Source organism: Roseococcus suduntuyensis, from assembly GCF_014196305.1.
GTDB lineage: Bacteria > Pseudomonadota > Alphaproteobacteria > Acetobacterales > Acetobacteraceae > Roseococcus > Roseococcus suduntuyensis.
The window spans coordinates 55,403-109,527 of record NZ_JACIDJ010000003.1 but is presented as its reverse complement, the minus strand read 5'-3'; the positions used below and the strand labels follow the sequence as shown (position 1 = coordinate 109,527).

Below are 54,125 nucleotides of genomic sequence, written 5' to 3'. Positions count from 1 at the left end.
GGCCACCCGCCCCTTGGCGGCCTGGGCCGAGGCGGCGAGCGCCTTGACCCGACAGGCGCAGGAGGCCGAGCGCCTCTCGCTCGACCGCCGCCAGGCGGTGCTGGTGGCCATGGAGACGTTGCGCGGGCGGTGAAGCCACCTTGCCGCGCGCGCGTCCGGGCGCCATGAAGGCGCCCATGCCCGTCTATCTCACCACGCCCATCTACTACGTGAACGACAAGCCCCATATCGGCCACGCCTACACGAGCCTGGCGACCGATGTGCTGGCCCGCTGGCACCGCCTGGCCGGGGAGGAGGTCTATTTCCTCACCGGCACGGATGAGCACGGCCAGAAGGTGGAGAAGGCCGCCCAGGATGCGGGGCAGGACCCCCAGGCCTTCACCGACCGCGTGAGCCAGGCCTTCCGCGACCTGACCGGGGCCATGAACCTCTCCAATGACGGGTTCATCCGCACCACCGAGCCGCGCCACCGCGCCGCCTGCCAGGCGCTGTGGCAGCGGCTGGCGGAGAAGGGCGAGATCTACCTCGGCGCCTATGAGGGCTGGTATGCGGTGCGCGACGAGGCCTTCTATGGCCCTGACGAGCTGACCGAGCGGGACGGGGTGAAATACGCGCCGTCAGGGGCTCCGGTGGAGTGGGTGAGGGAGCCTTCCTACTTCTTCCGCCTCTCCGCCTGGGGCGACAAGCTGCTGAAATTCTACGAAGACAACCCGGACTTCATCCAGCCCGCCACGCGCCGCAACGAGGTGATGGCCTTCGTGAAGTCGGGCCTGACGGATTTGTCCATCTCGCGCACCTCCTTCCGCTGGGGCGTGCCGGTGCCGGGCGATGACGCGCATGTGATGTATGTCTGGATGGATGCGCTGACAAACTACATCACCGCCCTCGGCTATCCCGATGAAAAGGCGGAGCTTTGGCGTTTCTGGCCGGCGGATGTGCATATGGTGGGCAAGGACATCGTCCGCTTCCACGCCATCTACTGGCCGGCCTTCCTGATGGCGGCCGACCTGCCCCCGCCGCGGCGCGTCTTCGCCCATGGCTGGTGGACGAATGAGGGGCAGAAGATCAGCAAATCCGTGGGCAATGTCATTGACCCGCTGGCGCTGGTGCAGGAATTCGGCCTGGACCCCGTGCGCTACTTCCTGCTGCGGGAGGTGCCCTTCGGCCAGGATGGCGATTTCTCGCGCGCCGCGCTGACCAACCGGCTGAATGGGGAACTGGCGGATGCGCTGGGGAACCTCGCCAACCGGGTGCTGAGCCTGATCCAGCGCAATTGCGAGGGGAAGCTGCCGGGCGTGGCGCGCTCGGACGCCGACAGCGCCGGATTGTTCGGCGCATTCCTCGACCCGCTTGAGAGCCGTATGGCCCAACGGCTTGAGAAGATGGAATTCCATCTGGCGCTGGAAGCCATCTTCGAGGCGGTGCGCGAGGCCAATGGCTACATCACCCGCGAGGCCCCCTGGGCCCTGAAGAAGACCGACCCCGTCCGGATGCTGGCCGTGCTGCGGAACCTGCACGACGCTCTGCGCGTCTTCGCCACCCTGCTGCAGCCCTTCATGCCCGACACCATGGCCCGCTTGCTGGACCAGCTGGGTGTGCCGGAAGAGGCCCGCAGCCTGTCGTCGCTGGCCACGCCGCTGCCCGAGGGGCTGGCGCTGCCCACCCCCGCGCCGCTCTTCCAGAAAATCCAGAATCCGGCGTAATCCTCTGATGTTGATAGATTCCCACTGCCATCTGGACTATTTCACCGAGGCCGAGATCGAGGGCATCCTCGCCCGCGCCCATGAGGCGGGGGTGGAGCGGATGGTCACCATCGGCACCTCCATCCCCCAAGCGGCGGCGGTGACGGCGCTGGCCGAACGCTTCCCGCAGGTCTGGGGCACCATCGGCGTGCATCCGCACCGGGCGGGCGAGGGCACCATGCCGACGGTGGAGGAGTTGGTCGCGCTGGCCCAGCACCCGCGCGTGATCGGCATCGGCGAAAGCGGCCTCGACTACTTCTACGACAAGGCGCCGCGCGACACCCAGCGCGAGGGCTTCCGCCGCCACATCCGCGCGGCGCGCGCGGCCGGCCTGCCGCTGGTGGTCCATGCGCGCGACGCCGATGACGACATCGCCTCCATCCTGGAGGAAGAGCGGGCAGGGGGGTCCTTCGCCTTCCTGCTGCACTGCTTCAGCTCCACGCCCGCCCTGGCCGATGCCGCGATCGCGATGGGAGGATTTATTTCCTTCTCCGGAATCCTGACCTTCCCGCGCTCGGCCGAGCTGCGGGAGCTGGCGGCGCGGCTGCCGGCGGACCGGCTGCTGGTGGAAACGGATTCGCCCTACCTCGCGCCCGTGCCCTTCCGCGGCAAGCGTTGTGAACCTGGCTACACGGCGCTGACCGCCAAGGTGCTGGCCGAGGCGCGCGGTGTGGCGCCCGAGGAGATCGCGGCCACCACCACGGCCAATTTCCACCGGCTTTTCACGAAAGCCGCGTGAACAGGGTGCGCGTCCGGCTGCTGGGCACCGGGCCATCCCAGGGCGTGCCGGAGCTGGGCGGGCTCTGGGGCGAATGCGACCCCACCGAACCGCGCAACCAGCGCACCCGCAGCGCGGCCCTGATCGAGGCCTCGGACGGCACGCGGCTGCTGGTGGACGCGGGGCCCGACATTCGCGCGCAATTGCTGGCGGCCGGGGTGGACCGGCTGGACGCGCTGCTCATCACCCATGCCCATGCGGACCACATCGCGGGGCTGGATGAGATGCGGGCCATCAACCGCCGCATGGGGCAGGCGCTGCCGCTCTATGCCACGGCCACCACGCTGGCCGCACTCCGGGCGCGCTTCGACTACTGCTTCCTGCCGCCCACGCGCGGCTTCTACCGCCCGGCGCTGGACGCGCGCGAGGTGGAAGCCGGCCAGACCCTGCGCCTGGGCGGGTTGGAGGTGGAGCTGCTCGACCAGGACCACCGGGTGATGCGCAGCCTGGGCCTTCGCATCGGCCGCTTCGCCTACACGACCGATGTGGTGGATTTCCCGCCTGAAAGCTTCGCGCGGCTGCACGGGCTGTCGCTCTGGGTGGTGGGCTGCTTCCAGCGCGTGCCGCACCCCGTGCATGCCAACCTCGACCAGGTGCTGGAATGGCGTGCGGCGCTGGGGCGGCCGCGCACGGTGCTGACCCACATGAGCGGCGCGTTGGACTACGCCACGCTGCGCGCCGAATTGCCCGAGGGGGTCGAGCCCGGCTTCGACGGGATGGAGCTGCACCCGTGATCCCAGGCTTGATCCACAGGCTTTTCCCCACCTCAAAAAATTCCATAATAAATCTTATGCGGTATCCATGGCCTGTGGACAGTTGTGTATGACCGCGCGAGAACCCGCCCCCATGACCCCTCCCGACCCCGCCGAAGCCACCCTCGCCCTGCTGGCCGTCATGGCCCGGCTCCGCGATCCGGATTCCGGTTGTCCCTGGGACGTGGCGCAGGATTTCGCCTCCATCGCGCCCTACACGATCGAGGAAGCCTATGAGGTGGCGGATGCCATCCGGCGCGGCCCGGACCCGGCCATGTTGCGGGACGAGCTGGGCGACCTGCTGCTCCAGGTCGCCTACCACGCCCGCATGGCGGAGGAGCGCGGCTGGTTCGCCTTCGCCGATGTGGCCGCCGGCATCACCGCCAAGATGATCCGCCGCCACCCGCACGTCTTCGGCGCGGCCGAGATCGCCGACGCCGCCGCCCAGACCGCCGCCTGGGAGGACGCCAAGGCCGCCGAACGCGCGGCCCGGGCCGAGACGGGTGCGCTCGCCGGGGTGGCCACCGCCCTGCCCGCCCTCACCCGCGCCGAGAAGCTGACCAAGCGCGCGGCCCGTGTGGGCTTCGACTGGCCCGATGCCGCGGGCGTGCTGGACAAGCTGGCCGAGGAAACCGCGGAGTTGCGCGCCGAACTGCCGGCCGCCGATCCCGCCCGGCTGGCCGATGAGCTGGGCGACATGCTGTTCGTGATGGCCAACCTGGCCCGCAAGCTGGGCCTGGACCCCGAGTCCTGCCTCGCCCAGGCCAATGCCAAGTTCGAACGCCGCTTCGCCGCGGTGGAGGCGGCGCTGGCTGAACGCGGCCAGGCGCCGGCCGATGCCGGGCTGGAGGCGATGGAGGCGGAGTGGCGGGCGGCCAAGGCGCGGGGGCTGTAGCGTCTGATCGGCTTCGGCGGCATCGCCGAAGCCGTGAATCAGCCGCTCAGCCAGGGCTTCAATGCGCCAGGCTCATCTCCGGGATGGATTCGCTGGCGGTCCAGAAGCGGCCGATGCTGTCCGCATGCACGGCGCGGGCCGCCGCATCGGCCTCCGCGCGCGGCGTCGGCTCCAGGTCGAAATGCCCATGGGTGTCTTGGCCACGGACCAGCGTGGCCGAGAGCCGCGTCGGCCCCACATGCCGCACCCGCGCCGGGATGTAGCTGATGCCAAGCCCGATCCGGTCATGCGCCGCGCGGTTGGGCTGGGAGGCGTGCAGCGCCAGCGTGTCGTGCAAGGAGAACTGACCGGGTTGCAGCGGAATGGGTACGGCCGCGCGCGGTTCGACCTCCACCGCCACGCTCTGCCCGCGTGAGAGCATCACCCGCGGATCCTTCCGGTCGGCATGGGGCAACTGCCCGTGGCGGTGGGAGCCGGGCAGGATCGTGACGCAGCCGGCCTCCTCCGTGCTCGGGGTCAGCGCCAGCCAGGCGGTCACATGCTCATGCGGCGCCAGGCCGAAATAGGTCGAATCCTGGTGCCAGGGCACGAAGCCCTCGGAATGCGCGGGCTTCCACCAGAGCGTGGTGTGGAAGACCAGGATGTCGGGGCCTATCAGGTCCTCCACCGCGTCCAGGATCGCCGGGTGGCGGACGATCTCGGCCGCCCAGGGGAAGAGCAGATAAGGCTTCACCCGCGTCGAGGGCTGGCGGATTCCGGCCTCCGAACTGGCCCGCGTCGCCTCGGCGCAGCAACGCAGCACATGCTGGTGCCAGGCCTCCGCCTGTTCGGGGCTGCAGGCGGTCAGGGGCGTGACATAGCCGTCGCGGCGATATTGCGCGATGGCGGCGTCGTCGAGGTGCTTGGGCATCGGCGCCTCCGCGGTGATGGCGAACAGCATGACGCGCCATCATACTGAAGGGCAAGCCTTTCTGGCGTAAAACCGGGCAGCTTTTTGGTGCGGGTGACGAGTTGCCCAGGTAAGCGCCAACCGATGCCCGAGTTGGCTGCTCCTACCCCTTCTGCCCCGGCCAGCGCCCGCCCGAGGCCGGGCGGTCCTTCGCCGGGAACAGGCTGCCGCCATAGCCCGCCGCCTCGGGGATGCGGAGCATCACATTCCCCTCCCCGTCCGGCACGGGCTCGGGCATCACGGTCACGATGGGGGTGGCACGGGCGGTCTTGATGGCCTCTTCCATGCTGCGGTGACGCGCGAGGCGGCCGAGGTTCAGCCGCGTCGGGAAGACCAGGGTGCGGCGGCCGGCCTCGGCCTCCTCCAGCACCTGGCCAGGGCGCATCCAGACGGCCTCCACCATCTCGTGCCCGTCATGCACGGCCACCTGGTCCTCGGGGGCCGGTGCCACGAAGAAATGGGTGTCGAAGCGTTTGGGGCTGTGGACCGGCGTCACCCAATGGGCGAAGGGCGTCAGCGCCTCGTGGTGCGGGCGCAGGCCGAGGCCCGCCAGGTGCGCGGCGAAGGGGCCTTCGGCCGGCGGGGGTGCCGGGGGGCGGGCCAGCAGCAGGCCGCATTCCTCCCAGGCCTCGCGGATGGCGGCGATGCGGTAGTGGCCCAGCGGGTCGCCCTCGGGGGCCAGGGCCGAATCCGCCGCCTCCACCCGCCCGCCCGGAAAGACCAGCGCGCCGGAGGCGAAATCCACCTCCCGCGCGCGGGCCACCATCAGCACCTCCAGCCCCGCCGCGCCGTCGCGCAGCAGGAGGATGGTGGCGGCGGGGCGGGGCTTGGCGGGGGCTGGCGTGTCCATGGGCGCCACTCAAGCGCGGGCGGCGCCGCTTGGCCAGACCATCAGGAGGCGCGGATATTCCCCTCCCGGATGATGGGCGCCCAGGTGTCGAACTCGGTGCGGATATGGGTGGCGAAGGCCTCGGGCGTGCCGGGCACCATCTGCCCCGCCTGCTGGCGCGCCACCTGCTCGACCACCTCCGGCATGGCGGCGATGCGGGCGAAGACGGCGTTGATGCGCAGGGCGAGGTCCCGGTCCATGCCGGCCGGACCCAGGATGCCGTGCCAGATGGCGGTGTTGAAGCCGGGTAGCACATCGGCCACGGGGCGGATGTCCGGCAGCAGCGGCGTGCCGGCGGGCGAGCCCACCCCCACCGCGCGCACCCTGCCCTCGCGGATCATGGACAGCGCCGAGGAGACGGAGGGGAAGGCGAACTGCACATCGCCGCGGACCAGCGCCGTGACCAGCTCGGCCCCCGAGCGGTAGGGCACATGGACCATGCGGATGCCGGCACGGCGCAGGAACAGCTCCATGAAGAGGTGCGAGCCATTGCCATTCCCGGCCGAGGAATAGGTGTAGCCATCGGGCCGCGCGCGGGCGAGGTCGATCACCTCCTGCGTGGTGCGGGCCTCGATGGTCGGGTGGGCCAGCAGCACGGAGGGCAGGTTCACCAGGTGGATGATGGGGGTGAAGCCCGTCATCGGGTCGTAGGACAGCGAGGGGTTCAGCTCCTTGCCGATGGCGTTGGCGCCGATGTCCGCCATCATCAGCGTCTGCCCGTCGGGGCGCTGTTGGGCGGTGAAGGCGCCGGCGATGGTGCCGCCCGCGCCGGGTCGGTTCTCCACCACCAGGGTGTGGCCATTCGCCACCTCCGGGAAGCGGGCCGCCACGATGCGCGAGAGCGTGTCCACCGCGCCGCCCGCGCCGAAGGGCACGATGAGGCGGATGTTGCGGTCCGGCCAGGCGGGCTGGGCCTGGAGCGCGGGGGCCGCCAGCAACGGCAGCAGCGCGGCGCCGGCCGCGCGGCGGGTGATCTTGATCATTGGATTCGTTCCTCCCTTGGCCGCGACTTTAGCCTGGGCGGGCGGCGCCACAACGGGAAGATGCGGGGCTTGCAGGGCGCGGCGGGATACCCGCGTGAGGGATTGCTATGGCCGCACAGTACACGCGAAACGTGCATGTAATTCATGGGTATATGGTTTGGGTGGCTCCACCACTCAATCAGAAGGTCCGGCTTGCCAATTTCCGGCGTCTCCGTGCTAGAAAATGGGAAAAGGAAGGTCGCCTGTGACTTGGTCCCTGCTTGTTCATGACCCCGAGAGCCAGGCCTTCGCCGTGGCGATCACCACCTGCAACCTCGCGGTCGGGGCCTCCTGCCCCTTCGTGCGCAGCGGGGTGGGCGCGGTCTCCACCCAGTCGCTGACCAACCGCTACCTGGGGCCGGCGGTGCTGGCGGGGCTGGCGCGTGGCCTCTCGCCCCAGGCCGCCATCGAGGGCGCGCTGGTGGGCGATGACGGCAAGCATCTGCGCCAGGTCCATGCGCTGGACCGGCACGGCCGCGCCGCGGTCTGGACCGGGCGGAACTGCGTGGCGCATGCGGGTTCCCGCAGCGGCCAGGGCTGGTCGGTGGCGGGCAACATGCTCTCGGGCGAGGAGGTGATCTCCGACACCGCCGCCGCCTTCCTCACGCGCGAGGAACTGCCCATGCCCGAGCGCATGCTGGCCGCCATGCAGGCGGGCGAGGCCGCGGGTGGCGACCGCCGCGGCCGGCAATCCGCGGCCCTGCTCCTGACCACGGTCGAGGATTTCCCGGACATAGACCTGCGCGTGGACGACCACCGCGCGCCGCTGGATGAGCTTCAGCGCCTGATGAAGCTGTGGCGCACCCTGCGCGAACCTGGCCTGCGTGACAGCCCGAGCCGGGCCAACCCCTCGGGCCTCACCGACCTCGACGACATTGACGAGGGGTGGCGCCGCAAGGGGCTGGATCTGCGGCTTAGTCGGTAGCGCCCGATCGGTTTCGGTGGTCACCGAAGCCGTGAATCGGACGGTCAGGAAAACGCCCGATCGGCTTCGGTGGCCGCCGAAGCCGTGAATCGGTCGGTCAGCCAGTCGCGCCGGCCACCGGCTCCGGCTCCGGGTCGGCGGCGCGCAGCGCGGCAAGCTCGGCCTCCAGCGCCGCCACGCGCGCTTCCAGCGCCTCGGCCTGTTCGCGGGCGCGGCGGGCCACCTCCATCACGGCGTCGAGGTCGGCCGCGCGGGCCAGTTCCAGGCGCCGCACCATGCCCTCGGCCTGGGCGCGGGCCATGGCCTCCATCTCCGCGCGCATGCCCGACAGCAGCGAGAAGGCGCCGCCCGCCACTCCCGCGATGTCGTCCAGCCGCTGCCTTGCCTCGTTCCGCATGTCCTGTCCTTCCTTGGCGGCCGCGCTTGCCGCCGCCCCAAGCTGGCTATAACCCGCGCCCATGATCCTCGTCACCGGCGGCGCCGGCTTCATTGGCTCCAACCTCGTCCAGGCGCTGAGCGCGCGTGGGGAGGAGGTGGTGGTCCTCGACCGGCTTGGCGAGGGGGAGAAGTGGCGCAACCTCGAAGGCTGCGTGCTGGCCGGGCTGTGGCCGCCCGAGGCGCTGGACGCGGCACTCGCCATGGTGCCGCGCGCCGTGGTGCATCTGGGCGCCATCAGCGCCACCACGGCGACCGACGGCGATGCGGTGGCGGCCGACAACCTGATGCTGTCGCTGCGACTTTGGGAGTGGTGCGCGGCCCGGCAGGTGCCGCTGATCTATGCCTCCTCCGCCGCCACCTATGGCGATGGGGCGGAAGGCTTCGACGACGTGCAGGACGCGGCGGGTCTGGCCCGCTTCCGGCCACTGAACCTCTATGGGTGGTCCAAGCACGCCTTCGACCGGCGGGTGGCGCAGATGCTGGCCATTGGCCGCCCTGCCCCGCCGCAATGGGCCGGGCTGAAATTCTTCAACGTGTATGGGCCCCGCGAGGCCCATAAGGGCCGCATGGCCAGCGTGGTGCTGCACAAGTGGCGCGAGGTGATGGCGGGACAGCCCGCGCGCCTCTTCGCCTCCGACCGACCGGGCATCCCGGATGGCGGGCAGATGCGCGACTTCGTCTGGGTGGGCGATGCGGTGGCGGCCATGATCTGGCTGCTGGACACCCCCCGCGTCTCGGGCCTGTTCAACCTGGGCAGCGGGCGGGCGCGCAGCTTCGCCGACCTGGCGGGGGCGCTGTTCGCCGCACTCGGGCGGGCGCCGGACATCGAATACGTTCCCATGCCGGCGGATCTGGCCGGGAAATACCAGTATTTCACCGAGGCCCCCATGGCGCGGCTGCGCCAGGCGGGTTTCGCGCAGCCCCCCACCTCCCTGGAGGAGGGGGTGCAACGCTATGTGGCGTGGCTTTCGGAGAATCTCTGGAACCGCGCGGGCTGACCGCCTTCAATCCGGCAAACGCGCCTGGTCCACCGCCTGGGCATAGGCGAGGCGCGCGGGCGCCGGCGCGCTGCCGCCCACCTGCACCAGGTAGCGGTTCTTCAGCAGCATGGTGATCTGCCCGTCATTGCCCTGCACGGCGCGGTGCGGCCCTACCCGGATCAACCGGCCCATCGCCCCCGCCATGGCGGGGTTGGCCAGGATCATGGCGAACTGCGCCAGCATCGGGTTGTCCGCCATGATCTGGATTTCCACCGTCTCGCCCGCCGCGTTGCGATAGCGGCGCGAGGCCTGGGTCATGCCGCCGAACAGGGACACGCCCGCCGCCTGGGTTTCGGCGTCCTCAGCGGTCCAGCCGGGCAGCGCGTCCGGCAGGGCGGCCGCCACGCCATCGGCGGCGCGCTGCTGAAGCAGCTGCTGCGCCTCGCCCAGCGCCGCGCGGGCGCCCGCCAGGTCCCCCGCGGCGTAGGTGCGCGCCGCCTCGGCGATGGCGTCGCGGATGTCATCGGCCCGGGCGGGCGCGGCCGCCACCGAGAGCGCCACCAGGGCGGCGCCGGCCATGAGGCGGAGCGGGGTCGAGGTCATGCAGGTTTCCTCCCTGGGTTGTGGCGCGATCCTGCCGGCATCGGCGCGCGCCTGCAACCAGGGGTGGCGTCAGCGCCCCTTGAACACCGGCCGGCGCTTCTCGTTGAAGCTCGCGATGCCCTCGCGCCGGTCCTCGGTGGGCACCAGGCGGTTGTAGGCCTCCACCTCGAAGCGCAGCCCGGTGCGGAGGTCCATCTGCATGCCGAAATGGATGCTTTTCTTCGCTTGCCGCACCGAAAGCGGCGCATTGCCCGCGATGGTGCGCGCCGTCTCCAGCGCGGCGTCGAACAGCGCCTCGGCCGGGTGCAGCGCGTTCAGGATGCCCCATTCCAGCGCCTGTTCGGCGGTGACGGGCTTGCCGGTCAGGATGATTTCCTTGGCCCGGCGCTCGCCCACCGTGCGGGGCAGCGTCATGGTGCCGCCCGCACCCGGCATGATGCCGATGGTGACCTCGGTCAGCGCGAAGCGGGTGCCGGGCTGGCCATAGGCGAAATCCGACGCCAGGACCATTTCCAGCCCCCCCGCATAGGCATGGCCGTTCACGGCCGCGATGATGGGGATGGGGCAATCCATCTGCGCCCAGAAGGCGCGTTCGAAGATCTCGTGCTGGGCGATCCATTGCGCGTCGGTCATGCCGTTGCGCTCCTTCAGGTCGCCGCCGCCGCAGAAGGCGCGGCCGCCGGTGCCGGTGAAGATGACGCAGCGCGTCTCGCCGGGTTCGGCCGTGAGGTGGGTCCAGAGGGTCAGCAGGTCACGCCCCATCTGGGTGTTCAGCGCGTTGGAGACCTCGGGCCGGTTCAGCCTTGCCACGAGCACATGGGGGGCGGGGGTTTCGAGGGCGATGGTGTCGAGTTGCGGCGGCGTGTCCATCGGCATGTCCTTGGGGCTGGTTTGGAGCATTTCTCGCGCGGGATGAGGCGGCGGGACAGGGGTATGACCCTAGGAAGATTTACCAGAACCCGCCGACAGGAAGGAAATCGCCAATGCCAGCGAGGACCCAACAGGAAAAATGATTGTCCTAGGACAATTATCAGAAACTTCCACGATGTCATTTGGGAACAACAGCCTGAGGCCCACCCCCGCCGCCTTCGCCGCCGCCATGTCCGTCCGGCGGTCCCCCACCATCACCGAGGCCGCCACGTCGAGTTCCAGCGCCGCCGCGGCATCCAGGATCATCCCCGGGGCGGGCTTGCGCCGGCGGCTCGGGGCCACATCCGGGCAATGCTCCACGCGGTCCAGGGCCGCGCCTTCCTGTGCGAAGCGCGCGCACATCCAGGCCGTGAGCGCCGCGAAATCCTCTTCGGAATACATGCCGCGACCGATGCCCGACTGGTTCGTCACCACCACCAGCGCCATGCCGAGCCCACGCGCGGCCCGGCACAGCTCGAAGATGCCCGGCCGGAAATGGAAATCCTCGATGCGGTGGACGTAGCCCAGATCCTCGTTCACCACCCCGTCGCGGTCGAGGAAAAGCGCGCGCCGACCCGTCATGGCCCAGGCGGTGGGAACAACGCGGCCTCGATGGCGCCGCACAGCGCATGGCCCAGCGCCTCATGCCCCTCCTGGACGCGGGCCGTCTCGGTGCTGGGCACGCGCAGCAGGTGGTCGCACAGCGCGCCCATGCGGCCCCCGCGCGCGCCCGTGAAGCCCACGCACACCATCCCCCGCGCCCGTGCCGCTTCCAGTGCCGCCAGCACATTCGCCGAATTGCCGGAGGTGGAGAGCGCGAACAGCACATCCCCCCCCTGCCCCAGCGCCGCCACCTGGCGGGCGAAGACCTGGTCGAAGCCGTAGTCATTGCCGATGCAGGTCAGCGCCGAGCTGTCGGTCGTCAGCGCGATGGCCGGAAGCGGCGGACGGTCATGCAGGAAGCGGCCCACCAGCTCCGCCGCCCAGTGCTGGGCGTCGGCCGCGCTGCCGCCATTGCCGCAGAGCAGCAGCTTGCGGCCGCCCTGAAGCGCCGCCACCGTCACCTCGGCCACGCGGGCGGCGGTGGCGCAAAGGGCCGCATCGCCCGCCATCGCCTCCAGCACCCGCGCCGATCGCGCGAGTTGGCCCGCCATGTGTTCCGCCAGTTCCATGCGCCCCTCCTCGCCGGGGTCTCACATACCCACACCGGGGCCCCGCGGCAAAACCGGCGGTTCATGGGCGGCGATGACGGCCCAGGCGGCCTCCGCATCGTCCACGAAATGCAGCAGGCCCATGTCCGCCGCGCCGATCAGGCCGGCATCCTGGAAGGCCTGCCAGTTGATCAGCCCGCGCCAATGGGCGCTGTCCACCAGCACCACCGGCACGGCCGGCGTGCGGCCGGTCTGGCGCAGCGTCAGGATCTCGAACAGCTCGTCCAGCGTCCCGAAGCCGCCCGGGAACACCACCAGCGCCCGCGCCCGCATGGCCAAATGCAGCTTGCGGATGGCGAAGTAGTGGAACTGGAAGGTCAGGTTGGGCGTGGAGTAGCGGTTCGGGCGCTGTTCATGCGGCAGCTGGATGTTGAAGCCGATGCTGGGGGCGCCCACGTCATGCGCGCCGCGGTTGGCGGCCTCCATGATGCCGGGCCCGCCGCCGGTCGCGATCACGTTCTCGCGCCAGCCGTCTATGGGTTCCAGCGCGCCGCCGCGCATGGAGGCGATCTGCCCGAAGCGCCGCGCCTCGGCATACCAGCGGGGGTGGTGGCCCGGCCCGTCCTCCGCGATGCGCGCGCCGCCGAAGACCACGATGGTGGAGCCCACGCGCGCCGCGCGCAGCGCCTCGTCGGCCTTCACCGCCTCAACTTGCAGCCGCACGCCGCGCATGGCGGGGCCGCGCAGGAAATCCTCGTCCAGCAGGGCCAGGCGATAGGCCGGGTTGTCGTCGTGTTCCGTCATCTTCTCCCCCCGCGCCGTGGCGCGCATGATGCGCCCGCAAGCGCCCCCCTCCAACCAGCGGCGCGGCGAAGGGATGCCAAGCGATGTCCGTCACCCTGCATGTCCATGGCGCGGCACGCACCGTCACCGGTTCCTGCCTGCGCTTCGAGGCGCCGGGCGCGCATGTGCTGGTGGATTGCGGCATGTTCCAGGGCCCCAAGACGCTGAAGGCGCTGAACCACGAGCCCTTCCCCTTCGACCCCGCGAGCCTCGACGCCGTGCTGCTGACCCACGCGCACATGGACCACAGCGGGCTGCTGCCGCGCCTGGTGAAGGAGGGTTTCCGCGGCGCCATCCACGCCACCCCCGCCACCATCGAGCTCTGCGCCTGCCTCCTGCCCGACAGCGGCCACATCCAGGAGAGCGAGGTGCGGATGTTGAACCGCCGCAACCGCCGCCGCTGGCGCGGGCGCGAGGAGGTTCGCCCTATCTACGGTCCCGCCGATGCCGATGCGGCGCTGGAGGCTTTTCGGCCCGTGGCCTATGGCGAGTGGATCAGCCCCGCCAAGGGCCTGCGGGCGCGCTGGTGGAATGCGGGGCACATGCTGGGCTCCTCCTCCATCGAGATGGAGTTCGGCGATGTGCGCGTGCTGGCCTCGGGCGACATCGGCCCCGATGACGGCACCCTGCACCCGGAGCCGGAAGGGCCGCAGGGCCTCGATCACCTCATCTGCGAAAGCACCTATGGCGATGAGGACCGGCCCCTCATCACGCCTGAGGCCCGCCGCGCCGCCCTGGCCGCGCTGGTGCGCGAGGCCGCGGAGCGTGACGGCGCCCTGCTGATCCCGAGCTTCGCGGTGGAACGCGCGCAGGAGGTGGTGCTGGACCTGGTGCTGCTGATGCAGCGCGGCGATATCCCGGCCACGACCATCCACATGGACAGCCCGCTCGCCACCCGCGCGAGCAAGGTCTTCGCCCGGCACGCGCATGGGATGGAGGAGGGCGAGGCGCTGCGCGCCGCCCTGCAATCACATCGCCTCGTGCATGTGGTGGAGGGGGCGGCCAGCCGGAAGCTGGCGCAGCACAAGGGCTTTCACATCGTCATCGCGGGCTCGGGCATGTGCGATGCGGGGCGTATCCGGGAACACCTGAAGTCCCGGCTGTGGGACCCGGCGGCCATGGTGGTGCTGGTGGGCTTCCAGGCCAGCGGCACGTTGGGCCGGCTGCTGCAGGAAGGCGCGCCGCGCGTCCGCATCCAGGGCGAGACCATCGAGGTGGCGGCCCGCATCACGCGCATCGAGGGCTATTCCGGCCATGCCGACGGGCCGGAGCTGGCCCGCTGGGTGGAGGCGCGGCGGCCCATTTCGGGCGGCATCTTCCTGACCCATGGCGAGCCCGAGGCCATCGAGGGTCTCGCCGCCCGGCTGGGCAACCAGGTGGTGCAACCCGTGCTGGATTCGCGCTGGCGCCAGCCGGCCGGCGCGCCGCCCGTGGCGCTGCCCGCGCCCGAGAATGTCCGCCGAATGGACCCGGAGGCCCTGGCCCGGCCCGACTGGCACAATGAACGCGCCGCGCTGCTGCTGGGCGTGGAGGAGGCCATTGAGCACGCGGCAGACCCTGCCGCGCGGGCGGCACTGATCGCGCGGCTCAAGGCCGCGTTGCTGGGCTAGCGTCTGGTCGTCCGAGCGGCGGATCAGCCGCTCACTTCACGCCGGCGCGTAGCGCGCCAGCGCGAGGTCGTCATGCGCGATCTCGGGCGCGCGGGCGCTGACCAGGTCCGCCAGCAGGCGCCCCGAGCCGCAGGCCATGGTCCAGCCCAGCGTGCCATGGCCCGTGTTCAGGAACAGGTTGCGGTAGCGCGTGGGGCCCACGATGGGCGTGCCGTCCGGCGTCATCGGCCGCAGGCCGGTCCAGAACTGGGCCTCGGCGGGGTTGCCGGCATCGGGGAAGAGGTCGGTCAGCGTGTGTTCCAGCGTCTCGCGCCGGGGCCGGCGCAGCTTGAGCGAGAAGCCCGCCAGCTCCGCCGTGCCGCCCACGCGGATGCGGTCGCCCAGGCGCGTCACCGCGATCTTGTAGGTCTCGTCCATCACGGTGGAGACGGGGGCGGCGTCCGCGTCGCGCACCGGCAGCGTCAGCGAATAGCCCTTCACCGGATAGACGGGGATGGAGACTGCGAGCGGCCGCAACAGCGCCGTCGAATGGCTGCCGAGTGCCACGACGTAGCGGTCGGCGGTGAAGCGGCCCTGGTCCGTGACGACGCCCGTCACCTCGCCGCCCGCATGCTCGATGGCCTGGATGGAGACGCCCTGGCGGAACACCACGCCGCGCGCGGCGGCCATCTCGGCGAGGCGCTGGGTGAAGAGGAAGGCATCGCCCGTCTCGTCGCCCGGCAGGCGCAGCCCGCCCACGAACTTTTCCGCCACGCGCGCCAGGGCCGGCTCGGCCGCGATGCAGCCGGCCATGTCCAGCAGTTCATGCGGCACGCCGCTTTCGCGCAGCACGGCGACATCGGCCTGCACGGCGTCGAGCTGCTTCTGCGTGCGGAAAAGCTGCAGCGTGCCCTGGGTGCGCTGATCGTACTGGATGCCCGTCTCGGCGCGCAGGGCCAGCAGGGCGTCGCGCGAATATTCCGCGATGCGGACCATGCGGGCCTTGTTGGTGGCGTAGGCGCCCTCGGTGCAGTTCGCCAGCATGCGCGCCAGCCAGGGGTAGAGCCCGCCCTTCGCCTGGGGCCAGAACACCAGCGGGCGATGGCGCATCATCAGCCACTTCATCGCCTTGATGGGGATGCCGGGACCGGCCCAGGGCGCCGAATAGCCGGGCGAGACCTGGCCCGCATTGGCGAAGCTGGTCTCCATGCCGGCGCCGGGCTGGCGGTCCAGCACCGTGACCTCATGGCCCGCCTGGGCGAGATACCAGGCGCTGGTGACACCGACCACACCACTGCCGAGAACGAGAACCCGCATCGCCGCCTCCAGAAGAACCGGAACAGGGCTGACAGTATCGGGAGGATCATGCGTGGTTCCGGCGCATCTTGCGCAGAACCGGGCGTTTGCGCGAATTCTTGCAAGATTCTGCGAGGAAGTGGCACAAACCACCATGCACGCCCTGGACGAGACCGACCTCGCCATCCTGCGCGAACTGCGCCTGGATGCGCGGATCACCAACGCCAAGCTGGCCCAGGCGGTGGGGCTGTCGCCCTCGGCCTGCCTGCGGCGTCTGCGGCTGCTGGAACATCGCGGCGTCATCCGCGGCTATACCGTACTGCTGGCCGAGCCGCAGCGGGCGGGCCAGGTCACGGTCATCGTGCAGATCACGCTGGACCGGCAGACGGAACAGCACCTCACCCGCTTCGAGGCCGCCATCCGTCGCTGCCCGGAGGTGCGCGAATGCTACCTGATGACCGGGATGGCCGATTACCTGTTGCGCGTGGAATGCCGCGACGCGGCCGACTACGAACGCATCCACAAGGAACAGCTCAGCCGCATGCCCGGCGTGGCGCGGATCCAGTCCAGCTTCGCCATCCGGGCGGTGGTGACCGGGTAGAGCGCGATCCGCGAAGGCGGAATCGCCGTCGCGGTGAATTGCTCTCTCAGCTTGGATTTCACTGGCCTCGCACCCATTCGCAGGTGCAGCATCCTGGCCATGGATGGAACCAACCCCGATCTCCTCCCGCGCCTGCTCGGCCGGATGCGCGACGCACGCGCGGCCTCCGCCCAGGACCCCTTCGGCGACCCTGTGCTGCTGACGGCGCTTTCGGTCAGCCGCGGGCTGGATGACGGCTCGCTCGACCTCGGGCGGCTTGGCGACATCATCCAGCAACTGGCCGATGACGCCATGGCGGGGCGGGCGCGGCGGCTGGCGCGCTATCTGGGCCATACAACCGGGGCGGACCCCTTCCCCGGCCTCGCGCAACGCCTGGCGCGGCCCGACCCGCTGGACAGCCCCATCCCCTTCGCCGCCTATCGCGCCCTGGTCGAGCGCGCACGCTTCGCGGCCGTCTTCACCGCGCACCCCACCTTCTCGCTGCCGCCCGCGACCCATGGCGCGCTGGCCGAAGCCGCCAGCACGGGCGAGGCCCCGGCGCGTGGCCTGCCCCACCGCCCCGCGCCGGTGACCTTGACCGAGGAATTCGACCAGGCCTGCGCCGCGATCCTGCGCGGCCGCGACGCGCTGGATGAATTCGCGGGCAGCCTGCTCGACGCCGCCCGCGCCATCTGGCCCGACCGCTGGGCGCAGTTGCGGCCCTCGCCCGTGAAGCTCGCCTCCTGGGTGGGCTATGACACGGATGGGCGCACCGATATCGGCTGGTGGGACACGCTGCGGCTGCGCCTCATCATGAAGCGGCTGCAACTGGAACGGCTGGCCGCCCAGCTTCCCGGCACCGCCATCGCCGAGCGCGCCGAACAGGCGGTGGACGCCGTCATCATGCAGATCGCCTCCGTGCCGGACCGGCCCACGCCCGCCGCGGTGCAGGCCATGGCGGCCGAGATGCTGGCCCGGCGGGAGGCGGCGATGACGGATCTGACGCCCCTGCTCACCCTCTTCGACGCCGCGCTGGAGGAGGCCGCGGACGACGCCGCCCGCCGCAAGCTGGCCGTGGCGCGGGCGGGGCTGGTGGCCCATGGGCTTTCGCTCGCCCACACCCATGTCCGGCTGAATGCGACCCAGGTCCATAATGCCGTGCGCCAGCGCCTGGACATCACCACCGCGCCCGAGGACATGGCCCAGCGCCGCACCCTGCTGGCCCAGGTGAACGCGGCGCTCGCGAACGTGCAGGCCCGGCCGGTGGATTACGGCGCCCTGCTGGCCGAACAGGCCTCGGCCGCCAAGCTGATGATGAATGTCGCGCAGATCGCGAAGCATGTGGACCGCACCGCGCCCATCCGCTTCCTGATCGCGGAGACGGAGACGGGTTTCACCCTGCTGGCGGCGCTGTGGCTCGCGCGGCATTTCGGCTGCGAGCGGCATGTGGAGATCTCGCCGCTCTTCGAGACCGCCGATGCGCTGGAACGTGGCGAGCGCGTGCTGGACGAGGCGCTGCGCAGCCCCTCCTTCCGCGACTATCTCCGCCTGCATGGGCGGCTCTGCCTGCAGTTCGGCTATTCGGATTCCGGGCGCTATGTCGGGCAGCTCGCCGCCTCCTACCTGGTGGAGCGGCTGAAGCTGCGGCTGGCGGAACTGCTGCGGAAACACGGGCTCTCGGGGATCGAGGTCGTGCTGTTCGACACCCATGGCGAGAGCATCGGCCGCGGCGGTCACCCGGACAGCTTGATGGACCGGCTGGACTACCTCTTTCCGCCCCAGGCGCGGGCTGCCCTGGCCGAGGCCGGGCTGCCGGCGCGCGAGGAATCGAGCTTCCAGGGCGGTGATGGCTACCTGCTCTGGGCCACGCCCGAACTGGCCCGCGCCACCGTGGCCCGCATCGCCGAACACGCCTTCGCCGCCCTGCCCGCCGGCGTGGACCCCATCTACACCGAGAGCGACTATGGCGCGGACTTCTTCGCGACCCTGCGGCGCGAGGTGCAGGCGCTGGTGGCCGACCCGGGCTACGCGGCCCTGCTGGGCGGGTTCGGGCCGGGGCTGCTGGAGCGCACCGGCTCCCGCCCCTCCGCGCGGCAGACGGATGGCGTGGGCGGGCCCGCGCGGCTGACCCACCCCTCGCAGCTGCGCGCCATCCCGAACAACGCCATCCTGCACCAGGTGGGGTGGCTGGCGAACACGCTGCACGGGCTGGGCGCGGCGGTGACGGCGAACCCCGAGGCCTTCCATGACCTGCGCGCGCGTTCCCCCCGCTTCCGGCGCGCGCTGGGGATGGCGCTGCGGGCGGCGGAGTGTTCCGACATCGGGGTGGTGCGGGCGGTGATCGGCACGCTGGACCCGGGCACTTGGCTGGACCGCGCTTCCGCCACCCTGCGGCCTGGCCGGCGCGAGGCGCTGCTGGCCGTGGCGGACCCGCTGGACGCGATGGAGCTGGAAGCGCCGCTGCGCCGCCTCTACCGGCGCCTCAAGGCCGATCACCTGGCACTGCGCGCCGCCTGGCCCGAATTGCCCCAGATGCCCGAACGCCTGGTGCTGCTGCACGCGCTGCGCCTCGCGCTGATCCATCGGCTCTGGTTGCTGGCGGTGCGGGTGCCGGAATTCAGTCCCAGGCACGGCGCGACGCGCGAGGGGGTGCTGGCGCGCATCCTGGCGCTGGACGTGGAGCCGGCCGTGACCTTGCTGGAACAGATCTTCCCCTCGGCACCCGACCCGGTGACGGGCCTCGACTTCCATGAGCCAGCGGCACCTGACGAGGGGCCGAGCTATGGGCGCGAGCATGCCGAGATCTTCGGCCCCATGCGGCAGATGTTCGACCTGCTGCGGAACTGCTCGGCCGCCGTCAGCCATGAGGTGGGGGCCTTCGGTTAGTCCTTGCGCGGCCCCAACCCGTAGGGCCGCACCAGCTCCCACACATGGGCCGGGATCATGCGCGGGGCGCGGCGGGGCTGTTCGCGCTGGAGGTGGATGACGCTCTCCACCGCCTTCATCTCCACCCGCGCGCGGGCGAATTCCAGGCCGCGCGGGCCCATGCGGGGCATGAGCCAACCCACGATCGGCCGCAGCCAGTTCGGCATGCGCCGCAGCGGCAGCCCGCCCGCCGCGCGCTGGGTGTTGGCGAGGAAACCCTTCACCGGCCCCGCACGCTTGCCGGCGCTGCCGGGGGCCGCGGTTTCGACCTCATCGCCCAGCAGGGAGAGCAGTTCCTCGCCGCGCGCGTTGCGGAGGATGAGCCATTGCTGCCCCTCACCGCCCATGTAGCCCACGGTGATGTCGGCCAGGACGTTGGTGTAGTCCACGCAGCTGCGGCAGGTCAGCGGAAAGAAGTCCTTGGGCAGTTTTGAGATGGGGAGTTGCAGGAAAGGAATCTCTCGTCGCCGTCCGTCCGCGTAGCGCAGCTCCACGTGGAAATCGGCGCGGAATTCCAGATAGGTGATGGTTCCGGGGTCTTCATCCAGCAGCGCCAGGAACTGATGAAAATTTTCCGTGGTCGTGTTGTCGGAACAGGGCGTGCCGATGACGTAAAGCCTGTCGAACCCCAGCTCCTTCTCCAGCGCCCGCAGCGCATAGACCTGGCAGGGAATGCCGATCACCGCGAGGCGCCGGTGCCCCGCCGCCCGCGCGGGTTCCAACAGGGCCAGCAGCGGCGCGTAGCCCATCCGCATGCCCCGCACGCCCGCCATGTCCTCGGCCCGCGTCACCAGGACGGGGGTGGGCTTCCAGCGGTCCTGGGGGTCGGGCGCCATGGTCAGCACGGCGTCCACCGCCCCCACCTCCAGCAGCCGGGCGGCGAGCCGCGTGGTGATGCCGGTCCATTGCGCGCCGGGCAGCGGCGCGCGCAGCCGGGCGCGCAGCATGCGCAGGTGTGGCCCGAAATGCAGCTCGTCCGGCCGCGCGGGGTCGCGCGCGCGGCCATGCACCTGCGCCTCCAGCGCCGGATAGTCGGGCGCCACGAACTGGCAGGCCCGGCCGCAGGCCTTCGGGTCCTCCATGCGCGAGACGCCGCAATCGGTGCAGAGGTTGCGGTGCGGCGCGGGGCGCAAGGGGGGCGTCATCGGGCCGGGATGGGCGTGGTCCATGGGCACGAGGCTAGTCGGCTGACAGCGCCGCCGTCCAGGATGACTGACAGTTTATCCCTTGGGCCATGCCGCGCGCACCGAATGCTGGCATGATCGCGCCCATGGCCCCTGCCCCCAAGAATCTCGGCGCGCTGCGCGTCCTGTTCCCCTTCCTCCGCCCCCACTGGAAACGCGCGCTGGCCGCCGCAGGCGCGCTGCTGCTGGCCGCGGGGCTTGTCCTGATGATCGGCCAGGGGCTCCGGCAACTGATTGACGACGGGTTCGCCAGCCAGGACGCCGCCAGCCTCAACGCCGCCGCGCTCTTCATGTTCCTGGTGGTGGCGGCGCTGGGCTTCGCCACCGCGCTGCGATTCTACCTGGTCTCCTGGCTGGGCGAGCGGGTGGCGGCGGACCTGCGGGCCGCCGTCTTCGGCCATGTGCTGCGCCTCTCGCCCGCCAGCGTGGAGACGGCGCGCACGGGCGACATCCTCTCCCGCATGACGGCCGACATCGCGCTGCTGCAGGCGCTGATCGGCTCGGCCATCTCGATGGGTCTGCGGACGGCGCTGACCTCGACCGGGGCGCTGGTGTTGCTGGTGGCGTCCAGCCCCAAGCTGGCCGGCATCGTGCTGGTGGTGGTGCCGGTGGTCGTGGTGCCGCTGGTCCTGTTCGGCCGGCGGGAGCGGCGTCTCTCCCGCACCGCGCAGGAGCGGGTGGCCGACCTCTCGGCCCAGGCGGAGGAGGCGCTGAACAGCCTGCGCACCGTCCAGGCCTATACCCAGGAGGGCAACGAGCGCGCGCGCTTCGGCGCGGCGGTGGAGCGTTCGGTGCAGGCCGCACTCCGGCGCATCGGCTCGCGCGCCATGCTGATCCTGATCGTGATCCTGATGGGCTTCGGGGCCATCACCTTCAGCCTCTGGGTGGGTGGGCAGGATGTGATCGCGGGGCGGATGACCGGGGGCGAGCTGACGGCCTTCGTCTTCTATGCGGTGCTGCTCGCTTCCTCGGGCAGCACGCTGTCGGAGCTCTGGGGCGAGGTGCAGCGCGCGGCCGCGGCGGCCGACCGGCTGGTGGAGGTGCTGGACATCACGCCCCTCATCGCCGCCCCTGCCCTTCCCGCCGCTTTGCCCGCCCCGCGTGGCGAAGTCGGCTTCGAAGGCGTGACCTTCCACTACCCCTCGCGCCCCGCCACGCCCGCGCTGGACCGCTTCACCCTGCATGTGGCGCCAGGCGAGACGGTGGCGTTGGTGGGGCCCTCGGGCGCGGGCAAGACCACGGTGCTGCAATTGCTGCTGCGCTTCTATGACCCGGCCCAGGGGCGCATCACGCTGGAGGGGGTGGACCTGCGCGACCTCGACCCCGCCGACCTGCGCGGGCGCATGGCGCTGGTGGCGCAGGACCCGGTGATTTTTTCCGCCACCGCCGCCGAAAACATCCGCTACGGCCGCCCCGAGGCGAGCGATGCCGAGGTGGAGGCCGCCGCCCATGCCGCCGCGGCCCATGACTTCATCATGGCGCTGCCCGAGGGCTATGCGAGCCAGCTGGGGCCGCGCGGCGTGCTGCTCTCCGGCGGCCAGCGCCAGCGCATCGCCATCGCCCGCGCCATCCTGCGCGACCCGCCTTTGCTGCTGCTGGACGAGGCCACCAGCGCGCTCGACGCGGAGAGCGAACAGGCGGTGCAGCAGGCCATCACGCGGCTCGCGGAGGGGCGGACCACGCTGGTGGTGGCGCATCGCCTCGCCACCGTGCGGCGGGCGGACCGGATCGTGGTGATGGAGGCGGGGCGCGTGGTGGCGATGGGCACCCATGCGGCGCTGGTGGCCGAGGGCGGTCTGTATGCGCGGCTCGCGCGGCTGCAGTTCGGTGAGGGCGCCCACGCGGCGTGACGCCTTGAATGCACCACCGCCACTCGCCACCTACCATCCACACGGATGGTAAGAGGATGGCGTTCAGATGGCCGGCAATGTGCAGGAACTCCGGCCCAAGGCCGGCGGCGATTCCGAGAAGATCACGATCAACCTCGGCTATGTGGACCTCGGCCACATAGACCTGCTGGTGCAGGACGGCTTCTACGCCAACCGCACCGACTTCATCCGCACCGCCATCCGCAACCAGGTCGAGCGCCATGCCGACGCCGCCCGGCAATCCGTGGCACGGCGCAGCCTGGACCTGGGGCTGCGGCATTTCACCCGGGCGGACCTGGAGGCGGCGCGGGATTCGGGCCGGCCCCTCGACATCCGGGTGCTGGGCCTCGCCAGCATCGCGGCCGATGTGACGCCTGAGCTGGCGCGCGCGGCCATCGCCTCCCTCTCGGTGCTGGGGGCGCTGCAGGCCAGCGCCGAGGTGAAGGCCGCGCTCGCCGACCGGATGCGCTGAGCGCCTCCCGCACGAACCCAGGCGTGGAACCTCCGCGCCGCTTGAAAGCACAGTCACATGAACGCGTTTTCCGCCGACCTCATGCGTGAGGCGACACGCCTCACCCGTGAGGGCAAGCTCGCCGAAGCGACCGCGCTGTTGCAGGGCGGCTTTTCCGGCGCCCCGGCCCCGCCAGCCCCACCGGCCGCCCGCCAGGGGCGCCTGTTCGACGTGGACCCCCGCAGCGGCGAGGCCCACGCGTCCCAAGTCTGGCGCGGCGGCGGGGCGATGGGCGAGGCGTTGCGCGGCCCGCGCTCACCCTTCGGGCCTGGTGGCCCCGCCCCCGCGCCTGTGCTGCCCGAAGGCGCGCGCTTCCTCGCCGGCAGCTTCGCCGGTGCGGCGGGCGGCCGGAGCTACAGGCTCTACATCCCCGGCACTCCGGCCGCGGGGCCCAGGCCGCTCCTGGTCATGCTGCATGGCTGCACGCAGTCGCCCGAGGATTTCGCGGCCGGCACGCGGATGAACGCGCTGGCGGAGGCGCATGGCTGCCTGGTGGTCTATCCTGGGCAGACCTCCTCGGCGAACCCCCAGAAGTGCTGGAACTGGTTCAATCCGACCGACCAGCGGCGCGACCAGGGGGAACCCGCGCTCATCGCCGGGATCACCCGGCAGGTGGTGCGGGAGCATGGCGCGGACCCGGCGCGGGTCTTCGTGGCCGGCCTTTCCGCCGGCGGGGCGGCGGCGGCGATCATGGCGCAGGCCTACCCGGAGCTCTATGCGGCGGCGGGCGTGCATTCGGGGCTGGCCTGCGGTGCGGCGCGCGACATGCCCTCGGCCTTCGCCGCCATGCGCAAAGGGGGCGTGCGCCCGGACCCAGGCGGGCGCCTGGTGCCGACCATCGTCTTCCACGCGGACCAGGACACCACGGTGCACCCGCGCAATGGTGAGCAGGTGATCGCGCAGGCGGGCGGCAGCCGGCTTCGCGTGACGACGGAGCGCGGCCAGGTGTCGGGCGGGCACACCTATACCCGCACCATCCATGCCGATGCGGCGGGCCGGCCGATGCTGGAACAATGGGTGGTGCATGGGGGTGGCCATGCCTGGTCTGGCGGCAGCAGCGCGGGATCCTACACCGACCCCAGGGGACCGGATGCCTCGCGCGAGATGCTGCGCTTCTTCCTGGAACAGCCGAGAGGGCCGCGGGAAAGCTGAAAGCTGGAGGTAAGTGGCTGGGGGACCTGGATTCGAACCAAGACTGCCCGAGTCAGAGTCGGGAGTTCTACCGTTAAACTATCCCCCAACGGGCACCCACATCCGGGGTGCCGTTGGCTCGGCCGGGTGGATACCAAAGCCCCGCGGCCTTGCCAACCCGCTTTCCCCTTGCAGCGGATGAAACACTTCGGGATCATGACAAAGAACACCATATAGTGTCCCTTCATGCCCCCCTCCCTTCAGCCCCTGTCCGGCGCCTCCCCCCTCCGCGCCCCCCCGCCACAGCTCTTCGCGGCGCTGGACCTGGGCACGAACAATTGCCGGCTGCTGATCGGTGCGCCCGTGCGCGGCGGGTTCCGGGTGGTGGAGAGCTTTTCCCGCGTGGTGCGGCTGGGCGAGGGCCTGGCACGCTCCGGCACCCTCTCCGAGCCGGCGATGGAGCGCACCCTGGCGGCGCTGTCCGCCTGCGCCGACCGGCTGGAACGCCGCCCCGTGCGGCGCTTGGCCGCCGTTGCCACGGAAGCCTGCCGCCGCGCCCGCAACGGTCAGGAATTCCTGACCCGCGCCGCGTTGGAGACGGGTCTGCGCCCGCGCATCATCTCGCCCCGCGAGGAGGCCGAGCTTGCGATGGAAAGCTGCGCCCCCCTGCTGGAGCGGGGGGACCGCCGCGCCATCCTCTTCGACATCGGCGGCGGCTCGACCGAGATCGCCTGGATTCGCACAGGGCCGCGGCCGGAGCTCATCGGCTACCTCTCCATCCCCTGCGGCGTGGTGACGCTGTCGGAAGGCGAGGATTGCTTCACCACCCGCGGCTTCGGCGCCGTGGTGGACGACATCGCGGACCGGTTGGCCGCCTTCGACCGGCTGCACTGCATCGGCCAGGAAATCCGCGCGGGGGGCGTGCGGCTGATCGGGACCTCGGGCACCGTCACCACGCTTGCGGGGGTGGTGCTCGCCCTGCCCCGCTACAACCGGCAACTGGTGGACGGGCAACGGATCAACGCCGACGCCGCCGATGACGCGCTGGAAACCCTCTTCGCCATGGGCCGGGCCGGGCTGGTGGCCCACCCCTGCGTGGGGCCGGAACGGGCGGATTTCGTGCTGCCCGGCTGCGCCGTCTATGCCGCCATCCGCCGCCTCTGGCCCATGCCGGAGGTGACGGTCGCCGACCGTGGCCTGCGCGAGGGCATGCTGATGCGCCTGATGCGCGGCGATGGCGGCCGAGCGGAGGGAAGAGGTGGTGACGGCGGGCGCGGGGCGGCGTAAGCCCGGCCCATGTCCCCTCCCCGCCCGCCTTCTCCTGGAAAGCGCCAGACGCACACCAGCCTCAAGACCGCGCGCGGCCGCACCACGGCCAGCCAGCGCTGGCTCCAGCGTCAGTTGAACGATCCCTATGTGAAGGCGGCCCAGCAGGCCGGCTGGCGGTCCCGCGCCGCCTTCAAGCTGACCGAGCTGGATGACCGCTTCAAGCTGCTCAAGCCCGGCCAGCGCGTGGTGGATCTGGGGGCGGCCCCGGGCGGCTGGACCCAGGTGGCGATGAGCCGCGTCGGTTCGCATGGCCGCGTGGTGGCGCTGGACCTGCTGCCCATGGACGGCGTGGCGGGCGCCACCATCTTGGAGGGCGACTTCCAGGACGAGGCGACAGAGCGCGCCGTGCTGGCAGCCCTGGACGGCCCGGCCGATGTGGTGCTGTCGGACATGGCGCCCAACACCACGGGCCATGGCGCGACGGACCATCTGCGGATCACGGCGCTCGCAGAACTGGCGCTGGACTTCGCCCTGCGCGTATTGAACCCGGGCGGCGCCTTCGTGACCAAGCTGTTCCAGGGTGGCGCCGAGCGCGACATGCTGACACGCCTGAAAACCCATTTCGCCGAGGTCCGGCACGCCAAGCCGCCCGCCAGCCGCAAGGAATCGAGCGAGACCTATGTCGTGGCCACAGGGTTCCGTCCCTAGACCCTGATCCGCCGCCGCGGATCACGGTCCAGCCTTGGCTGGGAGGGCGATTCACCGCTCCGGCGATACCGCCTTCGCGGATCGCACTCCAAACCTCCCTTGCCCGCATGGGACGCGGGGGTTAAGGGAGCGCGCCAAGGTCGCGCGTGACCGCCCGAAAGGCCCCCGCCCATGGCAGACATCACCTCCCCCCAGCCCATCCGCATCGCCGAGGCCTATGCCTTTGACGATGTTCTGCTGTTGCCGGCCTATTCCACGGTCCTGCCCAGCCAGACGGACACCCGCACGCGGATGACGCGCGAGATTGCGCTGAACATCCCCCTGATTTCGGCGGCGATGGACACGGTGACCGAGGCGCCCATGGCGATTGCGATGGCCCAGCGGGGCGGCATCGGCGTCATCCACAAGAACCTGACGCCCGAGGAGCAGGCCGAGCAGGTGCGCCGCGTGAAGCGCTTCGAGAGCGGTATGGTGGTGAACCCCGTCATGGTCCACCCGGACCAGACGCTGGCCGAATTGCTGGCGCTCAAGGCCGCCCACCGCATCAGCGGCTTCCCGGTGGTGGAGCCCGGCACCAACCGCCTGGTCGGCATCATCACCAACCGCGACATGCGCTTCGCCACCGACCCCAAGCAGCGCGTCTATGAGCTGATGACGCGCGAACGCCTGGTCACCGCCCACCCCGGCGTCACGGCCGAGCAGGCGCGCACCCTGCTGCACAGCCGCCGCCTGGAAAAGCTGCTGGTGGTGGATGAGCAGGGGCGCTGTGTGGGCCTCATCACCGTGAAGGACATGGACAAGGCCGAGGCCCACCCCGCCGCGGTGAAGGACGCGCTGGGCCGGCTGCGCGCCGCCGCCGCCACCGGCGTGGGCGAGGACGGCTTCAAGCGTGCCGAACTCCTGGTGGCCGCCGAGGCCGATGTCGTCATCGTGGACACCGCCCACGGCCATTCGGGCGGGGTGCTGAAGGCCATCGAGCGCATCAAGCGCCTCTCGAACACCGTGCAGGTGGTGGCGGGCAATGTGGCCACGCCCGAGGGCGCGCTGGCGCTGATCGAGGCGGGCGCGGATGCGGTGAAGATCGGCATCGGGCCGGGCTCCATCTGCACGACGCGCATCGTGGCCGGCGTCGGCGTGCCGCAGCTGACGGCCGTGCTGGAATGCGCGGCGGCGGCCAAGGAACAGGGCGTGCCCGCCATCGCCGATGGCGGCATCCGCAACTCGGGCGACATCGCCAAGGCCATCGCCGCCGGCGCCGAATGCGTGATGATGGGCAGCCTCTTCGCCGGCACGGATGAGGCGCCCGGCGAGGTCTTTCTCTACCAGGGCCGCAGCTACAAATCCTATCGCGGCATGGGCAGCCTGGGCGCCATGGCGCGCGGCTCCGCCGACCGCTACTTCCAGGCCGAGGTGCAGGACCAGTTGAAGCTCGTCCCCGAGGGCGTCGAGGGCCAGGTGGGCTACAAGGGCCCCGTCGGGCCGGTCATCCACCAGCTGGTGGGCGGGCTGAAGGCGGCCATGGGCTACACGGGCTCGGCCACCATCACCGACCTGCAGAAGAACGCCCGCTTCCGCCGCATCACCAATGCCGGCCTGCGCGAAAGCCATGTGCACGACGTGGCGGTGACGCGCGAGGCCCCCAACTACCGCGCCGATGGCTGACCCCCGGCCGTGACCCCCGAAGGCCGGCACGCCGCCGCCATTGACCTGCTGCACGCGGTGCTGGACCAGCCCCGCCGCCCGGCCGATGCCATCGCCGCGGATTTCTTCCGCGCGCGGCGCTACATCGGCGGCAGCGACCGCCGCTTCATCTCGGACCTCGCCTGGGGGGTGCTGCGGCAGCGGCTTCGCCTGGAATGGTGGTTGGCCGAGGTCGGCGCGCGCATCACGCCGCGCCTGCTGGTGCTGGCGCATCTGATCCTGGTGGAGGGGCTGAAGCCCACCGAAGCCGGGCGCCGCTTTGAGGGCGGGCGCTATGGCGCGGGCAGCCTCGATGTGGGCGAGTTGGGCGTGGCCCAGGCCCTGGTGGGCAAGCCGCTGGCGGGCAAGGCCATGCCCGAGGCGCCACGGCTGAACCTGCCCGAATGGGCCTATCCCGGCCTGCAAGCCCGATTCGGCGCGACCCTGGCCGAGGAGGCCGCGGCGCTGGAGGCCAATGCCCCCCTCGACCTGCGCGCCAACCGGCTGCGCGGCGACCGCGAGGCGGCACTGGCCGCGCTCCGCGCCGAGGGGCTGAAGCCCGAGCCCATGCGCTTCTCGCCCCACGGGCTGCGCCTGCCCCACCGCGCGCCCATCGCGGCCAGCCCCGCCTATCTCCAGGGGCTGATCGAGGTGCAGGACGAGGGCAGCCAGCTCATCGCCGCCCTGGTCGCCGCGCGGCCGGGCATGCGGGTGCTGGATTATTGCGCGGGGGCGGCGGGCAAGACGCTCGCCATCGCGGCCGACATGCAGAACCAGGGCCGCATCACCGCCTGCGACGTCTCCGCCCCGCGACTCGAGGGGGCGACGAAGCGGTTGCGGCGTGCGGGCGTCCACAACGCCGAGACCCACCTGCTGACCCCGGGCGACCGCTTCGCCAAGCGCCGCGCCGGCACCTTCGACCGCGTGCTGGTGGATGCCCCCTGCACGGGCACGGGCACCTGGCGCCGCAACCCCGATGCGCGCAGCCGCACCACGGGGGAGGACCTCGCGGAGTTGCTCGCCAAGCAACGTGAAATTCTTGCAATCTCGGCGCAGCTGGTGAAGCCTGGGGGTAGGCTCATCTACGCGACATGTTCGCTGCTGCCCGAGGAGGATGAATTGCAGGTTCAGCATCTGCTCGACGCCCGGCCCGAATTCGGCACGGTGCCCCTCGCCGAGGCCTGGGCCGAGGCCGGGCTGCCGGGAGATGCCCCCTGCCCTGGCCCGCATCTGCTGCTCTCCCCCGCCGCGCATGGCACGGACGGCTTCTTCTGCGCCGTGCTCACGCGCGCGGCCTGACGGGCGGCGCGCGAGGTGGTCACCATCCGGCGCGCCCGCCCGGGCGACGCGCAGGGCATGGCCCTGGTGCACCTGGCCTGCTGGCGCGGGACCTATGCCGGCATACTGCCCGATGCCTACCTGGCGGGGATCTCGGTGTCGCAGGAGGCCGCGCAATACGAACGCGCCATGATGCTGCGCCGCGGCGGCCATGCGGGCTTCGTGGCGGTGGCGGATGGCAACGAGGCCGCGGGCTCGGGCGTGGTGGGCTTCGCCACTGGCGGCCTCTCCCGCCGCGAGGGGCTGGCCGAGGGCGAGATCGAGACGCTCTACCTCCTGGAGGATTTCCGCGAGCGTGGCATCGGCCGGCGGCTCATGCGCGCCACCGCCTCGCACCTGGCTTCGCTCGGTGCGCAATCGGCCTTCGCCTGGGTGCTGGAGGGCAACCCGTCCCGCTGGTTCTACGAAAGGCTGGGCGCGCGGCTGGTGGCGCGGGAGGGGCTGAGCTTCGCGGGCCAGCCCGTCCAGCAGCTCGCCTATGCCTGGGACCCCATCCACACCCTGCTGACGGCGACGGCCACGACCAAGCTGCCGCGCTGACCCGCGACGCGGCGGCTTGAGCGGCGCGGGGAAAAATGGTCCAAGCGGCCATGAGCCAGCACGATCGCATCCTTATCCTCGATTTCGGCAGCCAGGTGACGCAGCTCATCGCGCGCCGCCTGCGTGAATCCGGCGTCTATTGCGAGATCTGGCCCTTCAACGCCGCCCCAGAGGCGCGAATCCGGGAATTCGCGCCCAAGGGCATCATCCTCTCCGGCGGGCCAGCCAGCGTGAACGAGGGCGAAAGCCCCCGCCCCCCCGCCGAGGTCTTCGAGATGGGCCTGCCGCTGATGGGCATCTGCTACGGGCAGCAGGCCATGGCGCACCATCTGGGCGGCCTGGTCGAGGGCTCCGACCACAAGGAATTCGGCCGCGCCTTCGTGGATGTGACCGGCGAATGCGCCATCACCAAGGGCATCTGGGCGCCCGGCGCGCGCGAACAGGTCTGGATGAGCCATGGCGACCGCATCACGAAGCTGCCGCCGGGCTTCCGCGTGGTGGCTAGCAGCGAGGGGGCGCCCTTCGCCGTGATCGCCGACGACGCCCGCCGCTTCTACGGCACCATGTTCCACCCGGAGGTGGTCCACACCCCGCATGGCGCCCAGCTCCTGCAGAACTTCGCCCAGGGCGTCTGCGGCTGCCGCGGCGACTGGACCATGGGCGCCTATCGCGCCGAGGCGGTGGCCCGGATTCGCGCCCAGGTGGGGAATGGCCGGGTGATCTGCGGGCTCTCGGGCGGGGTGGATTCCTCGGTGGCCGCCGTGCTGATCCATGAGGCGATCGGCGACCAGCTCACCTGCATCTACGTGGACCATGGCCTCATGCGCGCCAACGAAAGCGCGCAGGTGGTGGCGACCTTCCGCGACCGCTTCAACATCAAGCTGGTGCACCGCGACGCGTCCGACCTGTTCCTGGGCCAGCTTTCCGGCGTCACGGACCCGGAGGTGAAGCGCAAGACCATCGGCCGCCTCTTCATCGAGGTGTTCGAGGAGGAGCAGAACAAGGTCGGCGGCGCGGATTTCCTCGCCCAGGGCACGCTCTACCCGGATGTGATCGAGAGCATCTCGGCCACCGGCGGCCCCTCGGTCACCATCAAGTCGCACCACAATGTGGGCGGGCTGCCCGCCGGCATGCGGATGAAGCTGGTGGAACCGCTGCGCGACCTGTTCAAGGACGAGGTGCGGGCGCTGGGCCGCGAATTGGGCATGCCCGAGGAGATCGTGGGCCGGCACCCCTTCCCCGGGCCTGGCCTCGCCATCCGCATCCCGGGCGAGGTGACGCGGGAGAAGGCGGACATCCTGCGCAAGGTGGATAGCATCTTCCTGGAGGAAATCCGCGCGGCGGGCCTCTATGACGCCATCTGGCAGGCCTTCGCCGTGCTGCTGCCGGTGCGGACCGTGGGCGTGATGGGCGATGGCCGCACCTATGACAGCGCCTGCGCCCTGCGCGCCGTGACCAGCACCGATGGCATGACGGCTGATGTCTATCCCTTCGACATGTCCTTCCTGACGCGGGTGTCCAACCGCATCGTGAACGAGGTGCGCGGCGTGAACCGCGTGACCTATGACATCACGAGCAAGCCGCCGGGGACGATCGAGTGGGAGTAGGCCTCAGGCAGGCCAGAACTCCAGCTGGATCACGTCGGGTTCGACGGGCAGGCTGTCGTCGCGGCTGCCCTCGAACTCCATCCAGCTGATCCGTACCATCACGTCGCTCGCCGGCAGGGCGAAGAAGGGGCCGCAGGGCAGCACATCCGGCGCCGAGGGGCTGATGAGGGTGAAGGTGCGGTAGGGAAACCGCGCCCGCACCGTCTCGACGCGCGTCCAGGCCCGGCCGCGCATGGGCTCGGCGGCGGAGGGCGCGGGCTCCGAGCCATGGATGGCGATGCGGATGTGCTGCTGCAGGCAGTCCTGGGTGTAGATGACGAGGCCGCTCTCCGGCACATGCAGGCCGCGACGTTCCATCTCGGGCGTGATGGTCACGGGCGGGCTGAAGCCGGTATCTTCCGTGTCAATGACATGGAATTGCCCATAATCCGATTGCCAGGCGAAATTCGCCCGTCCCAGCAGCGCCATGCGCCTCGTCCTTCTCAATCGGCTCTGAATTGAGGAATATCATGGAAAGGAATGGATGACATCGGGCAGAGGTCGGGAAACCACCCGCCCCCTCCGCCGGTTCTTCCCTTGTCCGCGCCATGCCGCGGCCCACACAGGAGGAACCCCACAATGGCCCAGAAGAAGCAGGACCATCGGCCCGATCCCGCCTTGGCCGAGCCCAAATTCACCGGTGTTCCGCGCCAGGAGCCCAACCCCTCGCCCGGGATCGCCCGCCATTTCTCGCAGGAGCATGACCGGGTGGCGGAAGCCGGCCGCCTGGGCGGCAAGCCCGGGGCGGAAACCCGCGACAAGACGCGCGGCTGAGGCGCGTGGGCGTCGGGGCTGATGGCCCCGTCGCCGCAATCATTCATATCCTGGCCCAGCATCTCCGAGCGCATCCAGTTCGTCGCGCAGGGTGTGGCCTCGATCAGGACTTGGTCCGTCGTCTCGGCGTTGGTGGGGCCTCTCATCATCACCGGCGTGGCGCTGCTCATCCTGGGGGCGAGGACGGAGCCCATGACACGCGACGCGGAGAGGAAGCGGTTCAAGCCCCTGGGTGCCGCGATCGGGCTTTCATGCCCACTGGCGGCGCTGGGTGGCACGCTGGGCACCATGCACTCCTACGGGTATCGCTGAGAGGGTGTTCGCGAACGCTGCGGGCCTTTTCGGGCCCTGATGCGCCACATGGGTCGCCCCTCCGCCGCCAGCTTCCCACAACGGCCTCTGCCCCCGCCAAAATCGCGTCCAGCGCAGTCGGGGCATTTGCATGGTCCCCGCGGTCCCACGCCTTTATCGGCCACTCATTTCCAATAAAATGAAAAATTAAAATTCATTTTAAATAATATCCGTCGAAAACTGCCAAGCTCACGGTGGTGTCCAGTCACCGTTAATCTCTTTACATATTTCATCACAGTTCATCGAGGAACTATACCAATTCTGACTGGTTGATCTCATGTCCGCCGTTAAGGCGGGCCAGATCAACTGGAGGAATACATTATGGCTGACCAGAAGAGCGAACGCGGCTTCGCCGCGATGGATGACGACAAACAGCGTGAGATCGCCTCCAAGGGTGGGCAGAGTGTGCCGGCCGAGAAGCGCAGCTTCTCGCAGGACCCTGAACTGGCCGCGGAAGCCGGCCGCAAGGGCGGGCAGAGCGTGGCGCCCGGGGATCGCTCCTTCTCGAAGGATCATGCGCTGGCCGCCGAAGCCGGGCGCAAGGGCGGCCAGGCCAGCCATTCCGGCGGCAACCAGTCGGGCGCAAACCAGTCGGGCGGCAACCAGTCCGGTGGTGGCGATGGCTCCAAGTCGGGTGGCGGCAACTTCGCCCAGGACCGCGGACGCGCCGCCGAGGCCGGGCGCAAGGGTGGCCAGGCCAGTCAGGGTGGCGGCCGCGGCAGCTGATCTCCTGATCAGCGGGACGGATCTGGGCGCGGGGCCATGCCTCGCGCCCTTTTCCTTTTTCTATGGGTTGCGGCGCCGGATGCCCTCGGTCAGCGCCACGGCGAAGCCCACCCAGAGCAGATAGGGCAGCATCAGCCCCGCGGCCCAGGCGCTGACCGGTGCGAAGAGCACCACGCAGGCCAGGATGGACAGCCACAGCAGGGCTGCCAGCGCCACCGCGCCACCCAGCGAACGCAGCCCCATGAACACCGCGGGCCAGGCCAAGTTCAGCACCATCTGCGCGGTCCAGGCGGCCATCTCGGCACCCCAGCCCACGCGGCGCCACACCAGCCAGCCGGCCAGCAGGATCATGGGGTAGAGCACCCCCCAGACCACCGGCACCGCCCAGTCAGGCGGCTTCCAGCCGGGCTTGCGCAGCCCGGCATACCATTGGGCCCGGTTCACCCGTTCACCACCGTGCCGCCATTCGGGTGGAGCACCTGGCCCGTCATGTAGGAAGAGCGCAGCGGGTCGGCGAGGAAGAGGTAGCAGGGCGCCACCTCGTCCGGCTGGCCGGGCCGGTCCATCGGTACGCCCGAACCGTGCTTGGACGTGCGCTCCTCGCCAAAGGAGGAGGGGATCAGCGGCGTCCAGATCGGGCCCGGCGCCACGCCATTCACGCGGATCTGCCGGTCTTCCCACAAGGCCAGCGCCAGGCTGCGGGTGAAGCCCACGATGGCGCCCTTGGTCGAGGCGTAGTCCACCAGCTGCGGGCTGCCCTTGTAGGCCGTGACCGAGGTGGAGTTGATGATGGCGGACCCCTTGGGCATGTGCGGCAGCACCGCCTTGGTCAGCCAGAACATGCCCAGGATGTTGGTGCGGAAGGTGCGGTCCACCTGCCCGATGGGGATTTCGGCGAAGTCGTCGCAGGGGTGCTGCTCGGCCGCGTTGTTCACCAGGATGTCCACGCGCCCGCCCAGGAACTCCACCGCCTCCGCCGCCGCGCGGGCGCAGAATTGCGGGTCGCCGATGTCGCCGGCGATGGCGTGGCCGCGGCCGCCGGCCTCCACGATGTGGCGCAGGGTCTCGGCGGCGTCCTCGTGCTCCTCCTTGTGGAGGATCACCACATCGGCCCCCTCCTTGGCGAAGCCGATGGCCACCGCGCGCCCAATGCCGGAATCGCCGCCGCTGATGATGGCGGTCTTGCCCGCCAGCGCGTCGCCGCCGGGCCAGTCCTCCATGAAGCTGCGCGGGCGCGGCGTCATCTCGGCCTCGCTGCCGGGCTGGTGGTCCTGATGCTGCGGGGGTTGCTTGGCCATGGGAATGCTCCGGGTGTGCAACGGCAACGCCGGACGCAGAAGCCGGTTTCACGGCACCCCCGAAAGGCGTCATGCTGGCCACGGCACAAAGGGCGAGGACGCGGCCATTGATCACGCTGCACGGCATCCGCAACTGCGACACGGTGAAGAAGGCGCGCGCCTGGCTGGACCAGGCGGGGGTGGACTACCGCTTCCATGACTTCAAGACGGACGGCCTGCCCCCTGCCCTGCTGCACGGCTGGGTGCGGGAGCTGGGCTGGGAGGCGCTGCTGAACCGCGCCGGCACCACCTTCCGCAAGCTGCCCGAGGCCGAACGCGGCGACCTCGACGAGGCGCGCGCCGTGGCGCTGATGCTGGCTCAGCCCTCGATGGTGAAGCGGCCCGTGCTGGACCTGGGCGACCGGCGGCTGCTGGGCTTCAAGCCTGAGCTTTACACCGCCGCGCTCGGCCCCAACTGAACTTTCGGGACAGGGAGGACAACATGGACCAGACAAGCGCGGGCCAGGTGCGGCACGAGGTCAGCATCGCGGGCCGATTCGTGGGCTTCAGCATCATCGGCGCCACGGTCATTTTCATCATCTTCCTGGAGAAGTTCGGCGCGCCCCACTACCAGCCCTGGATCAAGTGGATGCTGCTGGGCGCGCTGGTGGCGGGCGTCGGCATCCCCTTGTTGTTCTTCCGGCGCCGCGTGGAGTGACGGCTTGACAGGGGCCGGCCCTCCGCATGGCATGGCATCGTTCACCGCCGGATCGAGAGCCCCTTCCCATGCAACGCCGCGCCCTGCTCGCCTCGCCCTTCCTTGCCCTGCCCGCGGGGGCGGCGCTGGCCCAGCCCAACCGTCCGCTGACGGTCGGCATGGCCGGCATCCCCACGGGCATGGACCCGCATTTCCACAGCACCAACAACAACAACGCGCTGCTGGGCCAGATCTTCGAGACGCTGGTCCTGCTGCACACCGATGGCAGCCTGCGCCCGCGGCTGGCGGAATCCTGGCGGGTCGTGGATGACCTGACCTGGGAGTTCAAACTGCGCGCCGGCGTGCGCTTCCACGACGGCACGCCCTTCGAGCCCGAGGACATCGCCTTTAGCTTCGAGCGCGTGCCCCAGGTGCCCAACTCGCCCGGCCCCTTCACGCCGATGGTCCGCAGCGTGCGCCGCGTGGAGGTGGTGGACCCCGTGACGGTGCGTTTCCACACCAGCGCGCCCACGCCCTTCTTCCCGCGCGACATCATCTCCATCCACATGCTCTCGCGCCGCATCCACGCGAACGCGACGCTGGCCGACTTCAACGCGGGCCGGGGCATGATCGGCACCGGGCCTTACAAGTTCGTCTCCTACGCCCAGGGCGAGCGGCTGGAGGTGGAGCGCAACGCCGAATACTGGGGCGAGACCGCGCCCTGGCCGCGCGCCGTCTTCCGCTTCCTGACCAATGCCGGCGCGCGCAGCGCGGCCCTGCTGGCGGGCGATGTGGACCTGATCGACAACGTCCCCTTCCAGGACATCCCGCGCTTCAACAACGACCCGCGCATCGCGCTGTTCAGCGTGGACAGCGTCACCACCAGCTACATCATGCCCGACACGGTGCGCGAACCGGCGCCGCACATGTTCAACCGCGCGGGCCAGCCGCTGGAGCGCAACCCGCTGCGCGACGTGCGGGTGCGCCAGGCGCTCAGCCTCGCCATCCCGCGCCAGGGCATCGTGGAGCGGCTGTTCCAGGGCCAGGGGCGGCCGGCCAACCAGTTCGCCGCCCCCTCCCTGCCCGACCGCGTGCCGGACCTGCCGGAGATGCCCTATGACGTGAACCGCGCCCGCGCCCTGCTGCGCGAGGCGGGCTGGGCCGAGGGCTTCCGCCTCAACATCCATGGCCCCAATGGCTGGATCCCCGGCGATGCGGACCTGCTGCAGGCCGTGGCCCAGGGCTGGACGCGCGCGGGCATCGAGACGCGGGTGGAGGTGCTGCCGCCGGCCAATTTCTACAGCCGCGCCACGGCCCGCGAATTCTCCGTGATCTTCGCCACCTTCACCACCAGCACCGCCGCCAACATGATGCGCCAGGTGGCCATGACGCGGGACCCCGCCACCGGCGTCGGCCCCTTCAACCGCCTGCTCTACTCCAACCCCGAGCTGGACCGCCCGCTGGAAGAGGCGCTGCGCACCATGGACGAGGCGCGCCGCACCGCGCTGACCCAGCAGGCCATGCGCGCGCTGACCTCGGACCTCGGCATCATTCCTGTCCACTACCTGCGGAACAACTGGGCGGGGCTGCGGAACCGCGTGCGCTATGACCCCTCGCCGCTCTTCTACACCAATGCCATCCTGGCCACCCCGGCCTGAACAGGACCCGTCCCATGGCTGACCAAGCGATCCTCCAGCGCCTCTCCGAAGCGGTGGAGGCGGGCTTCGACGAGCAGGTGCGCTTCCTGGCCGAGATCGTCCGCCACCCCTCGCTGCGCGGGCGCGAGGGGCCCCTGCAGGACCATATCGCGCGCTGGTTCGCGCAGCGCGGCTATGTGGTGGACCGCTTCTCCATCGCCGACGTGCCGCTGAAGGACCACCCGAAGGCGAGCCCCATGGTGGAGGTGGACCCGGCGCTGTCCATGCAGGTGGTGGCGACGAAGCGGGCCGAGCCCGCCACGGGCCGCAGCCTCATCATCCAGGGCCATATCGACGTGGTGCCCGAGGGGCCGCACGAGATGTGGAGCCACCCGCCCTATGCCGCCGCCATCCATGATGGCTGGATGTATGGGCGCGGCGCGCATGACATGAAGGCGGGCGTGGCGGCCATGTGCTTCGCCATGGAGGCCGTCACGCGCGCGGGCTACGCGCCCTGCGGCGACGTGTATCTCCAGACCGTGACGGAGGAGGAAAGCACCGGCAACGGCGCGCTCGCCACGCTGCTGCGCGGCTACCGCGCCGATGCCTGCCTGATCCCGGAGCCCACCGGCGGCACCATCACCCGCGCCCACACCGGCACGCTGTGGTTCCGCATCCGCGTGCGCGGGGTGCCCGTGCATGTGGCCGTGGCGCAGACCGGCAGCAACGCGATCATGAGCGCCTATCACCTCATCCAGGCGCTCTACGACCACACGGCGGCGGTGAACGAGGCCGCGAAATCCCACCCCTGGTACAAGGACGTGCCGGACCCGGTGAAGTTCAACCCGGGCATCATCCGCGGCGGCGACTGGGCGAGCTCCACGCCCGCCTGGTGCGAGGTGGATTGCCGCATCGGCCTGCTGCCCGGCACCGATGTGGCCGAGGCGCGCGCCGGGGTGGAGCGCGCCGTGGCGGCCGCCGCGCGGTCCAACAACTTCCTGGCCAACAACCCGCCCGACATCCTCTGGCACGGCTTCCTGGCCGATGGCTATGTGCTGGAACCCGGCACCGAGGCCGAGGCCGTGCTGGCCGACGCCCACCGCACCGCCTTCGGCGAGGACATGCCGGCACGAATCACGACGGCGGTGAACGACACGCGCTTCTACGGGCTGTATTTCGACATCCCGGCCCTCTGCTACGGCCCCAAGGGCGAGGGCGCGCATGCCTTCGACGAGCGGACGAACCTCGCGCACCTCAAGACCACCACGCTGGCGATGGCCACCTTCATCGCGGACTGGTGCGGGGTGAAGCCCATCGCATGACGGCGAGCGCGCTGGACCTGGTGCTGCTGCGCCGCGCCTTCGCCCTGGCCGGCGAGGCGCGGGCACGGGGGGACCGGCCCTTCGCGGCGGTGATCGCCGGGGCTGACGGCACGGTGCTGGCGGAGGGCATGTCCACGCAAGGCGCGGGCGGCGGCGGTACACTGGCCCATTCGGAGATGAACGCCTGCGGGGCGGTGATCGCGGCCGGCATCCCGCGCGAGAGGCTGCGGGCGGCGACCATCTATTCCAGCGGCGAACCCTGCGCCATGTGCGCGGCGGCCATCTTCTACACAGGGCTGGGACGGGTGGTGTACGGGCTTTCGGCGGGCGCCATCCTGCATTTGCGGAACGCCAAGCCTGAGAATGCCGGGCTTTCCCTCTCCTGCCGGGCGGTGCTGGAGAGTGCGGCCCAGCCCGTCACGGTGCTGGGCCCGCTGCTGGAAGACGAGGGTGCGAGGCCCCACCAGGGCTACTGGACGGGCTGACGCCCCGACCAGAGGATGGCCGCCCGCGCCAGGGCCGCCACCGTGTCCACCACCGGAAATTCCAGCGCCGGCCCGGCCGCGATGCCGAGCGGGATCTCGGTGCAGCCCAGCACCACGGCCTTCGCACCGCGCGCGCGCAGCAGGCGGGCGGCCTCGGCCAGCGGGGCGTAGGCCGCTTCCACGCGGTTGGCCTTCACGGCGCCGATGGCGGGGGTGACGAGGCGCGCCATCTCCTCCTCGCTCGGCGTGAGGCAGTCGAAGCCGATGCGCTCCTGATACAGCCGCATGGCCAGCGTCCCCGCCGTGCCCATCAGCCCGATGGGGCCCTGGGTGACGCCTTGGCGCAACAGGTCGGCCCGCGCCGCGTCCACGATGTGCAGGATGGGAAGCGGGGTTTGTGCCGCCATGTCGTCGAACCAGCCATGGGCGGTGTTGCAGGGGATCGCGACGGCGCCGGCGCCGGCCGCCTCCAGGCCCCGGATGCCGCGCATCAGCGCGGGCAGCGGGTCCTCACCACCCGCGAGGCGTGCCGCGGTGCGGTTGGGTACGCGCGGGTCGGACCAGAGGATGGTGGGGATATGGTCCTGGTCGTCCTCCGCCGGCGTCAGCAAGGTCAGTTGCCGCATGAAGTCGGCCGAGGCCAGCGGTCCCATGCCGCCCAAAACACCCAGGATCCTGGTCATCGAAGCCCCTCATAGACCAGCTGACAGCCGGTCACGAACAACAGCACGTGGATGATGCGGTAGAACAGCTTGTCATCCACCCGCGACGAAAGCCAGACGCCCAGCCTGATGCCGATGGGCGCCAGCGGCAGCAGCACCAGGCTGGTCAGGACATTCTGCACGGACAGCGCGCCCAGGAAGAAATACGGCACCAGCTTCACGTAGTTGATGCTGGCGAAAAAGAAGACGGTGGTGGCGGCCAACCGCGCGCGCTCCAGTCGCAGCGGGTAGAGATAGACGGCGAGCGGCGGCCCGCCCGCATGGGCGATGAAACTGGTGAAGCCCGAGACGCCGCCCCAGAAATTGCCCTTGGCATGGCTGGTTTCGGCGGGCTTGCGCGAGGCCCCCGCCCGCTCCAGCCACAGGCTGCGGGCGATGAAGGCCAGCGTGATGACGCCGATGATGAGCTTCACCGCCGCATCCGACAGCGCGCCGAAGACCAGGCTGCCGGCCCCGATGCCCACCATCGCACCCGGCAGGGTGGCGCGCAGTTGCGCCATGTCCCACTTCCCCCACCAGGCGCGCAGCGCCGAGATGTCCATGGCGCACAGCACCGGCAGCGCGATGCCCGCCGCCTGGGGTGCCGGAATGGCCAGCGACATGAGCGGCACGGCGGCATTCCCCGCCCCCGAGGCGAAGCCCCCCTTGCTGATGCCCGTCAGCAGGAAGGCCGGGATGGCGAGCGCGTAGAACCAGGGATCGGTGATGAGCAAGGCGGGAGACCTCGGCCGGGAGGGACGCCTCTTATGGGCCGGAGCGGCTGCCTGGGGAATGCGCCGGCGGTGCGTGTCGCGGTGCCGGCGCGCGGCCTTTGCTCAATCCTTGTCCAGCGCGGCGCCATCCCAGCCCTCGGCGCGGGCGGGGAGTTCCATGAAGTTGGCCGCGGCGGCGGCACGGGCCATCAGGGCGCGCAGGGCAGGATTTTGGTCTCCGCCCTCGTCCATCAGCGCGTCCATGGGGCAGTAGAATTCATGGGCATGGGCGGTCTGCGAGGACACGAAGCCCATGTAGTGCTGCGGCCGCAGCGCGAAGAGCACCCGCGCATCGCGCACCGGCAGGATGAGCGGCGCGCGCGGCTCATGGTTGATGGTGCGGATCAGTCGCCAGCGCGGGATGGCGCTGCCGGGCCGGATGGGCTGCATCAGCCAGTCCACGGGACATACCGCGAGCAGGGAGCCCGTGGAGGGCGCGAAACGCGAACGCTTGTCCAGCAGGTTCTGATAGGTGCTGCACGCCTCGATGCAGAGGATGTCCACATAAGGCTCGTCCGGGCGAGGGCTGAAGTGAAGGTAGAGCCCATCCGGCAAGGTCTTGAGCTGCTTGGAACCCGGCAGCTTCAGATAGGGTTGATGGACGGTGCAGGCGCTGTCGGGGCGCGCCTTCAGCCAGGTTCCCGGCTGCTTGAGCGAGGGCTCGATGCCGGGCGGGCGCTGGGGCCAGCGGTCCAGGCATTCCCGCACCTTTCGGTCCAGTACAGGCCCCTTCATGACAGGAAGAATTTCACCCATGGATTGTGCTCCTAATTCCTACCACGCCACGAGGTGATTTTAATCATAGGTTAATTGTCACATGCAAAGGGCTTTTTGGCTTTGGTTGAAATTTTTCTTGCACCACAACCGCGCGTGGTGGGCGACTTCCCGGAATTTCAGTGATCTACAGGAATTTTCTCTCACACATTCTGAACGCATCCAGAACAAGCTGCGGTCAGCAGCGCGCCGCGTCCAGAATATGGAAGCCCACCCCCACCTGGTCCTGCCAATGTTCCGTCCGCAGGTAGCCGCAGAGGTTCAATGCCCCGCCAGGGAAATCCAGCGCCGCGGCCAGGGGGCCATCCCCCGCGCGGAAGCACACGGCCTTGAGCCGCCCGCCATCCTCGCCCTGAAGGAAGGTGCGGATGGTGGTCCCTTCCCGCCCCACGCGGCTCGCCTTCACCACGCGCGCGCGGGTCAGGGCCAGCACGGGTTCGTCATGGCCCGCGCCGAAGGGGCCGAGGCCCGCCACGGATTGCGCCAGATCGAGCGTGGCGCCGCGCACCGTCAGCGCGCCGTCCAGCACCATGGGCGCCATGTCCGGCAGGTCGCGCGCGGGGGCGAGCGCCTCGTCCAGCAGGGCGTGCAGCGCGGGCAGGTGCCTGGCCTCGATGGTGAAGCCCGCCGCCATGGCGTGCCCGCCGCCCGCCAGCAGCAGCCCCGCCTGCCGCGCCGCGATCACGGCCGCGCCCAGGTCGAAGCCCGGCACCGAGCGGCCCGAACCCTTCGCCACCCCCTCCGCGATACCCGCCACGCAGGCAGGGCGGTTGAAGCGTTCCCGCACGCGCCCCGCCACGATGCCGACCACGCCCGGGTGCCAGCCCTCGCCATGCAGCAGCAGCACGGCATGGCCCGCCTCGCGCTGCGCCTCCGCCTGGCGCATGGCGGAAGCCAGCACGCCCGCCTCAACCTCCTGACGTTCGCGGTTCACGGAATCCAGCCGCTCGGCCATGGCGCGGGCGGTGATGGGGTCGGCCTCGGTCAGCAGGCGCAAGCCCAGGTCGGGGGCCGCGATGCGCCCGCCGGCATTGATGCGCGGGCCCAGCACGAAGCCCAGCGTGTGGGCGCTGGGCGCATCCCGCGCGGCGGCCAGGTCCAGCAGCGCGGCCATCCCGGCGCGTTCCCGTCGCGCCAGCACGCGCAGGCCCTGCACCACCAGCGCGCGGTTCACGCCCACCAGCGGCACCACGTCGCAGACCGTGGCCAACGCCACCAGGTCCAGCAGCAGGCGAAGGTCGGGCTCCGGCCGCGCCGCGAAGAAGCCGCGCCGGCGCAATTCGCGCTGGATGGCGACCACCGCCAGGAAGGCCACCCCCGCCGCGCAAAGCTGCCGCAGCCCCGAGGGGCAGTCGAAGCGGTTGGGGTTCACCGCCGCCACCACCCGCGGCGGCGCGCCATCGCTCTTGTGGTGGTCCAGCACCACCACATCGGCCTGGCCGGCGGCCACGGCCAGCGCCTCATGCGCGGCGATCCCGCAATCCACGCAGATGATGAGGTTCGCCCCCGCCGCCACCAGCCGCGCGATGGCCGGGCCGTTGGGCCCATAGCCCTCGGCCAGGCGGTCGGGGACGTAGTGGGTGGCGGCGATCCCCCATTGGCGCAGGGCGTGCAGCATGATGGCGCCCGAGCACGCGCCGTCCACGTCGTAATCGGCATAGACGGCCACGCGCTCGCCGCGCGCCACCGCGTCCGCGATGCGCGCGGCGGCCGCGTCCATGTCCAGCAGCACGGAGGGGTCGGGCAGCAAGGCGCGCAGCGTGGGGTTCAGGAAGTCCTGCGCGGCGTCGAGGCCCACGCCACGCGCCGCCATCAGCCGCCCGACCAGCTCGGGCAGGCCCAGGCGCTGGGACAGCCCGGCCGCGATCCGCCCCTCATATGGGCGCCAATACCAGGCCCGCCCGCTCAGGCTGCGCTCGACCCCGAGCGCGATCTCCATCAGAAGATGGGCTTCACGCGGAAATTGTGGTTGCCTTCCACATAGCGCACCGTGCCGGACTTGCTGCGCATCACGATGGAATGCGTGGTCGCGCCGCCCGCGAAGAAGCGCACGCCGCGCAGCAGCGGCCCGGTGGTGACGCCGGTGGCGGCGAACATCACATCGCCCTTGGCCATCTCCTCCATGGAATACTTGGCGTGGATGTCGGTGATGCCCATCTCCCGCGCGCGCTCGATCTGGGTGTCGTCCTCATAGATGAGGCGCCCCTGCATCTGCCCGCCGATGCAGCGCAACGCCGCCGCCGCCAGCACGCCCTCGGGCGCGCCGCCCCAGCCCAGATACATGTCCACGCCCGCCTCGGGCTGGGCCACGGCCAGCACGCCGAAGACGTCGCCATCCGGGATCAGCATGAGGCGCGCACCGGCCGCGCGGCAGGCCTTGATGATGTCCTTGTGGCGGTCACGGTCCAGGATGCAGACGGTGAGGTCGCCCACCTCGGCGCCCTTGGCCGCGGCGAGCGCGCGCAGGTTCTCCTCCGGGCTGCGGTCCAGGTCCACGACGCCATCCGGCAGGCCGGGGCCGACGGCGATCTTGTCCATGTAGACGTCGGGCGCGTGCAGGAAGCCGCCGCGCCCGGCCAGCGCCACCACGGCCATGGCATTGGGGCCGCCCTTGGCCGTGGTGCTGGTGCCCTCCAGCGGGTCCACCGCGATGTCGGCGCGCATGCCGCCGCCCGAGCGGGCGTAGAGCCCCACCTTCTCGCCGATGTAGAGCATCGGCGCCTCGTCCATCTCGCCCTCGCCGATGACGACGGTGCCATCAATGGCCACGCTGTCGAAGGCGGCGCGCATGGCCTCCACCGCCGCGCCATCGGCCGCGTTCTTGTCGCCCTTGCCGACCCAGCGGCTGGCGGAGAGCGCGGCGGCCTCGGTCACGCGCACCAGCTCCAGCGCCAGGTTGCGGTCCACCTGCATCATGGGCTTGGCTTCGGTCTCGCTCATTGGTCGTTCCTCCGGGGGTGGACGCTCACAGCGCCTCGATGCGGATCATGGCGGGGGGTTCCACCACGGTGGGAAGGCCAGCGAGGCGGGTGAGCGCCTGGCTCATCTGCGCTTCCTCGCATTCATGGGTGACGAGCACGACCGGCACCGCCTCGCCCGGCGCGCGGCCGCGCTGGAGCATGGATTCGAGGCTGATGCGCGCATCGCGCAGCACCGCCGTCACGTCCGCGATGACGCCCGGCTGGTCGAGCACCATCAGCCGCAGGTAGTAGGCGCCGCGATGCGCCGCCATGGGCAAGGCGGGTGAGGCGTCGAGCGTCTCGGACGCCGCGCCCCAGAGCGGGGCCGTGCGTCCGCGCGCGAGGTCAATGATGTCCGCCACCACGGCGCTGGCCGTGGGGCCGGCGCCGGCGCCCCTGCCCTGCAGCACCACGCGGCCCACCGCATCGCCCTCCGCCAGGACGGCGTTGAACACGCCCTCCACGGCCGCGAGCGGGCTTGCTTCCGGCACCATGCAGGGATGGACGCGCGCGGTGACGCCGCCCTTCTCCTGCGAGGCGATGCCCAGCAGCTTGATCCGGTAGCCAAGTTCGCCCGCCAGCGCGATGTCGAGTGCGGAGACGTGGCGGATGCCCTCGATGTGCAGCGCGTCCAGGTCCACCGGCCGTCCGAAGGCGAGTGCGGCCAGGATGGCGAGCTTGTGCGCCGCGTCCACGCCGTCGATGTCGAAGCCCGGGTCGGCCTCGGCATAGCCCAGTTCCTGCGCGGTCTTGAGCACGGTGGCGAAGGGCAGGCCCTTCACGCGCATCTCGGTCAGGATGTAGTTGCAGGTGCCGTTCAGGATGCCGGCGACGCGGGTGATGCGGTTGGCGGCCAGCCCCTCGCGCAGGGCCTTGATGGCGGGGATGCCTCCGGCCACCGCGGCCTCATAGGCAAGCGTGGCGCCCGTCTTCTCCACCAGCCGCGCCAGCGCCACGCCGTGGGTGGCCAGCAGCGCCTTGTTGGCGGTGACCACCGGCCGGCCGGCGGCGAGCGACGCCTCGACCAGCGCGCGCGCCGGGCCTTCCGAGCCGCCCATCACCTCCACCACGGCATCCAGCCCGGGCGCGGTGGCGAGTTCCACCGGGTCGTCATGCCAGGCGAGGCCGTCCAGCGACACGCCACGGTCCCGCCCGCGGTCGCGCGCCGAGACGGCCACCACCTCGATGGGCCGGCCCGCGCGGGCGGTGATGAGGTCCGCATTGGCACGCAGCAGGGAGACCACGCCGGCGCCGACGGTGCCGAGCCCCGCCACGCCGAGTTTGAGGGGGGACGTCATGCCTTGATCTGTTCCTCGACGGGGGCGGCCCCAATGGGTCCTACATTGTCCCCCTGCAAAAATGTCCGGATGCCGCGCAGCGCCTGGCGGATGCGCTGGCTGTTCTCGACCAGCGCGATGCGGACATGTCCGTCGCCATGCTCGCCGAAACCGACACCGGGGGCGACGGCGACCTTGGCCTTCTCCAGCAGCAGCTTGGAGAAACCGACCGAGCCGAGGTCACGGAAGCGCTCCGGAATGGGCGCCCAGAGGAACATGGAGCCCTCGCAGGGGGGCACGTCCCAACCGGCCTGTTGCAGCCCCTTCACCAGCACGTCGCGCCGTTCGCGGTACAGCGCCCGCATCTCCGCCACGCAATCCTGGGGGCCGTTGAGCGCCGCCGCCGCCGCCACCTGGATGGGCGTGAAGGCGCCGTAGTCCAGGTAGGACTTCACCCGCGCCAGCGCCGAGATCAGCCGCGGGTTGCCGGCGGCGAAGCCCATGCGCCAGCCCGGCATGTTGTAGGTCTTGGAGAGGCTGGTGAATTCCACCGTGCAATCCATCGCCCCCGGGATTTCCAGAACGGAAGGCGGCGGGTTCGCTTCGTCGAAATAGAGTTCTGCGTAGGCCAGGTCGCTCAATATGAACAACTCGTGCTGCCGCGCGATCCGCACCAGCTCCTTGTAGAATTCGCGGCTCGCCAGCAGCGCCGTCGGGTTGGACGGGAAATTCACGATCAGCGCGGTGGGCTTGGGCACCGAATGCTTCACCGCGCGGGTGATCGCCTCCAGCATCGCGTCATCGGGCGTGTAGGGGATGGAGCGCGCGGTGGCGCCGGCGATGATGAAGCCGAACTGATGGATGGGGTAGGACGGGTTCGGCACCAGGATGGTGTCGCCCGGAGAGGTGATGGCCTGGGCCAGGTTCGCCAGCCCCTCCTTGGAGCCCAGCGTCGCGACCACCTCCGTCTCCGGGTCCAGCTTCACGCCGAAGCGGCGGGCATAGTAGCCGGCCAGGGCCTTGCGCAGCCCGGGGATGCCCTTGGACATGGAATAGCGGTGCGTGCGCGGGTCCTGCACCGCCTCGATCAGCTTGGCCACGATATGCGGCGGCGTGGGGCTGTCGGGGTTGCCCATGCCGAGGTCCACGATGTCCTCCGCGGCGGCCCGGGCCTTGGCCTTGGCCGTGTTCACCTCGGCGAAGACATAGGGCGGCAGGCGGCGGATGCGGTGGAATTCCTCGGCCATGGGTGGCCACTCCTCGGTCGGGCGGGCGCGGGGCCTGCCGGGCTAGGCCCGCGGGCGCGGACCATTGGCGGTTGATGATGGGGCGGGTGTAGCGGAGTCGTGGCAGTGCGTCATCCGCCCCGCAGGTTCGGCGGCGGCGGGGCCAGGAGCTCCGGCGTGGGCGGCGGCGGCGGGGCGCCGGGCTCGGGCTGGGGCAGCGGCGGCAGCGCGGGCTCGGGCGCCGCCCCGCGCGCGGGCCCCCAGGGCACGCCCGGCGCGCGCACCAGGCGTGGCGGGGGCGGCGGGCCGGCGGGGATGGGCGGGTTGCCCGGCGAGGCGGCCGCGGCGCGGGGCGCATCGTCCCGGCCCTCGGGCAGCGGGGCGGCGGCGGCGTCGCGCGTGCCCTCCAGCCCGCGCAGGATGGCGTTGCGCGTGGCCAGATCCGGCCGGTTGGGCACGGGCGGCACGCTGGCCAGGTTGGGCGTGGGCTGGTCGAGGCCCGGGGGCGGCAGCCGCCCATCCAGGCTCGCCCCCGTCGCGTCCCGCCAGAGGGACAGGGGGTTGCCGCGCTCGGGCAGCGCGCCGCAGCCGGGCAGCAGCAGCGCCAGCAGGGCGAGCCCCGGCAGGGCTTTGGCAGGCATGGTCTGGCGCGGCACGCGTTGTCCCCTCCGACGTCTCCTGCCTGGATAAAGCAGATCGCGGCACGCCGGAATGCACCGCGAAACTCGCGCGGCGCTCGGAAAGGGCCTATTCTGCGCGGCAAGACGACGGCCCCGGCCACGGGACCCCGCCCATAGGACCTCGAATGACCGAAAAGCCCGGCGACCCGATGCCAGACTTCCGCCTGCCCGACCCCCGCCTCGTCACCCGCACCATGGCCGAGGTGGCCGAGCGCAGCCAGCGCATCGTGGGCGACTTCCTGAAGCGCCAGGCCGAGACCGACGCCAACCCGGACCCGCTGAACATCGGCGGCGCCTTCATGGAGATGACGAGCCGCCTGATGGCCAACCCGGCCAAGCTGATGGAGGCGCAGCTCGGCTTCTGGCAGGACTACATCACGCTCTGGTCGCACACCGCGCGGCGCATGATGGGGGGCGACCCCGGCCCCGTCATCGAGGAGCCCCGGGGCGACCGGCGCTTCAAGGACGATGCCTGGCGCGAGAACGAGGTGTTCGACTTCATCCGCCAATCCTACCTGCTGGCGGCGCGCTATTTCACCACGGCGGTGAACAGCGCCGACGGGCTGGACGAGAAGACCGCCCAGAAGGTGGATTTCTACACGCGGCAATTCGTGGACGCGATGAGCCCCGCGAACTTCGTCCTGACCAACCCAGAGGTCCTGCGCCGCACGGCCGAGACGGGCGGGACCAACCTGCTCAAGGGCCTCTCCAACCTGCTGGCCGACCTGGAGCGCGGCAAGGGCAAGCTGCGCATCCGCATGACGGATGACAGCAAGTTCCGCGTGGGCGAGAACATCGCCGTCACCCCGGGCCAGGTCGTCTTCCAGAACGACCTGATGCAGCTGATCCAGTACAACCCCACGACCGAGACGGTGCTGAAGCGCCCGCTGGTGATCTTTCCGCCCTGGATCAACAAGTTCTACATCCTGGACCTGCGGCCCAAGAACAGCTTCATCCGCTGGGCGGTGGACCAGGGGCACACGGTCTTCGTCGCCTCCTGGGTGAACCCCGACGAGAGCCTGGCCGACAAGGGCTTCGACGACTACATGCGCGAGGGCGTGCTGGCCGCGCTGGATGCCATCGAGGCCGCGACGGGCGAGCGCGAGGTGAATGCCATCGGCTATTGCCTGGGCGGCACGCTGCTGGCGACCACCCTCGCCCACATGGCCGCACGCCGCGACAACCGCATCAAGTCCGCCACCTATTTCGTGACGCTGACGGATTTCGAGAAGCCGGGCGAACTCGGCGTCTTCATTGACGAGGAGCAACTGACGGCCCTCGAAGGCAAGATGGACAAGCGCGGCTTCCTGGATGGCCGCGAGATGGCCACCACCTTCAACATGCTGCGCGCCAACGACCTGATCTGGTCCTTCGTGGTGAACAACTACCTGATGGGCCAGGACCCCTTCCCCTTCGACCTGCTCTACTGGAACGACGACAGCACGCGCATGCCGGCGAAGATGCACAGCTTCTACCTGCGCCGGATGTACCAGCAGAATGACCTGATCAAGCCGAACGTGCTGGAACTGCTGGGCACCAAGATCGACCTGCGCAAGATCAAGGTGCCGACCTACATGATCTCGACGCGCGAGGACCACATCGCGCCCTGGAAGAGCACCTATCGCGGCACGCAAATCTATGGCGGCAAGGTGCGCTTCGTCCTCGCGGCGTCCGGTCATATCGCCGGCGTGGTGAACCCGCCCGACTCCGGCAAGTACAGCCACTGGATCAACGAAGACCTGCCGCCCGACCCCGAGGCCTGGCTGGCCGGTGCCACGGAGCTGGCCGGAAGCTGGTGGCCGGATTGGCACCGCTGGGCCAGCGCCATGGACAACACGCAGGTGCCCGCGCGCAAGCCGGGGGATGGGCAGCTCAAGCCCATCGAGGCCGCGCCGGGCAGCTATGTGCGGGTGATGGCGGTGGACTGAAGGGGCTGCGCGGCCGATTCACGCCCCGGCTGCGCCGGGACGATCGGACGCGGTGGAACCTTTGCGCGGCCGATTCACGTCCCGGCTGCACCGGGACGATCGGACGCGGTGGAATCTTCGCGCGGCCGATTCACGCCCCGGCTGCGCCGGGACGATCGGACGCGTCAGAGCGGCGGGCCGGCCAGCCCCATCCAGTTCAACACCCCCACCGGCTCGGCGCCCACGGGGCCGCCGAGGCCCCGTCCGGCGAAGCCCTGTTGGCGCTCCAGTTCCTCGCGCAGCGCGGGCAGGGCCAGGGCCGCGCCAGGGCGGGGTCCCGGCTGGCGCAGACGTGCCAGCGCATCGGGACGCACGCGCAGGAAGACCGGCGAAGTCATGGCCTGCTGCACCGCCGCCGCGTCATTGGCCTGCAGAGCGCGCGAGGCGGCCAGCAGTGCCTGAACCACCTGCTCGGGCGTCGCATCGGGCGAGATGGCCAGCGCCGCGCGGCTCTCATCCACCGCGCGTTGCAGGGCAAAGCGGTGCGAGGAGGGAAGATTCGCCAGCCGGTAGCCCGCCCGCGTCTCGCCTGAAAGCCATTCCAGCCGGGCGGCGGCATGCGCGGCCTCGACCGGGCGGTTGTCACGCGCCGTCTCGGGCGCGGTGGCATCGGCCACGGCGAGGTCCAGGATGGCGCTGAGCGGCGTCACCACCCGCCCGTCCGACAATTCGGCCGCGGGTTCGGGCACGGCCGGGCGGCGCGCCTCGGCGCAGCCCGCCAGCAGCGCCGCCATGGCAAGGACGCCCAGCGCGCGCATCAGCGGTGGCGGCCCAGGCTTGAGACACTGCGGGGCACCTCGATCTGCCGGTCGAGCGACAAGCGGGCCATCTCGGCGGCGCGGGCCGTCTGCGGCAGGGGTGGCAGGGCGGCGAGGCGCCCCAGCGTGGCCTCGGGCCCGGCGGTGAAGGCGGGCGAGGCGAGCGCCGCCCCTGCCCTGCCCGGCTCATTGGCCGAAAGCGCCGCCGAGGCGGCCAGCAGGCCATCGATCACGCCCTGCGCGGGCGCGGCCTCGGCCACGCCCAGGGCGGCCCGCCATTCGCGGCGCGCGGCAAGAAGCTGCAGCTCCGTCATCCCGTCCAGCCGGATGCTCATCAACTGGTCCTGCGGGAGGGCCACGGTGATGTATTCCATGTTGGCCAGGGCCCGCGCGGCCGCCGCCGGCCGGCCCTGAAGCTGGCCGGGCCGGGCGAAGGTGCCGCTGGCGGCGAAGATCGCGCCGCGCGTGGGGTCGCCCGCGCCGAGCAGATAATTGCTGGGCATGGTTGCGGTTTCGGGGGGTGTGACGCCCGCGCAGGCGGCGAGCGCCAGCGGCAGGAGCATGATCAGGGCGCGGCGCTTCTGGGTCATGGGCTGTGCATCTCCGGTTCCAGGAGGGGGGCGAGCGAGGCACGGTGCCGCCCGGAAAGCTCCACATAGTGCTTCGCCGTCGTGTCGAAACCCGCCCGCTGCTCGACCGTCAGAACACGGACCAGTTTCGCGGGGTTGCCCATCCAGAGTTCCAGCGCGCCGATGCGCTTGCCCGGCGGCAGCACCGACCCCGCGGCCAGCACGCCGCCCGCCTCCACCACCGCGTCATCCAGCACGGTGGCGCCCATGCCGACGAAGGCGCGGTCCTCCAGCTTGCAGGCGTGGATGATGGCGGCATGGCCCACCGTGACATCGGCGCCAATGATGGTGGACTGCCGTCCGGCATTCACATGGATGATGGTGCCGTCCTGGATATTGGTGCGCGGCCCGATGCGGATGACGTTCGTGTCGCCGCGCAGCACGCAATGATACCAGATATTGGCGCCGGCCTCGATCTCGACATCGCCGATCACGGCCGCGGTGGGCGCCACCCAGGCCTCTGGATGCACCAGCGGACGCTTGCCTTCGAAGGGATAGAGAGGACCCATGCGCGTTACTCCGCTGCCTGTTGCGTGGCACCGGGCAGCGTGGTCTGCACCGCGACGCCCAGCATCAATCCGATATTCTGCACCGCCGCCCCCGAGGCACCCTTGCCCAAATTGTCGTAGCGGGCCGTCAGCACCGCCTGGCCGCGCCTGGCGTTGCCATGCACGCGCAGCTCGATGCCATTGGTGTTGTTGAGCGCCTGGGGTTCGAGCTTGGCGCCCGCCTCGGCCGGGACCACGCGCACATGCTCGGCGCCGGCATAGCGAAGGCGGAGGGCGTCCTCCAGCGCGGCGGGGTCCGGGCGGCCGGGCAGCAGGTCGAGATGGAGCGGGATGCTGTCGATCATGCCCTGGCGGAAATCCCCGACCGAGGGCACGAAGATGGGCCGGCGCGTCAGCCCGGCATGGAGCTGCAGCTCGGCCACGTGCTTGTGCTCCAGCGTCAGGCCATACAGCTCGAAATCCGGCGCCGTGCGGGCCTCATAGGCCGCGATCATGGCGTTGCCGCCGCCCGAATAGCCCGAGACGGCGTTCACGCTGATGGGGTGGTCGGCCGGGATCAGCCCCGCCTCGACCAATGGCCGCAGCAGCAGGATGGCGCCGGTGGGGTAGCAGCCCGGGTTGGAGACGCGCGCGGCCGCCGCGATGCGGGCCGGCTGCTCGGGCGAGAGTTCGGCCAGGCCATACTCCCAATCGGCCGCCACGCGGTGGGCGGTGCTGGCGTCCAGCAGCTTGGGCGCGCGCGCGCCCAGCGAGGCGGCCAGCGCGGCACTTTCCCGCGCCGCGTCATCGGGCAGGCAGAGGACCACCAGGTCCACCTCTTCCATCATGGCGCGGCGGGCCTCGGGGTCCTTCCGGCGCTCGGGCGCGATGGAACGGACCGTGACATTGGACAGCAATTCCAGACGCTGGCGGATTTGCAGCCCGGTGGTGCCGGCCTCGCCGTCAATGAAGATGCTGGGGGTCATGGGGCTTTCCTCTGCGCCAAGTCTGGACCGGAAGGGGCGAATAAGAAAGGGGCGGACCCTGGTGGGCCCGCCCCTTTCGGAAGGTATGACAGCCAGGAAGGCCGGCACTGACGCCGGGCCCCATGGTCTGTAGAGGGGCGATCAGCGCTTGCTGAACTGGAAGGAACGTCGCGCCTTCATCTTGCCGTACTTCTTGCGCTCGACCGCACGCGGGTCGCGCGTCAGGAAGCCGGCCTTCTTCAGGATGCCGCGCAGTTCCGGCTCATAGTTGGTCAGCGCGCGGGAGATGCCGTGGCGCACGGCGCCGGCCTGGCCGGACAGACCGCCGCCCACCACCGTCGCGATGACGTCGAAGGTCTGATAGCGGTCGGCCACCAGGAAGGGCTGGGTGATCAGCATCCGCAGCACCGGGCGCGCGAAATACTTCGACGCCGGCTTGTCGTTGATGGTGATGACGCCCTTGCCCGGCTTGATCCAGACGCGCGCCACGCTCTCCTTGCGGGAGCCGGTGGCGTAGGCGCGGCCCTGGGCGTCACGCTTCGGCTCGCGCTTCACGGCCTCGGCGGTGCCATCGGCGGCAGGGGTGCCCTGGACGAGGCTCTTGAGGTCGGCGAGGGAATTCGCCGTGGTCTGCTCGCTCATCTGGGTCAGGCCTTCTGCGCGCCAGGCGCGACATTCTTGCGGTTCATGGCCGCGACATCGAGGGCCACGGGCGACTGGCCGGCATGGGGATGATCGGTGCCGGCGTAGATGTGCAGGTTCTTCATCTGCTTCCGGCCGAGCGGCCCGCGGGTGATCATGCGCTCCACGGCCTTCTCGACCACGCGCTCGGGGTAGCGGCTCTCGAGGCGCTGGCGCAGGCTGCGGCCCTTCACGCCACCGGCATAGCCGGTGTGCCAGTAGAAGAATTCCTGCTCGGCCTTGTTGCCGGTCAGGCGCACCTTGTCGGCATTGATGATGACGACGTGGTCGCCACAATCCACATGCGGGGTGAATTGCGGCTTGTGCTTGCCGCGAAGCCGGTTGGCGACGATGGACGCGAGGCGGCCGAGAATGAGGCCGTCGGCGTCAATCACCCACCAGCCCTTCTGGACCTCCGCCGGCTTCAGCGAGCGGGTCTGTGTGCTGAGCATGATCTACCCTGGAATTGAAAAACCGAGGCCCATGTGCCCCAGGCGGCGCGCGAGGTCAAGCGCGGACTGGGTTTTTCGTGCGTGGTATCATCATACCGACGCGCGCGGCAATTCCTTGCATTTCCCCCGCCCGGCTTGGCAGGCTGCGTCTCAACCAAAAGAATCACCGGAGAAAACACGCATGTCCATCACCCGCCGCGCGGCGCTCGCCGCGCCACTGCTCGGCCTGTCCGGCGCCGCCCTCGCCCAGGCGCCGGGTGGCACGCATCTCATCATCCCCTATGCGGCGGGCGGCGCGTCGGACGTGGTGGGGCGCATCGCGCTGGACGGGATGGTGGCGCGTCTGGGCGGCAACGTCATCATGGAGCACCGGGCCGGCGCCTCCACCACCATCGCGGCGCGCCATGTGGCCCGCGCCCGGCCCGATGGCCACACCCTGCTGCTGGGCACCGTCGTCACCTTCACCATGGCGCCGCTCGCGCTGCGGGAGCCGGGCTTCGACCCGGTCAACGACTTCACCCACATGACCCAGACCTGCGAGGTGGAAAGCCTGATCGTGGCCAACCCCCGCCATGGCAGCCTGGAGGCGCTGATGGACGCCGCCCGCCGCCGCCCGGGGGAGCTCAGCTACGCGTCCTGGGGGGTGGGCACCTCCGCCCACCTGACCATGCTGGAGCTGCTGCGCCGCGCCAATCTCGACATGCTGCACGTGCCCTTCAACGGCGCGCCGGCGGCGCTGACCGAGGTGATTTCCGGCCGGGTGGACTGCATGGTGATCCTGGTCGCGGCTGGGCGCGGCCATGTGGAGGCGGGCCGCGTGAAGGCGCTGGCCTCGGTGATGACCGACCGCATCGCCGTCCTGCCCAATGTGCCGACGGTGGCCGAAATGGGCTTCCCTGGCTTCTCGGGCGGCGGGTGGTTCTCGGTGCAGGGGCCGCCGGGGATGGAGCCTGGCCTCGCCCGCCGCATCGGCACCGCGGTCAGCGATGCCTTCCACGATCCCGCCAACCAGGAACATATGCGAAACCGCGGCCTGGTGAAGGCCGAGCCGGGGCCGGAGGCGCTGGTGGCGCGCATCCGCCGCGAGCTGGAGCAGAACCGCGAATTGATGAGCCGCGCGGGCATCACGCCTGGGACCTGACCTTCGCAAGACGCGGCAGGCCATGCGGCGTTACACCTGCGGGACACCACCCAAGGGAGATGCCGCATGTTCAGCCACGTCACCTTCGGCACCAATGACCTCGCGCGGGCCGCCGCCTTCTACGATCCGCTGATGGCCCGGCTGGGGCTGCGGCGGATCGAGAGCGACCCCGGCCATGGCCTCATCGGCTATGGCACCCACCCGGAGGCCACGCCGCAATTC

58 protein-coding genes and 1 tRNA gene (2 of these 59 running past the window's edge) are annotated in these 54,125 nt (G+C 70.7%); 30 read left to right on the top strand and 29 right to left on the bottom strand.

Annotated elements, in window-relative coordinates:
• From GGQ83_RS10620 to mazG, 5 genes are all read left to right on the top strand, one after another.
• Window positions 1-133 carry the end of a DNA polymerase III subunit delta' gene (locus GGQ83_RS10620; RefSeq protein ID WP_184383781.1) on the top strand. 854 nt of this gene lie to the left of the window's left edge, so 133 of the gene's 987 nt are visible here — the last part of the coding sequence; its start codon lies beyond the left edge, outside the window; the stop codon is at window positions 131-133.
• A 43-nt stretch (window positions 134-176) separates the two neighbouring features.
• Window positions 177-1,703 (top strand): methionine--tRNA ligase, encoded by a 1,527-nt coding sequence (gene metG, locus GGQ83_RS10615; RefSeq protein ID WP_242535062.1) that lies wholly within the window; start codon window positions 177-179, stop codon window positions 1,701-1,703.
• Window positions 1,704-1,710: 7 nt separating this feature from the next.
• Window positions 1,711-2,481, top strand: coding sequence for a TatD family hydrolase (locus GGQ83_RS10610; RefSeq protein ID WP_184383779.1), 771 nt, complete (start codon window positions 1,711-1,713; stop codon window positions 2,479-2,481).
• 5 nt (window positions 2,482-2,486) lie between these two features.
• On the top strand, window positions 2,487-3,254 hold the full coding sequence (locus GGQ83_RS10605) for an MBL fold metallo-hydrolase (protein ID WP_184384339.1): 768 nt from the start codon (window positions 2,487-2,489) through the stop codon (window positions 3,252-3,254).
• A gap of 112 nt (window positions 3,255-3,366) precedes the next feature.
• On the top strand, window positions 3,367-4,167 hold the full coding sequence (gene mazG, locus GGQ83_RS10600) for a nucleoside triphosphate pyrophosphohydrolase (protein WP_184383778.1): 801 nt from the start codon (window positions 3,367-3,369) through the stop codon (window positions 4,165-4,167).
• A gap of 58 nt (window positions 4,168-4,225) precedes the next feature.
• On the opposite strand, the gene GGQ83_RS10595 is transcribed toward mazG, so the two are convergent.
• From GGQ83_RS10595 to GGQ83_RS10585, 3 genes are all read right to left on the bottom strand, one after another.
• On the bottom strand, window positions 4,226-5,107 hold the full coding sequence (locus GGQ83_RS10595) for a phytanoyl-CoA dioxygenase family protein (RefSeq protein WP_184383777.1): 882 nt from the start codon (window positions 5,105-5,107) through the stop codon (window positions 4,226-4,228).
• Between the two features lie 112 nt (window positions 5,108-5,219).
• Complete coding sequence (locus GGQ83_RS10590) at window positions 5,220-5,966, bottom strand: NUDIX hydrolase (protein WP_184383776.1); 747 nt, start codon at window positions 5,964-5,966, stop codon at window positions 5,220-5,222.
• 41 nt (window positions 5,967-6,007) lie between these two features.
• On the bottom strand, window positions 6,008-6,988 hold the full coding sequence (locus GGQ83_RS10585) for a Bug family tripartite tricarboxylate transporter substrate binding protein (protein ID WP_242535061.1): 981 nt from the start codon (window positions 6,986-6,988) through the stop codon (window positions 6,008-6,010).
• Window positions 6,989-7,232: 244 nt separating this feature from the next.
• Here GGQ83_RS10585 and GGQ83_RS10580 point away from each other — a divergent pair, with 244 nt between their 5' ends.
• Window positions 7,233-7,952 (top strand): DUF1028 domain-containing protein, encoded by a 720-nt coding sequence (locus GGQ83_RS10580; protein WP_184383775.1) that lies wholly within the window; start codon window positions 7,233-7,235, stop codon window positions 7,950-7,952.
• Between the two features lie 97 nt (window positions 7,953-8,049).
• On the opposite strand, the gene GGQ83_RS10575 is transcribed toward GGQ83_RS10580, so the two are convergent.
• Window positions 8,050-8,412 (bottom strand): accessory factor UbiK family protein, encoded by a 363-nt coding sequence (locus GGQ83_RS10575; protein WP_260170573.1) that lies wholly within the window; start codon window positions 8,410-8,412, stop codon window positions 8,050-8,052.
• Here GGQ83_RS10575 and rfaD point away from each other — a divergent pair.
• Window positions 8,411-9,388, top strand: coding sequence for an ADP-glyceromanno-heptose 6-epimerase (gene rfaD, locus GGQ83_RS10570; protein ID WP_184383774.1), 978 nt, complete (start codon window positions 8,411-8,413; stop codon window positions 9,386-9,388). The genes GGQ83_RS10575 and rfaD overlap by 2 nt on opposite strands.
• Window positions 9,389-9,394: 6 nt before the next feature.
• Here the strand turns inward: rfaD and GGQ83_RS10565 are convergent, their stop codons facing one another.
• The 5 genes from GGQ83_RS10565 to GGQ83_RS10545 form a co-directional block, all read right to left on the bottom strand.
• Complete coding sequence (locus GGQ83_RS10565) at window positions 9,395-9,973, bottom strand: hypothetical protein (protein ID WP_184383773.1); 579 nt, start codon at window positions 9,971-9,973, stop codon at window positions 9,395-9,397.
• A gap of 69 nt (window positions 9,974-10,042) precedes the next feature.
• Window positions 10,043-10,873: an enoyl-CoA hydratase/isomerase family protein gene (locus GGQ83_RS10560; protein ID WP_207018119.1), complete on the bottom strand. Its 831-nt coding sequence runs from the start codon at window positions 10,871-10,873 to the stop codon at window positions 10,043-10,045.
• A 39-nt stretch (window positions 10,874-10,912) separates the two neighbouring features.
• Window positions 10,913-11,464 carry a D-glycero-alpha-D-manno-heptose-1,7-bisphosphate 7-phosphatase gene (locus GGQ83_RS10555; protein ID WP_184383772.1) on the bottom strand — a complete coding sequence of 184 codons (552 nt, stop codon included), beginning with the start codon at window positions 11,462-11,464 and terminating at the stop codon, window positions 10,913-10,915.
• Window positions 11,461-12,054 carry a D-sedoheptulose 7-phosphate isomerase gene (locus GGQ83_RS10550; RefSeq protein ID WP_184383771.1) on the bottom strand — a complete coding sequence of 198 codons (594 nt, stop codon included), beginning with the start codon at window positions 12,052-12,054 and terminating at the stop codon, window positions 11,461-11,463. The genes GGQ83_RS10555 and GGQ83_RS10550 overlap by 4 nt, the downstream gene beginning before the upstream one ends.
• Before the next feature lie 21 nt (window positions 12,055-12,075).
• Window positions 12,076-12,837, bottom strand: a complete 762-nt coding sequence (locus tag GGQ83_RS10545) for an LOG family protein (RefSeq protein WP_207018117.1) — start codon at window positions 12,835-12,837, stop codon at window positions 12,076-12,078.
• Window positions 12,838-12,920: 83 nt separating this feature from the next.
• On the opposite strand from GGQ83_RS10545, the gene GGQ83_RS10540 reads away from it, so the two are divergent.
• Window positions 12,921-14,486 (top strand): MBL fold metallo-hydrolase RNA specificity domain-containing protein, encoded by a 1,566-nt coding sequence (locus tag GGQ83_RS10540; protein WP_184383769.1) that lies wholly within the window; start codon window positions 12,921-12,923, stop codon window positions 14,484-14,486.
• Between the two features lie 36 nt (window positions 14,487-14,522).
• Here GGQ83_RS10540 and GGQ83_RS10535 read toward each other — a convergent pair whose 3' ends face one another.
• Window positions 14,523-15,782, bottom strand: a complete 1,260-nt coding sequence (locus tag GGQ83_RS10535) for a D-amino acid dehydrogenase (RefSeq protein ID WP_184383768.1) — start codon at window positions 15,780-15,782, stop codon at window positions 14,523-14,525.
• Window positions 15,783-15,915: 133 nt separating this feature from the next.
• Here GGQ83_RS10535 and GGQ83_RS10530 point away from each other — a divergent pair, with 133 nt between their 5' ends.
• Together GGQ83_RS10530 and GGQ83_RS10525 are read left to right on the top strand one after the other, a co-directional pair.
• Window positions 15,916-16,362, top strand: coding sequence for an Lrp/AsnC family transcriptional regulator (locus GGQ83_RS10530; RefSeq protein ID WP_184383767.1), 447 nt, complete (start codon window positions 15,916-15,918; stop codon window positions 16,360-16,362).
• A 99-nt stretch (window positions 16,363-16,461) separates the two neighbouring features.
• Window positions 16,462-19,227 carry a phosphoenolpyruvate carboxylase gene (locus GGQ83_RS10525; protein WP_184383766.1) on the top strand — a complete coding sequence of 922 codons (2,766 nt, stop codon included), beginning with the start codon at window positions 16,462-16,464 and terminating at the stop codon, window positions 19,225-19,227.
• Here the strand turns inward: GGQ83_RS10525 and GGQ83_RS10520 are convergent.
• Window positions 19,224-20,411, bottom strand: a complete 1,188-nt coding sequence (locus GGQ83_RS10520) for a Coenzyme F420 hydrogenase/dehydrogenase, beta subunit C-terminal domain (RefSeq protein ID WP_242535060.1) — start codon at window positions 20,409-20,411, stop codon at window positions 19,224-19,226. The two genes, GGQ83_RS10525 and GGQ83_RS10520, sit on opposite strands and share 4 nt — an antisense overlap.
• 125 nt (window positions 20,412-20,536) lie before the next feature.
• Here GGQ83_RS10520 and GGQ83_RS10515 point away from each other — a divergent pair, with 125 nt between their 5' ends.
• The 3 genes from GGQ83_RS10515 to GGQ83_RS10505 all read left to right on the top strand — a co-directional run bounded on the left by GGQ83_RS10515 (window position 20,537) and on the right by GGQ83_RS10505 (window position 23,981).
• The gene (locus tag GGQ83_RS10515) at window positions 20,537-22,300 is read left to right on the top strand and encodes an ABC transporter transmembrane domain-containing protein (RefSeq protein WP_242535059.1); all 1,764 of its coding nucleotides are present in this window, start codon (window positions 20,537-20,539) and stop codon (window positions 22,298-22,300) included.
• Window positions 22,301-22,367: 67 nt separating this feature from the next.
• Complete coding sequence (locus GGQ83_RS10510) at window positions 22,368-22,790, top strand: CopG family transcriptional regulator (protein ID WP_184383763.1); 423 nt, start codon at window positions 22,368-22,370, stop codon at window positions 22,788-22,790.
• A gap of 57 nt (window positions 22,791-22,847) precedes the next feature.
• The gene (locus GGQ83_RS10505) at window positions 22,848-23,981 is read left to right on the top strand and encodes an extracellular catalytic domain type 1 short-chain-length polyhydroxyalkanoate depolymerase (protein WP_184383762.1); all 1,134 of its coding nucleotides are present in this window, start codon (window positions 22,848-22,850) and stop codon (window positions 23,979-23,981) included.
• Between the two features lie 14 nt (window positions 23,982-23,995).
• On the opposite strand, the gene GGQ83_RS10500 is transcribed toward GGQ83_RS10505, so the two are convergent.
• Window positions 23,996-24,069, bottom strand: a tRNA-Gln gene (locus tag GGQ83_RS10500).
• Between the two features lie 137 nt (window positions 24,070-24,206).
• On the opposite strand from GGQ83_RS10500, the gene GGQ83_RS10495 reads away from it, so the two are divergent.
• From GGQ83_RS10495 to guaA, 6 genes are all read left to right on the top strand, one after another.
• Window positions 24,207-25,247 carry a Ppx/GppA phosphatase family protein gene (locus GGQ83_RS10495; RefSeq protein WP_184383761.1) on the top strand — a complete coding sequence of 347 codons (1,041 nt, stop codon included), beginning with the start codon at window positions 24,207-24,209 and terminating at the stop codon, window positions 25,245-25,247.
• Between the two features lie 9 nt (window positions 25,248-25,256).
• Window positions 25,257-25,937: an RlmE family RNA methyltransferase gene (locus tag GGQ83_RS10490; RefSeq protein ID WP_184383760.1), complete on the top strand. Its 681-nt coding sequence runs from the start codon at window positions 25,257-25,259 to the stop codon at window positions 25,935-25,937.
• Window positions 25,938-26,108: 171 nt separating this feature from the next.
• Entirely contained in the window at window positions 26,109-27,599 is a 1,491-nt protein-coding gene (gene guaB, locus GGQ83_RS10485) for an IMP dehydrogenase (protein ID WP_184383759.1), read from the top strand.
• A 9-nt stretch (window positions 27,600-27,608) separates the two neighbouring features.
• Window positions 27,609-28,916: an RsmB/NOP family class I SAM-dependent RNA methyltransferase gene (locus GGQ83_RS10480; protein ID WP_184383758.1), complete on the top strand. Its 1,308-nt coding sequence runs from the start codon at window positions 27,609-27,611 to the stop codon at window positions 28,914-28,916.
• 15 nt (window positions 28,917-28,931) lie between these two features.
• Window positions 28,932-29,495, top strand: coding sequence for a GNAT family N-acetyltransferase (locus tag GGQ83_RS10475; RefSeq protein ID WP_184383757.1), 564 nt, complete (start codon window positions 28,932-28,934; stop codon window positions 29,493-29,495).
• A 50-nt stretch (window positions 29,496-29,545) separates the two neighbouring features.
• Window positions 29,546-31,102 carry a glutamine-hydrolyzing GMP synthase gene (gene guaA, locus GGQ83_RS10470; protein ID WP_223880770.1) on the top strand — a complete coding sequence of 519 codons (1,557 nt, stop codon included), beginning with the start codon at window positions 29,546-29,548 and terminating at the stop codon, window positions 31,100-31,102.
• A gap of 3 nt (window positions 31,103-31,105) precedes the next feature.
• Here guaA and GGQ83_RS10465 read toward each other — a convergent pair whose 3' ends face one another.
• Window positions 31,106-31,570 carry a hypothetical protein gene (locus tag GGQ83_RS10465; protein WP_184383755.1) on the bottom strand — a complete coding sequence of 155 codons (465 nt, stop codon included), beginning with the start codon at window positions 31,568-31,570 and terminating at the stop codon, window positions 31,106-31,108.
• A 150-nt stretch (window positions 31,571-31,720) separates the two neighbouring features.
• Here GGQ83_RS10465 and GGQ83_RS10460 point away from each other — a divergent pair, with 150 nt between their 5' ends.
• The 3 genes from GGQ83_RS10460 to GGQ83_RS10450 all read left to right on the top strand — a co-directional run bounded on the left by GGQ83_RS10460 (window position 31,721) and on the right by GGQ83_RS10450 (window position 32,992).
• A complete protein-coding gene (locus GGQ83_RS10460) occupies window positions 31,721-31,915 on the top strand; it encodes a hypothetical protein (protein ID WP_184383754.1) in 195 nt (64 codons plus the stop codon).
• Window positions 31,916-31,936: 21 nt separating this feature from the next.
• Window positions 31,937-32,227, top strand: coding sequence for a hypothetical protein (locus GGQ83_RS10455; RefSeq protein WP_184383753.1), 291 nt, complete (start codon window positions 31,937-31,939; stop codon window positions 32,225-32,227).
• Window positions 32,228-32,587: 360 nt separating this feature from the next.
• Entirely contained in the window at window positions 32,588-32,992 is a 405-nt protein-coding gene (locus GGQ83_RS10450) for a con-10 family general stress protein (protein WP_184383752.1), read from the top strand.
• 60 nt (window positions 32,993-33,052) lie between these two features.
• On the opposite strand, the gene GGQ83_RS10445 is transcribed toward GGQ83_RS10450, so the two are convergent.
• Complete coding sequence (locus GGQ83_RS10445) at window positions 33,053-33,436, bottom strand: TspO/MBR family protein (RefSeq protein ID WP_184383751.1); 384 nt, start codon at window positions 33,434-33,436, stop codon at window positions 33,053-33,055.
• On the bottom strand, window positions 33,433-34,290 hold the full coding sequence (locus GGQ83_RS10440) for an SDR family oxidoreductase (protein WP_184383750.1): 858 nt from the start codon (window positions 34,288-34,290) through the stop codon (window positions 33,433-33,435). Before GGQ83_RS10440 ends, GGQ83_RS10445 begins: the two co-directional genes overlap by 4 nt.
• Window positions 34,291-34,397: 107 nt before the next feature.
• Between GGQ83_RS10440 and GGQ83_RS10435 the strand changes: the two genes are divergently transcribed.
• From GGQ83_RS10435 to GGQ83_RS10415, 5 genes are all read left to right on the top strand, one after another.
• Window positions 34,398-34,748 (top strand): ArsC family reductase, encoded by a 351-nt coding sequence (locus tag GGQ83_RS10435; protein ID WP_375781518.1) that lies wholly within the window; start codon window positions 34,398-34,400, stop codon window positions 34,746-34,748.
• A gap of 23 nt (window positions 34,749-34,771) precedes the next feature.
• Entirely contained in the window at window positions 34,772-34,987 is a 216-nt protein-coding gene (locus GGQ83_RS10430) for a hypothetical protein (RefSeq protein WP_184383748.1), read from the top strand.
• 68 nt (window positions 34,988-35,055) lie between these two features.
• Window positions 35,056-36,624 (top strand): ABC transporter substrate-binding protein, encoded by a 1,569-nt coding sequence (locus GGQ83_RS10425; protein ID WP_242535058.1) that lies wholly within the window; start codon window positions 35,056-35,058, stop codon window positions 36,622-36,624.
• Between the two features lie 14 nt (window positions 36,625-36,638).
• Window positions 36,639-37,925, top strand: coding sequence for an ArgE/DapE family deacylase (locus GGQ83_RS10420; protein WP_184383746.1), 1,287 nt, complete (start codon window positions 36,639-36,641; stop codon window positions 37,923-37,925).
• Window positions 37,922-38,410 carry a nucleoside deaminase gene (locus tag GGQ83_RS10415; protein WP_184383745.1) on the top strand — a complete coding sequence of 163 codons (489 nt, stop codon included), beginning with the start codon at window positions 37,922-37,924 and terminating at the stop codon, window positions 38,408-38,410. The genes GGQ83_RS10420 and GGQ83_RS10415 overlap by 4 nt, the downstream gene beginning before the upstream one ends.
• On the opposite strand, the gene cuyB is transcribed toward GGQ83_RS10415, so the two are convergent.
• The 8 genes from cuyB to GGQ83_RS10375 all read right to left on the bottom strand — a co-directional run bounded on the left by cuyB (window position 38,395) and on the right by GGQ83_RS10375 (window position 46,777).
• Entirely contained in the window at window positions 38,395-39,093 is a 699-nt protein-coding gene (gene cuyB, locus GGQ83_RS10410; protein WP_184383744.1) for a cysteate racemase, read from the bottom strand. The genes GGQ83_RS10415 and cuyB overlap by 16 nt on opposite strands.
• Window positions 39,090-39,845 (bottom strand): sulfite exporter TauE/SafE family protein, encoded by a 756-nt coding sequence (locus tag GGQ83_RS10405; protein ID WP_184383743.1) that lies wholly within the window; start codon window positions 39,843-39,845, stop codon window positions 39,090-39,092. The genes cuyB and GGQ83_RS10405 overlap by 4 nt, the downstream gene beginning before the upstream one ends.
• Window positions 39,846-39,947: 102 nt before the next feature.
• On the bottom strand, window positions 39,948-40,640 hold the full coding sequence (locus tag GGQ83_RS10400) for a hypothetical protein (RefSeq protein WP_242535057.1): 693 nt from the start codon (window positions 40,638-40,640) through the stop codon (window positions 39,948-39,950).
• A 196-nt stretch (window positions 40,641-40,836) separates the two neighbouring features.
• The gene (gene recJ, locus GGQ83_RS10395) at window positions 40,837-42,597 is read right to left on the bottom strand and encodes a single-stranded-DNA-specific exonuclease RecJ (protein WP_184383742.1); all 1,761 of its coding nucleotides are present in this window, start codon (window positions 42,595-42,597) and stop codon (window positions 40,837-40,839) included.
• The gene (gene glpX / locus GGQ83_RS10390; RefSeq protein WP_242535056.1) at window positions 42,597-43,598 is read right to left on the bottom strand and encodes a class II fructose-bisphosphatase; all 1,002 of its coding nucleotides are present in this window, start codon (window positions 43,596-43,598) and stop codon (window positions 42,597-42,599) included. The genes recJ and glpX overlap by 1 nt, the downstream gene beginning before the upstream one ends.
• 25 nt (window positions 43,599-43,623) lie before the next feature.
• Window positions 43,624-44,916, bottom strand: coding sequence for a homoserine dehydrogenase (locus GGQ83_RS10385; RefSeq protein WP_184383741.1), 1,293 nt, complete (start codon window positions 44,914-44,916; stop codon window positions 43,624-43,626).
• On the bottom strand, window positions 44,913-46,142 hold the full coding sequence (locus GGQ83_RS10380; protein ID WP_184383740.1) for an LL-diaminopimelate aminotransferase: 1,230 nt from the start codon (window positions 46,140-46,142) through the stop codon (window positions 44,913-44,915). Before GGQ83_RS10380 ends, GGQ83_RS10385 begins: the two co-directional genes overlap by 4 nt.
• A 110-nt stretch (window positions 46,143-46,252) precedes the next feature.
• Window positions 46,253-46,777 (bottom strand): hypothetical protein, encoded by a 525-nt coding sequence (locus GGQ83_RS10375; protein ID WP_184383739.1) that lies wholly within the window; start codon window positions 46,775-46,777, stop codon window positions 46,253-46,255.
• A 149-nt stretch (window positions 46,778-46,926) separates the two neighbouring features.
• On the opposite strand from GGQ83_RS10375, the gene GGQ83_RS10370 reads away from it, so the two are divergent.
• On the top strand, window positions 46,927-48,729 hold the full coding sequence (locus tag GGQ83_RS10370) for a PHA/PHB synthase family protein (RefSeq protein ID WP_184383738.1): 1,803 nt from the start codon (window positions 46,927-46,929) through the stop codon (window positions 48,727-48,729).
• A gap of 164 nt (window positions 48,730-48,893) precedes the next feature.
• Here GGQ83_RS10370 and GGQ83_RS10365 read toward each other — a convergent pair whose 3' ends face one another.
• From GGQ83_RS10365 to rplM, 6 genes are all read right to left on the bottom strand, one after another.
• Window positions 48,894-49,526: a hypothetical protein gene (locus GGQ83_RS10365; RefSeq protein WP_184383737.1), complete on the bottom strand. Its 633-nt coding sequence runs from the start codon at window positions 49,524-49,526 to the stop codon at window positions 48,894-48,896.
• Window positions 49,526-50,116 (bottom strand): hypothetical protein, encoded by a 591-nt coding sequence (locus GGQ83_RS10360; protein WP_184383736.1) that lies wholly within the window; start codon window positions 50,114-50,116, stop codon window positions 49,526-49,528. Before GGQ83_RS10360 ends, GGQ83_RS10365 begins: the two co-directional genes overlap by 1 nt.
• Window positions 50,113-50,664, bottom strand: coding sequence for a gamma carbonic anhydrase family protein (locus GGQ83_RS10355; protein WP_184383735.1), 552 nt, complete (start codon window positions 50,662-50,664; stop codon window positions 50,113-50,115). The genes GGQ83_RS10360 and GGQ83_RS10355 overlap by 4 nt, the downstream gene beginning before the upstream one ends.
• 5 nt (window positions 50,665-50,669) lie before the next feature.
• Window positions 50,670-51,629: an N-acetyl-gamma-glutamyl-phosphate reductase gene (gene argC / locus GGQ83_RS10350; RefSeq protein ID WP_184383734.1), complete on the bottom strand. Its 960-nt coding sequence runs from the start codon at window positions 51,627-51,629 to the stop codon at window positions 50,670-50,672.
• 141 nt (window positions 51,630-51,770) lie between these two features.
• A complete protein-coding gene (rpsI, locus tag GGQ83_RS10345) occupies window positions 51,771-52,271 on the bottom strand; it encodes a 30S ribosomal protein S9 (RefSeq protein WP_184383733.1) in 501 nt (166 codons plus the stop codon).
• Window positions 52,272-52,276: 5 nt separating this feature from the next.
• Window positions 52,277-52,762: a 50S ribosomal protein L13 gene (rplM, locus tag GGQ83_RS10340; protein ID WP_184383732.1), complete on the bottom strand. Its 486-nt coding sequence runs from the start codon at window positions 52,760-52,762 to the stop codon at window positions 52,277-52,279.
• A gap of 181 nt (window positions 52,763-52,943) precedes the next feature.
• Here rplM and GGQ83_RS10335 point away from each other — a divergent pair, with 181 nt between their 5' ends.
• Both GGQ83_RS10335 and GGQ83_RS10330 read left to right on the top strand, forming a co-directional pair.
• Window positions 52,944-53,903 (top strand): Bug family tripartite tricarboxylate transporter substrate binding protein, encoded by a 960-nt coding sequence (locus GGQ83_RS10335; RefSeq protein WP_184383731.1) that lies wholly within the window; start codon window positions 52,944-52,946, stop codon window positions 53,901-53,903.
• 66 nt (window positions 53,904-53,969) lie between these two features.
• A protein-coding gene (locus tag GGQ83_RS10330; RefSeq protein ID WP_184383730.1) for a VOC family protein crosses the window boundary here: on the top strand, window positions 53,970-54,125 show its start. 237 nt of this gene lie beyond the right edge of the window; the window shows 156 of its 393 coding nt (coding positions 1-156); its start codon is at window positions 53,970-53,972; its stop codon lies beyond the right edge, outside the window.

Bases quoted from the DNA above. Each gene is read 5' to 3' on its own strand.
- metG (WP_242535062.1), top strand. From the start codon at position 177: ATGCCCGTCTATCTCACCACGCCCATCTACTACGTGAACGACAAGCCC.
- GGQ83_RS10610 (WP_184383779.1), top strand. From the start codon at position 1,711: ATGTTGATAGATTCCCACTGCCATCTGGACTATTTCACCGAGGCCGAG.
- mazG (WP_184383778.1), top strand. From the start codon at position 3,367: ATGACCCCTCCCGACCCCGCCGAAGCCACCCTCGCCCTGCTGGCCGTC.
- GGQ83_RS10595 (WP_184383777.1), bottom strand. From the start codon at position 5,107: ATGCTGTTCGCCATCACCGCGGAGGCGCCGATGCCCAAGCACCTCGAC.
- GGQ83_RS10590 (WP_184383776.1), bottom strand. From the start codon at position 5,966: ATGGACACGCCAGCCCCCGCCAAGCCCCGCCCCGCCGCCACCATCCTC.
- GGQ83_RS10585 (WP_242535061.1), bottom strand. From the start codon at position 6,988: ATGATCAAGATCACCCGCCGCGCGGCCGGCGCCGCGCTGCTGCCGTTG.
- rfaD (WP_184383774.1), top strand. From the start codon at position 8,411: ATGATCCTCGTCACCGGCGGCGCCGGCTTCATTGGCTCCAACCTCGTC.
- GGQ83_RS10575 (WP_260170573.1), bottom strand. From the start codon at position 8,412: ATGGGCGCGGGTTATAGCCAGCTTGGGGCGGCGGCAAGCGCGGCCGCC.
- GGQ83_RS10565 (WP_184383773.1), bottom strand. From the start codon at position 9,973: ATGACCTCGACCCCGCTCCGCCTCATGGCCGGCGCCGCCCTGGTGGCG.
- GGQ83_RS10560 (WP_207018119.1), bottom strand. From the start codon at position 10,873: ATGCTCCAAACCAGCCCCAAGGACATGCCGATGGACACGCCGCCGCAA.
- GGQ83_RS10555 (WP_184383772.1), bottom strand. From the start codon at position 11,464: ATGACGGGTCGGCGCGCGCTTTTCCTCGACCGCGACGGGGTGGTGAAC.
- GGQ83_RS10550 (WP_184383771.1), bottom strand. From the start codon at position 12,054: ATGGAACTGGCGGAACACATGGCGGGCCAACTCGCGCGATCGGCGCGG.
- GGQ83_RS10545 (WP_207018117.1), bottom strand. From the start codon at position 12,837: ATGACGGAACACGACGACAACCCGGCCTATCGCCTGGCCCTGCTGGAC.
- GGQ83_RS10540 (WP_184383769.1), top strand. From the start codon at position 12,921: ATGTCCGTCACCCTGCATGTCCATGGCGCGGCACGCACCGTCACCGGT.
- GGQ83_RS10535 (WP_184383768.1), bottom strand. From the start codon at position 15,782: ATGCGGGTTCTCGTTCTCGGCAGTGGTGTGGTCGGTGTCACCAGCGCC.
- GGQ83_RS10530 (WP_184383767.1), top strand. From the start codon at position 15,916: ATGCACGCCCTGGACGAGACCGACCTCGCCATCCTGCGCGAACTGCGC.
- GGQ83_RS10525 (WP_184383766.1), top strand. From the start codon at position 16,462: ATGGATGGAACCAACCCCGATCTCCTCCCGCGCCTGCTCGGCCGGATG.
- GGQ83_RS10520 (WP_242535060.1), bottom strand. From the start codon at position 20,411: ATGACGCCCCCCTTGCGCCCCGCGCCGCACCGCAACCTCTGCACCGAT.
- GGQ83_RS10515 (WP_242535059.1), top strand. From the start codon at position 20,537: ATGGCCCCTGCCCCCAAGAATCTCGGCGCGCTGCGCGTCCTGTTCCCC.
- GGQ83_RS10510 (WP_184383763.1), top strand. From the start codon at position 22,368: ATGGCCGGCAATGTGCAGGAACTCCGGCCCAAGGCCGGCGGCGATTCC.
- GGQ83_RS10505 (WP_184383762.1), top strand. From the start codon at position 22,848: ATGAACGCGTTTTCCGCCGACCTCATGCGTGAGGCGACACGCCTCACC.
- GGQ83_RS10495 (WP_184383761.1), top strand. From the start codon at position 24,207: ATGCCCCCCTCCCTTCAGCCCCTGTCCGGCGCCTCCCCCCTCCGCGCC.
- GGQ83_RS10490 (WP_184383760.1), top strand. From the start codon at position 25,257: ATGTCCCCTCCCCGCCCGCCTTCTCCTGGAAAGCGCCAGACGCACACC.
- guaB (WP_184383759.1), top strand. From the start codon at position 26,109: ATGGCAGACATCACCTCCCCCCAGCCCATCCGCATCGCCGAGGCCTAT.
- guaA (WP_223880770.1), top strand. From the start codon at position 29,546: ATGAGCCAGCACGATCGCATCCTTATCCTCGATTTCGGCAGCCAGGTG.
- GGQ83_RS10465 (WP_184383755.1), bottom strand. From the start codon at position 31,570: ATGGCGCTGCTGGGACGGGCGAATTTCGCCTGGCAATCGGATTATGGG.
- GGQ83_RS10460 (WP_184383754.1), top strand. From the start codon at position 31,721: ATGGCCCAGAAGAAGCAGGACCATCGGCCCGATCCCGCCTTGGCCGAG.
- GGQ83_RS10455 (WP_184383753.1), top strand. From the start codon at position 31,937: ATGGCCCCGTCGCCGCAATCATTCATATCCTGGCCCAGCATCTCCGAG.
- GGQ83_RS10450 (WP_184383752.1), top strand. From the start codon at position 32,588: ATGGCTGACCAGAAGAGCGAACGCGGCTTCGCCGCGATGGATGACGAC.
- GGQ83_RS10440 (WP_184383750.1), bottom strand. From the start codon at position 34,290: ATGGCCAAGCAACCCCCGCAGCATCAGGACCACCAGCCCGGCAGCGAG.
- GGQ83_RS10430 (WP_184383748.1), top strand. From the start codon at position 34,772: ATGGACCAGACAAGCGCGGGCCAGGTGCGGCACGAGGTCAGCATCGCG.
- GGQ83_RS10425 (WP_242535058.1), top strand. From the start codon at position 35,056: ATGCAACGCCGCGCCCTGCTCGCCTCGCCCTTCCTTGCCCTGCCCGCG.
- GGQ83_RS10420 (WP_184383746.1), top strand. From the start codon at position 36,639: ATGGCTGACCAAGCGATCCTCCAGCGCCTCTCCGAAGCGGTGGAGGCG.
- GGQ83_RS10415 (WP_184383745.1), top strand. From the start codon at position 37,922: ATGACGGCGAGCGCGCTGGACCTGGTGCTGCTGCGCCGCGCCTTCGCC.
- cuyB (WP_184383744.1), bottom strand. From the start codon at position 39,093: ATGACCAGGATCCTGGGTGTTTTGGGCGGCATGGGACCGCTGGCCTCG.
- GGQ83_RS10400 (WP_242535057.1), bottom strand. From the start codon at position 40,640: ATGGGTGAAATTCTTCCTGTCATGAAGGGGCCTGTACTGGACCGAAAG.
- recJ (WP_184383742.1), bottom strand. From the start codon at position 42,597: ATGGAGATCGCGCTCGGGGTCGAGCGCAGCCTGAGCGGGCGGGCCTGG.
- glpX (WP_242535056.1), bottom strand. From the start codon at position 43,598: ATGAGCGAGACCGAAGCCAAGCCCATGATGCAGGTGGACCGCAACCTG.
- GGQ83_RS10385 (WP_184383741.1), bottom strand. From the start codon at position 44,916: ATGACGTCCCCCCTCAAACTCGGCGTGGCGGGGCTCGGCACCGTCGGC.
- GGQ83_RS10380 (WP_184383740.1), bottom strand. From the start codon at position 46,142: ATGGCCGAGGAATTCCACCGCATCCGCCGCCTGCCGCCCTATGTCTTC.
- GGQ83_RS10370 (WP_184383738.1), top strand. From the start codon at position 46,927: ATGACCGAAAAGCCCGGCGACCCGATGCCAGACTTCCGCCTGCCCGAC.
- GGQ83_RS10365 (WP_184383737.1), bottom strand. From the start codon at position 49,526: ATGCGCGCGCTGGGCGTCCTTGCCATGGCGGCGCTGCTGGCGGGCTGC.
- GGQ83_RS10360 (WP_184383736.1), bottom strand. From the start codon at position 50,116: ATGACCCAGAAGCGCCGCGCCCTGATCATGCTCCTGCCGCTGGCGCTC.
- GGQ83_RS10355 (WP_184383735.1), bottom strand. From the start codon at position 50,664: ATGGGTCCTCTCTATCCCTTCGAAGGCAAGCGTCCGCTGGTGCATCCA.
- argC (WP_184383734.1), bottom strand. From the start codon at position 51,629: ATGACCCCCAGCATCTTCATTGACGGCGAGGCCGGCACCACCGGGCTG.
- rpsI (WP_184383733.1), bottom strand. From the start codon at position 52,271: ATGAGCGAGCAGACCACGGCGAATTCCCTCGCCGACCTCAAGAGCCTC.
- rplM (WP_184383732.1), bottom strand. From the start codon at position 52,762: ATGCTCAGCACACAGACCCGCTCGCTGAAGCCGGCGGAGGTCCAGAAG.
- GGQ83_RS10335 (WP_184383731.1), top strand. From the start codon at position 52,944: ATGTCCATCACCCGCCGCGCGGCGCTCGCCGCGCCACTGCTCGGCCTG.